This is a genomic window from Thalassobacillus devorans (assembly GCF_011761345.1).
GTDB lineage: Bacteria > Bacillota > Bacilli > Bacillales > Halobacillaceae > Thalassobacillus > Thalassobacillus devorans.
Genome location: NZ_JAASRY010000003.1, coordinates 230686 through 288356, shown reverse-complemented (window position 1 = coordinate 288356; position 57671 = coordinate 230686). Strand labels below are relative to the sequence as shown.

Sequence of the window (57671 nt, the reverse complement as noted above, 5' to 3'; positions counted from 1 at the left end):
GTAAAAATAATGTAAACTCATGGGGGGGTGTTGTCTTCTGCTTGTAATTATTAGCAAGTTTAAAAAAGCAGCATAGGTGAAATGAGAAGACAAAGACGAATACTAAGAGGAGAGGGTGTTTGGATGACAGATCAAAATAAAAACAGACGAAATGAGGACTCTCCAGAACAAAAAATCAAGGAAAAAGATAATTAAAAAGATATTGATCCACAACGTGAGCAAGTAGATTCAAAAAAGGTTAAAGAAAGCGAAAAGAACCCGGATGATTTCGAAAAATAATTTCCCCTTGGCTAAAGCTGCTTTCCCGGAAAGGAAGGCAGTTTTTTATATTGGTAGGTCTTTTGGGTGATAATGGTAGGCGAAAAGAATTCCACACATGGTTGTATTTTTCAAAAATCACTCTAATCCTCTTAGCAGTGCTTTTATTTCTGCTATAATTTTACTAATTTACATGGAGGAGGAGTTCTTTTTGAAAAGATTGCTTACGATGATGACCGTGTTTGGCATGTTATTCGCTTTTACTGTGCTCCCTGACGTTTCTGCCAAATCTGATACGGTTCCCGGCGGGCCTTCAACTGATGGGAACACAAACATCAACAGTATTATTACATACGATGAGATGATCAAAAAGCTTGAAACTATCGAAACGAGCAGCAAAGGGAAAGTGGAAGTTTTTACATTGGATGACTATGGTAAATCTGAACAGGGCAACAGCATTTATGTAGCTAAGGCTGGAGATGGCGACAAAAAGATTTGGGTACAGGCGCAAATTCACGGAGATGAAAAGCTAACGACAGAAGCCGCTTTACAAATGTTGAAAACATTCGCCAGTAATGGTTCCCCTGATGTCAAAACCATCCTCGAAGAAGCAACGGTCTACGTGATTCCTATGTATAACCCGGACGGTTCCATCTTGAATATTCGCGGGACCTATCTTGAAAACGAAGACAGGTACCTGGATTTGAATCGTGATTGGGCCACAGATAAGTTCGAAGCAAAAGAATCACGGGTGGTATACGAATTCTGGACAGAATTGAAACCTGACTTTGCAGTTGACCTGCATCACCAAGGATTTAAAACTGTGTATGGTACGAACGAATCCACTTCCTTTTCACTAGGGATCTCCCTTGCTCCTGACGGGCCTACGCTTCCTGACTTTAAGGACGGCTTGTATAATACTGTAACTAAACAGATGCAGGCATATGTATATGATTCGATGATAGATTATGGTTATACCCACATCGACCAATATCAGGTCGGCGGTGAAGATGAAAAATACTTCATCGACATCAGAGGCGGAGTCGTGTCCGCGATGATGCTGGGAACAAATTATAATAACCTGAATGACGATGGCCATAGCAACCCGGCAATTTTCTTTGAAACAAAAGGCAATACAAGAGAAGGAAATCTCGGTCAGAAATCTAATGGTTATCTGACGAAACAAAACTATCAGGCATTGAAAGCACTTATGTATGGGATTGCTACTGACGAAATCTATGATGTTGATCCAGACCGATGGAGTGATATCCCCGCTTACCCAAGTGCAGGTTATTTAACAGATTATGAAGCTAGTGGATATTAATAGGGAAGCTGCCGGTAATAACTCCGGCAGCTTTTTCATTTGTTCCAGAATTGATACGCCTGCATACCTTACTAAAAACAGAAGGTGTGTAAGCAATGGAAGAACACTCAGAAATCCGACTTCCGCAAGATGCCGGCCCCCATGCTTCCGCGAATATCGAATGGTGGTACGCGTTCACCTTTCTTAACGGGAGTCGTGGCAGCAGGTACGCTTTGATGACTTCTTTTTTCGAAGTCGGTGAAACAGCATGCAGCAAAGGGCACTATCTTATTTACTCCTTGATAGACCTGAACGATAAGAAACAGAAAAACCAATCTCGCATTGACCATAAGTTGAAACGAAATTTGGTATTTCTTTACCTCCCTTTCTATTTGCTTCTCCATCCATTCGATACGAATATGTGGCGGCTGTATAAAAGTCTTGTCTCCGGAAGCATCCCCCGTCCTCACGGTACTCTTAGTAAGGGTTTTATCCGTATAAACCCCCTCCAGCTTGTCTACGGCAAAAATACACTAACTTTTGATAAAGAATCAGAAGACTTTCAGCTGTATTTATCAGAAGATGGCATTACTATCGACCTTCACTTTGAAGCGAAAAAACCATATGCACTTATCGGCACAGATGGAAAACCTGATGACTTGTATTATTATTCCATGACTCGAAACAAAGTGACAGGTAAGGTCCATACGGCAAAAGGAACAGAATCATTAACAGGCGAAGGGTGGTTCGACCATCAATGGGGAAAGGATTACAGCCTGCTGAAAGGCTCAGGTTGGAACTGGTTCGGTTTACAGCTGGAAGATGGCCGCGAACTGCTTTTAAATGAAATGCGGAGCAAGGAAGGCGATACCTCAAATCAAATGGCCAACTTGATCGAAAGAGATGGCACCGTGAGGTTTACAAGAAATGTTCACTTCCACCCTATCGAATACTGGAAGAGTGTAAAAACAAAAGCCCGCTATCCAATCTCATGGCAAATCGAAATCCCGGAATTCAACATCAACCTCCAGACTACCCCCTTCTTTTCTAATCAGGAAATGTTGATTATTGGTCCACTGCAGGGAATCTGGGAAGGTGCTGTATCCTTCACAGGTAAGGAACGTTTGGCAAATGGCACTTATAGAAATATAACAGGCAAAGGATTTATGGAACTAGTCGGATATACATTTTCCTCATAACCTATGAAAGCTGCTACTCCGCAGCTTTTTTCGTGATTTTTATCGTCCAGTAGGGATTAAGAGTTATTTTTTCAATTTTCTTCTACACCTTTCTCAGTTAATCTTGAGACTGTTGACTATATAAAGAATCTATTAAACTCTTTACGGCTATAAATTACATTTGATGATGTCTTAGTATATATCAGCGAAGAACGGCTGCAGGATATTGGTGAACTGGTGGAAGCAACAGTATATGAATTGATAAGAAAACAACTTCACCTCCCCTCCTTTTGAGGGGAGGTATTATTTGTTATCAGAAAATTTTAAATAAAAGGGTGACATTTTCCGTTAATTTGTTATACTGTTTTTAACGGAACATTTAAGGAATATTTCCTTAAATAAAAAGGAGTGACATAACTATGATATCTACCATCCAAACTTATATAGATGAAATACAAGATGAATTGATAGAAATTCGACGTCACTTGCACCAGTATCCGGAATTGAGCGGAGAAGAATTCCAAACATCCGAACTAGTGCAAAAGAAACTGCAAGCGTATGGAATCGAGTACAAGATCGGTTACGCAGGTACAGGCGTGCTGGGCATCATCAAAGGCAGCAACCCTGGTAAAACAGTTGCCTTACGCGCCGATATGGATGCTTTACCTATCCAGGAAATGAATGACCACCCTTACATTTCCAAAGAAAACGGAAAAATGCATGCTTGCGGTCATGACGCCCATACTTCCATGCTTCTTGGCGCTGGTTTTGTGTTAAATCAGATGAAGGAGCAAATAAACGGGACAGTGTTATTAGTATTTCAACCTGCAGAAGAAAACGCGCCTGTGGGGGGTTCGAAACAAATGATGGAGGATGGTGTGTTTTCGGAATACCAGCCTGATGTCATTTACGGACAGCATGTGTGGCCCGGCCTTCCTGTCGGTGAAGTCGGTATAAGAGATAAAGAGATGATGGGTGCATCGGATCGCTTCAAGGTAACGGTGACTGGACGCGGCGGTCATGCTAGTATGCCCCAGGATGGCAATGACGCGATCATGATCGCGAATCAAATGATCACCAGCCTGCAGACGATTGTCTCCCGCAACGTGAATCCGCTTGATTCGGCAGTGCTCACAGTCGGAAAAATTGAAGGCGGTTACCGCTATAATGTCATCGCTGATAAGGTAAGGTTTGAAGGAACTATTCGTACCTATCTCCCGGAAGTTAAAGAAAAGGTCAAGAGCCGCTTCCATACCATTTTACGGCAGACTGCGGAAGCTTTTGACGGTTCGGTAGATATCGAATATCTGGATGGGTACCCAGCAACGATCAATACGCCGGAATGGGCACAATTAGCGCGCAACTCTGCTAAAGACCTGCTCGGCGAGCAAGCTGCACCTGAAGTGGATCCATCTATGGCTGGAGAAGATTTCGCCCGCTTTTTAGAAAATTATCCTGGTGCCTTTATTTGGCTGGGGACACAGATTGAAAACAAAGAAGAACAAAAGCCCCTTCATGATCCTAAGTTCAAACTGGATGAACGCGCATTACCAGTGGGAAGCACTTTTTTAGTAAAGCTGACACTAGATACTTTAGATGAACTAATAAGGAGGTGATGATATGAGTGATAATTTCACCAGGGAAATTACTCCCCTGCTGATGGAATGGCGCCGTACCCTGCACCAGAAGCCCGAACTTGGTTTCATGGAATATTACACCACTTACCGCATCGGGAAGGAGTTAGAAAAACTCGGATTTACAATTCATGTGGGAGTTGATGCTCTTGAAAGCGCCTCCCGTATGGGTGTTCCTGATGACCTGCTATTAACGGAACAGGAAAACAAAGCGCTTGGATGGGGGGTGGAAGAAACCTGGATGGAGAAAATGCGCGGAGGCAATACAGGGGTAGTTGCCACATGGGATACCGAAAAGAAAGGAGAACATCTTGGCTTACGGTTTGATATCGACGCCCTGCCGATAAAAGAATCAGACACAAATGACCACTTCCCTTCTAAGCAAGGCTTCCGTTCACAGGAAGAAGGCGTTATGCATGCATGCGGGCATGATGGTCATACTGCCATCGGCCTTGGAGTAGCCCATTTTATCGCTCAATATAAGGACACCTTAACAGGGCGCTATACACTTATCTTTCAACCGGCCGAAGAAGGCGGACGCGGAGCGAAAGCGATTACAGATAAAGGCTGGCTCAATGATATCGACCAATTTTATACGGGCCATATCGGCATTAATCCCTACCCCGTTGGCACGATTGCAGCAACGACGAGAGGATTCCTGGCATCCACCAAGCTGAATGTTCACTTTAAGGGGGTGGCATCTCATGCCGGCATGAAACCGGAGGAAGGGAAAAACGCACTGCTCGCAGCCGCTACTGCAGCGACACAACTCTATGCCATCCCCCGTCACAGTGGGGGCCCGACTCGAATCAATGTCGGAAAAATGACTGCCGGCAGCGGGCGTAATATCATCCCCGAAACTTCGTATATGGAAATCGAAACCCGAGGGGAAACGAAAGAGATAAACCGATACGTTCTTCAGGAAGCAAAGCGTATTCTCCATGCCTCTGCTGCAATGCACGATGTAGAGGTTACGATGGAATTTGTTGGTGAAACAGAAGAAATCGAATGTGATGATTCATTGGTTCCTTTTATCACCCAAGCGTGCGAAATCAGCACCTATGTTACAGAGGTCCTCCCATATGCAAAAGTGTCTGGTTCAGAGGACGCCAGCTTCATGACCAACAAGGTACAAAAAAACGGTGGAAGGGCGACATACATGCTATTTGGTACAGAGCTTCCATATGGTCATCATCACCCGTCCTTCGATTACCAGGAAGCAGTTATTTCTATAGCTGTTGATGCATATATTCACATTTTAAAAGGAGGGATGTCTCATGAGTGAAGATTCCCATTGGTTGGAAGAAAAGCTATTACAGTTGAACCTGGTAGATACCATGGATCAACCAGGTGGGTTTACCCGGCTTAGCTATAGTCCGGAAGAATCCCGTTCCCATGAAGCTTTTCGAAAAATAGCAAACGAACTCGACTTACAAGTGACTAGCGATGAAGCAGGTAACCAATGGGCTGTTTGGAAAGTGGACGCTACGGCTCCTACTGTTGCGGTCGGGTCTCACCTCGATACGGTTAATGCAGGCGGTGGTTATGATGGGGTCGCCGGGGTTCTTTGTGGCCTTGCAGCAATTAAGCAAATGAAAGACCAGTCTTTTACACCAAAGAAAAATATTGCTGTCATTTGTTTCGCTTCTGAGGAATCGGCACGTTTTGGTGTATCAACTATCGGAAGCAAAGCAGTTACTGGATTGCTGGATAAACAGGACCTTGAAACCGTCGCCGATGGAAGTGGTGTAACGATCAAACAAGCGATTGAGGAGTTTGGATTGAATTGGGAAACCATTGAACAAGCAGAAAAGCCAACAGATTCTTTAGAGAGTTTCCTGGAATTGCACATTGAACAAGGAATGCAAATTGAAAATAACGGAGCAGACATCGGGATCGTGAGAGGAGTAGCTTGCCCGATTCGTCTCAAAGTTACTGCCACCGGGATGTCTAATCATACGGGGACTACTCCTATGGACAACCGGAAAGATGCCTTCGTTGCTATCGCTCCCCTTGTTAATTTTGTCGAGCAGGAAGCCAACAAGATTAATGACAGGCAGGAAGTCCCGCTTGTAGCTACAGTAAGTACTGTTCAGTTAAAACCCAATGCCATGAATGTTATACCTGGCGAAGTTGAGCTGGGCATAGATATCCGCAGCGTAGACGACTCTGTCAAATATGAACTGGCAGACCTGATCAAATCCTATTGCAGCCAGGTCGAAAAAAAACGGGAAATATCGGTCAAAGTAGAGACATTAGTAAATAATGATTCTGTCTTTCTAGCCCCACAGGTTCAAGGGAAACTTCAGAGGGTAAGTGAAAAACTTGGATATAAGGCGCTGCTGATGGATAGCGGTGCAGGACATGACGTCATGAACATGGCAATCCGCTGGCCTTCTGGTCTGATATTCATCCCTTGTAAAGAAGGAATCAGCCATCACCCTAAAGAATATGCAAGTATAGCCGATTTACAAAAAGGAAGTAACATAATCGCAGCATATTTATTAACAGAAACAGGTGATGATGATGAAGACAAAGATTGGAGTAATCAGTCCAGCTGACTCGATGCAGCGGATTGAATATGTAGCCGAGGAATTTAGGAATATAGAATTTGTCCCTTATGTATATGAGGAATTGTCGGAAATTACTAACATTTTAACCACTCACAGGTATGAGGTGGACCAATGGTTCTTTTCCGGAGTCCTGAACTACACCTACGCTACCGAAAATCAATTGATTACGGAAGAAGAAGCGAGCTTCCCTCCCCTGCATGGTTCCAGCTTTTTCGGTATTCTCCTAGAAGCACAATTAACCGAGCAGACAGTTTTCCAGCAGGTAGGAATCGATACGATTTCTGATGAAGAGATTGCAAAAATACTGTCGTATTACAATCTCGAAAAATTGACTTATTATAACCATCCATTTGAAGGTTACGACAAAATTCAAAACCTTGTTGAATTCCATAAAAACTTATACGAGCAAGGGAAAACCGAGGTCGTCATTACCTCAATCAAAGATGTATTTTTTCAGTTAAAGAAAATGGATATTCCTGTTTATCGTGTAACTCCATCTTATTTATCAATACGCCTTGTCATTCAATTTTTAGAGGAACGAGCACAGTCCAAACGGTATCGTAACTCACAAACGGCAATCATCGGCTGCCGTGTTCAATTTAATATGGATACTCTCGATGACCTTTACTATTCTTTTAAGACTAAATATCAGGAATTAGACTTAAGAAGGTCACTGCTTCAAGTAACTGAAAAAACAAATGGTTCCCTTATGCAATTAGGAGATGGATTGTTTTTCATCTTTACGACACGGGGAGAAGTCAGTGAAGATGCTTATCAGGATTTATTGGAACTGATCGAAGAAGTCAAATTACAAAATAATATTGAAGCCAGTATTTCTATTGGTTTTGGGGAGACCGTATCCCAGGCAGAGCAGAATGTCCGCTTAGGATTCAGGAATATGACCAAACAAGAACAAGCAACCATCCTATTGGTAGACGAGGATCAATCAATCACATTAAAAAACAAGCAAACGAAGAATCTGTCCTATCAAACTGTGGAAACTGGGGCTGATTGGCGAAAAAAAATAAAAGATGCCTCGATAAGCCCAGGAGTTGTATCAAAGATCATTGCTTACTCTAAACAGTACCAACGGGACCAATTCACTTCCCAGGATGTTTCCCGCTGGCTCCAAAGCACAGAACGGAATGGACGAAGAATTTTGACAGAGATGGAGAAAACGAATGTCGTAGAACAATGCGGGGAAGCGCAATCAGGCGAAAGAGGCCGTCCTCGTAAAGTATATCGATTCACTCCATTGTAATTTTAAAAAGTTTTTCTGTGAGTAAAATAGTAATTTTGTGTATTTTCGGAAGTATTACGGTATTTTTCCAATTTTATGAAGGAAGGTGAAACATATGGCTAATCAGTCAAATGCTTCGGAAGGAAAAGGACTTAGTCGCTTTTTGAATGTTATTGAACGTGCAGGTAACCGCCTGCCTGACCCATTCATGTTATTCGTATACCTTGCTCTGTTTGTTATTCTATTGTCCTGGTTCATTTCTTTATTTGATATTTCATTTCAACAACCTGGCAGCGAAGAATTAATCACTATAAAAAGCCTTGTCTCTGCGGAAGGACTTCAATATATTCTCACTTCGATGCTGGATAACTTTGTCGGATTCAAGCCGCTGGGACTCGTACTTGCTATGATGCTAGGAATTGGCTTGGCTGATAAGATTGGTCTCCTGGAAACAGCCATTAAGAGTACGATTCTTAAAGCCCCGCCTGCTCTGGTAACTTATGCAGTAATTTTTGTCGGTATATTAGGTAACCTCGCCTCCGACGCAGCTTTCGTTATCGTTCCTCCACTTGCCGCAATGGTATTTTACACGGTTGGGCGCCATCCCCTTGCCGGTCTTGCTGCAGGTTTCGCTGGTGTCGGAGCCGGGTTTACAGCCAATATCGTCATCGCGGGAACAGATGCCTTGCTATCAGGTATCTCAACCGAGGTCATGCAAAATCTGGATTCCAACATTGTTGTTACACCAGTCGATAACTGGTATTTCATGATGGTTTCAGTAGTAGTTCTCTCTATCACCGGTGCTCTTATCACAGAAAAAATTGTTGAACCTCGATTAGGTAAGTATGAAGGAAAAGGCGGTGAGACTCTAAAAGCTTCGACCGACCTGGAAAAACGCGGGCTTAGGAATGCTGCGATTGTAGCTCTAGCTTACGTAGCCTTAATCTTATTGGTTATCTTCCTGCCTAATTCACCACTGCGAAATGAAGAGGGCGGCATCATTCCATCACCATTTTTAGATGGGATTATCCCAATTATCTTATTCTGGTTTGTGGCAGTAGGGGTCACTTATGGTAAAACGGTTGGAAAACTGGAAAGCTCAAGAGATATCTCTAAATATATGGGCGAGGCCATGAAGGATATGTCCGGTTTTATCGTACTGATCTTTGCTGCAGCTCAATTCATCGCTTACTTTGACTGGACGAACTTAGGAACATGGATTGCTGTTAGTGGTGCAAACTTCCTCGAGTCCATCGGGCTTACTGGAATAGCCGTCATCATCGGTTTTGTCTTATTGACCGCTGTCATGAACTTATTCATCTTCAGTGGGTCGGCACAATGGGCATTAGAGGCACCAATTTTCGTTAAGATGTTCTATTTCTTAGATTATCACCCGGCATTCATTCAGGCAGCATATCGTATCGCTGACTCATCAACTAATATCATTACTCCAATGAATCCGTATATAATCATCGTGTTAGCGTTCATGAAAGAGTATGATAAAAAAGCCGGACTCGGGACATTGATTGCACTGATGCTTCCCTACAGTATCATTTTCCTATCTGTCTGGATCGTGTTATTGCTTATCTTCGCGTTCCTAGGTATACCATTCGGACCTGGAATCGGTATCCACCTCTAAATTACCTGGTTAACTTTTCGGGGGTATTTAACAGAAACTTCTTAACCATATAGTAACTAAGTAACAGGGCTGTTTTTCCCGATTAAGGGAAGAACAGCCCCGTTTATTTAAAGGAAGCAATTAAGGGTAGAGTTCCTCAACTCCATGGCAAGAAACATGGGAATGGGAAACTGGGACCCTAACGAGAGCAGTTACAGTATCTCCGGTATTATCGGACGTATCGTCCAAATCCTGATTGTCGTCCTACTCACTATGGAACAGCTTGTCATACAACTATCATTTAACAAACCCTATGAACTTTGATAAAGTTTAAGAAAGAAAAGCTATGTACAAAGGAGGATTTTACCTTGTTACAGCTGTTCATCGCATTCATTGCAGCAATTTTAATCATCAGTGCTTTTATAATAAACCGTTATTTCGCAAAAAAGGGGCAAATCACCAACAGTATGGTCTATCCTTCGGTCATCGTAGGGGGAAGTCTCGGCCTGATAATTGGACTTGTGGGAGAAGGCTCGGTTGCTGGAATTATCCTGACCATGGTTATTTTAACATTGCTGGTTTTTATTCAGATGTTCATCCTGCATCGTATTTCTAAACTGATTGGTCCTATGAGAAAACATAGAGAAGAATAATAGCGGGTCAGCTCTTGCATAATAGAGAGCTGACTTTTTAATGTGCTTGTGCATTCAGCAACCTGCACAAAAAAATAACACGCCGGTTAAGCGTGCCAAGAAAAGGGGGTTACTTATCAAAGTTCAGGACAGCGACTACAAACATGCCAAAGCTTAACATCAACGTCAGTACTTCAAAGGTGTTCATCAACTATCGCCTCCTTATGTAAAGCATCCCCAAACATATGTTTGTCCTATTCAATTTTTCTTAAAAAAAGAAAATTCTTCATGGTAAAAATAAAAACCCTCCTCTTTAGCGAGGAAGGCCAGGTGGTTATTTCATTTTTCCAACGTAACTCAATTCTTTCACATCCTTGGTATCACTTGCCCCATCTAAAATTTTTCGGACATCTTCCAGCGTTTCTTTTAATGTTACTGTTTCGCCTTTTTGTCCTGTAAATTCTTCTGCTACGTAAAATGGCTGGGTTAAATAGGCTTCAAGCAGCTCTCCCCGCTTATATGTTTGCTTTTCCGTAGCGGGGAGACTGTCGCTTCCTTTCACATTAACGATCGAACGTAGTTCTCTATACCTTCTTAACAGCTTTTGGGCACGTTGTTGTATGGTGAGGTGGGTCTGGTCCAGGTGTGCGCCTTCTAAAACAGAGGAGGTAGAATAAATTGGGTTGATAGCAGGAAACATGTGCCTTGCCGCTAAATCTGCATCAAACTGTAACAGTGTTTCTAATGGACCGTACGGCAAATCCTCATCGACGGCTTCCCCTTTTAAATCAACTAAAAACGTGGTAACGGAATCAATCCCTATATTGAGCAGGCGTTCTTGTAATTCCTGAATTTCTCCAGTCAAAACGTAAGAGCGGTCAGCAGCAAATAGGACCTGTTGCTGAGTCCCTAGTTGCGCAATATGTTCATAGGCTTCTTTTATGGATTCCACTACTGTATCAGCTGCATCCAGGATGTCACTGACACCTTGCTGATTATCTTCGGGCTTTAATAGTACGGTAGCGTGTCCTTGCTCTCTCAACCGATAAAATACTTCTGATAAAATAACCAGCTGCCCCATCCCCGGTCTTGCTACCAACCCTACCGTTCCGCCTTTAGTTAATGGTGCAAACAAATCCAATGCTTTGATCCCCGTCTCCATCATCTCTACCTTCTCCCCTCTGATAATCAATTCATCCAGGCTGCATTCTGCAAGTGATGCTAATGCGACCAGCGTGCGCACTTCGGCTCTTCCCACAGGAATTTTACCAGTACTCAAGTTAGATACTGTGGCTGGTCTCAGTCCAACTGCACGGGCGGCACTTGTCAAATTGGGCACCCGTCTTCGTAGCAATGCTACATTTAACCGTAAATCTTCCATTAACACACCTCCTATTACTTTATATAGTAATTCACATTACTTTTTAATGCAACAAATAATTACTTTTTAGCGTAATTATAATTACATAATATTATTTCACAAAAAAAGAACGGTTGGCTTCAACCGTTCTTCTCTATATTTTCCGGCTTCGTTAATATGATTCCGATTAAGGCGCCAATACTGATAATGCCAGCCACTGTCATTACCTGGCTTCCTGTATCACCATTGATGATAAATGTACCAATCAAGGAGATCGTAATACTGATGAGGGAAATAACATATAAGGTGGCTACCGTTCTTGACTTTTTTACATAGCCGGTAAATCCCAGCGTTCCGATCAAGGTCAATACAACCGCTACAAATATCACGCGCAGCCACGCTCCTTTCCATACTGAGTATCTTCTTATAGGTTCCCTTGAATAGTCATTATCATGCCTTCATCGCCAGATTTTCTCGAGAGACTACTGATTAACGCACGTTCATTTCCGAAGGCTTCGGTCCTTTGCGCTCATTTCGATCCAGCGCATCGATCCTTTTCATGTCCAGCGCATCCAATTCGAAATCAAATACGTTAAAATTTTCTTCAATTCGTGACGGTGTCACTGATTTCGGAATGACAATTGTATCATTTTGCAAATGCCAGCGAATGATAACCTGTGCCGGGGTTTTGTCATGCTTTTCAGCAATTGTCTTAACTGTATCATTTCCCAACACTTCACTCCTTTATTTATGATAATTGTAGTTTATCATAGGAGAATAGGGTAAGACCTATATAACAGCTTTTTAATTTCGTAGACCGGAGGGATCGCATGCATGCTAGATAAGGCTAAATTATTCGCAGAAAAAGCCCATGAAGGCCAAGTGAGAAAAGGGACCGGCCAGCCATATATCGTTCATCCTACACGTGTAGCTGAAATCTTGCACCAGGCTGGCTGCTCAAAGAATTTGATTTGTGCCGGCTACTTACATGATGTAGTGGAAGATACCGGTTATGAGATTACAGATATTGAGAAAGAGTTCGGCATGGAGGTAGCAGACCTCGTAGCAGCTCATACGGAAGATAAAACGAAGTCCTGGCAAGAACGCAAGCAGCACACAATCGATACAGTAAAAACAGCATCGAAAGATATAAAGTGCCTGATAATCGCTGATAAACTCGACAACCTGTTATCCACAGAAGAGGAAATGAAAACTAAGGGTGCACAAGTTTGGCAAAACTTTAATGCCGGGCACGATTCTCAAAAATGGTATTACGAATCTGTAGCCAACCATATGTATGACGACCTTCTCAAGAAAAATGCTCCCGAATTCTTCAGAACGTATGAACAAGCTGTTTTGCGAGTATTCTCTTAATATAACACGATTTGGCACCGACACGGACCAGCTCATCGGTGACACTGTAAGCGAAGTTAAGAAAGGTTCCGGCAACAACTAATTCGAAAAAACAGTGGACAGCTCCTTTTAATGAGCTGTCTTATTTTTCGCTTGGCCAATTATTGTTTTATGCATCCATATAGCAGCCTGCAAGCCATCTCCCATCGCGATCGCGACTTGCTCTGAGTGAGCGACCACATCGCCTGCGGCCCAAACACCATGGACATTGGTCATTTTTGTACGACTGTCGACAAGAATATGACTGTTTTGATGTAATTCTACACCAAGTCCCTTTGCTAGTTCTGACTTTACCTTATTTCCCCCAAACGCTATAAAAGCATAGGGCGCTTCTATCTTTTGCCCATTTTGTAGAATTACTCCTTTAACAGCATCCTCCTCCGTCAGAACAAATGCGACTGGTTGATGGATGTAGGTGATCTTTCTCTCCTTCAATTCATTTTTCAACTGCTCATCTACATCACGTAACTCGTGATTGATATACGTCAAGTCCTTCGTCCAGTAGGACAGGGTCAACGCCATATTCGCCCCCGGGTTCCCTGTCCCTAACACCATTGTCCGCTTATTTTTAACTTCATAGCCATCACAATCAGGGCAAATGAATACACTCACTCCTAAACAAGGATAAAGCTCTGCAAATACAGGCGGAATACGATCAACCACCCCCGTAGCAAATAAGACTGTTTTAGTACGAATATTAATATCATCCGTGGTGACAATATGAAAGCTTTCACGCTCTTGTAGAATATCGGAAACCGTATCGTGGAGAAATTCAACTCCCAAATCAACGGCTTGTTTTCTTCCAATAGCCCTTAAATGCTGACCACTGACGCCATCAGGCCAACCAAGCAAATTGTGATAACAGCGACAAAGGTTCGAACGTCCTCGCTCAGAATCAATAACCAGCAACTGGTGTTGATATCTCCCCAGTTGAATAGCCGCCTGAAGCCCGGCAATTCCCCCGCCTACTATGACTGCCTCATAGTTTTTCAATGCAAAACCTCCTCAACGCACCATTTTATACTTTTCTTATTGTCACATTATAAAAAAATCTCATGCATCTAATTTCCTTTTCACCGCATATTCCCCGGGAAATACACAGTGAGAAGGGGAAAAAAAGAATGTATTTCTAAAGAACAAAAGCGCAAGCGCCTTGCTCACCCCCGACAAGCTTAAGACAAGCCTCGCCGTGACGTTTTCTGTCACAGAGAGGATTGACTTAAGACCTCGAGGGGGTAGGCGCTGGAGCTGGATGTTGCTCACCGTGTATAGTTATTCACAGAAAGAAAATTTTATAATTTCCTACACAGTAAAAAACCTCTCAAATGAGAGGCTGACTTTTTATTGAATCTAATAGCGGGAGTCCTAATTCCTCAAAGGAGTACAATAGAAACTCTACTTCAAACATTTCAGAAGTAACGGAGGTAACATTAGCATCCAGCTTGCGCAACAGCTTTTCTTTCGTCTCATTGTTAAAAGTACTTACGATGACGTAGCTTACGTGAAGTTTTTTATATCTGGGAAGCAGCTTTCTATATTCCGCGGTTTGTTGGAGTATATACTGAACGGATTGGTATAGAGGTTCTAGTGGAAATGAAGCATGAGGTATGATTTTTGAAGCGCAGATGATACTTTTATTTTTTAGTTCTAGCAGACCATCAAATTCTAATTCCTTATCCGGAGAGATAATCCGTATATGACGCTGTATGGGTTTATTATAACGCCTTTCTATTTCCTTAAAAGCAAAGTCTTCAGCAATCAGAACAAGCTGCAGCGGGGTCAATGATTCACTCACTCCTGCTTCAAAAGCAGGTTTGGCTGTGACTAGCTCCGTATCTTTTTTCTCAGGTGCTTCGTGCTTGAATTCAATTATATCCTGAAGTTTATGATCAAATACTTCTTTATTCGACACGAACTCTTTTTTGTATTCAAAATAATCTTTATTCCCGCGAATAATAGCAGCTAAATTCTGTAAATACTCGGTCCTTGTGACAGCTGTCGCGATAATGAATATTCCAGCAAGGTAGCTCCATGTGTTATTGGCAAAAAGGCATAAACCAAGCAGCAATAAAATTCCCGTGATTTTCAGGGCATGGGCCTTCCATTGCTTCTTAAAAGACAGAAATGAACTGACCAGACCTAATACCAGGATGACAGCGGCTAACCCTTCACGGAAGTTTGCCGGTAACAGTATTTCGATTCCCTCCACCTCCCCGATTATTTCTTTCATTATATGCACCAAAACTTGGAATAACAACGAGCCACCCTCACTAAATACATAGGGCGAGATACTTATTTCTATTCTGCTTTTCAATAACCTCGTTCACTAAATTTCTAAATAAAAAATGACTTTCACGAAAAGCTGCTACTTTTCTGAAAGCCATTTTTCTTAATTATTCATTTTAGAAAGGAAACCACCGAGCGGATCTTCATCCGACTCTTCCTCTTCCTCATCACCGTCGACCTGTTGTTCTTTTAGCTGATCTTTCATTTCATTAAAATTCAAATCATCTAAAGCTTTATCCATTTCAGACCAGTCCTTCTGATCTTGTTCCTCACTTTGGCCCTCAGGCTCCGAGGCAGGTATTTCTTCCGCCTTCACTGTTGTGGCTGCTACTTCTTCCTGTAAGTATAAAGCTTCATCAATATTCACATGATTACTGTTCATAGAAGCAAGAAGCGCAGTAGCCCGGACAGGATCAGCAAGCAAATGGTGGATAATGCTGCCCAGCAGCGCCTCAGAATGTTCATGTTTGAGCCAGTTGCGCTGTTCCTTCGTCAATTGTCTTGGTAGTGGAATCGTGACGGTTTCTCTATCTTTCGAAAAAGATTGATTGACCCCTTCTAAAACAAACTGAGCGATTTTACTGGAAAAGTTTCTTCGCTCTGTTTCTTTTAATTTACTTAATTGCTTTAAAAGATGGTCAGGCGTGTCAGAGGGGATACGAAAGGTAATCGACTGTCCCCTCTGAATGCCTTTCCCTGCATTACTCATACAATCACCCTATTTTGATGAAGATGCTTTTTGCTTTTCACCTTTTTTATCTTCCACTTTACGGTTGTCATTTTTACGGATAAAGTCAGAAATCAACTTGTAGTAGGCATTGGACATCATCCAGATGCTTTCCTTTTCATCCTCAAAGAACTCGATATTGAAACCATCTAGGTTGTTATTCAATGTTTTCAAGTAATCTTTCAGTACGGAAGCACCACCACCGACAAAGTAGCAGATTTCAGACTGTGAGTTCTTTTGCCACACATTACGAAGGAAACGGTATTCCTTCTTCGCAAGCTCAAGCAATATCCGATCAGTAATATCATGGACACTTGTTCTGCTTCCTTTAACCATGATGTGATTGCGGTCATTTTTACGAGTGATGATATCGACCACATCTCTACGGCTATCTAATTCTACGCCATGCTTGCTTCTGATCTCTTCACGAATTTGCTCAAGAGATTCCGAAACACCAAGGTTGAAACCTTGTGCCTTATCGTCATCCACATTACGGTTACGAATAACAGCAATATCTGTAGATAGTCCACCAATATCCTGAATCAAAATCTGTTTATCTATCAGGTCTTTGTTGATGATATTCAGGTGATTGTCCATTACCAGGTTGATATATGCCGCAAACCCTTCTGGATAAACCTTTACTTCATCAAATTTAATATTTACTTTTCTGCCCTGATATTTAGGTGTAACTAGAAATTCTACTTGGTGCACAGAGCCTAACAGTTGGGAGCGATAACCAACATCTTTTCCTTCTTTTACTTCTCTTAGAGGTAGTCCTGTACCCAAAGTGTAGTTGGCATCTATCACGCCATTATTCGTTTTAAATCCTTTTTCCGGCGTTTTTTCATTTACAGCATCCATTGCCAAGGCCGCAAATAGCATAACCAATGTCTGATCCTCTTCCGCTTTACTGCTTCCTGGATCAAGTTCTGTAGAGTTGCTGCTTTTAGTCGCCAGATTACCGACACGGTAAATCGCATTATTCTCTGATAGGGCAGGGGAGTGTACGCGAATGTGGATATTATCGAGCGGATCTTTGTCATCCAAATCTTCAATACCGATTACCGGACGATCTTCTACCTCACGCGCAATCACATTAGGTATGTAAAGATCGGAATCTAATTTCCCAAATAGTGCTTTCACAGCATCATTTCCAACATCAACAGCTGCAATTCTTGAATTTGTCATTTTCACAACTTTCCTTTCTAATATGAGATTACTAAGTGGCTTCTACCAATAACTACCTATATAACCAGTTACTACTTTAAAGTTATAGTAGATTGATAATATCGTCAATAAGAAAAAAGTTGCATACAAACGAGTATACATGTAAACATTCTTGTATACTTGAAAGACAAATTGCACACATAGCTATATACCAACAAGTACACGCATTTGTACACTTGTACACTCAATTGTGTACTATATGTTTTCAATTTGTTTACATGTATTCTTTTTAGTAAACATGCAAACACTTTCGTGTACAAAATCATGAAATGTGTTTTTGTCTCAAAGTTAAAATGGAATTATAGCAGATGATGTCCAATACTTGTGAATTGTTTAGTGCAAGATGAATAAAAGGAAAAAGTCAAAGCAAAAAAATTAACTATAAAATATTAAATGAGGGGGAAGATGAGGATTGATGTTATAAAATAGGAGAAAAAAAGACATTGGCATATAAATGTCAATGTCTTTTATAGGGGGAAGAAATTACAGCTGAGTATCCGCTGGGTATAGGATTCCAGCCTGTTTTCTGGCCTCTTCTACTATCCTTATGGTGGTTAAAGAGTGGTAATGCGAATTAATAGAAGATTCCTTTGAATTCTCTGTTATAAGCTTAATAAACTCTTCTACTTCATAGTACATAGAGAGAGAAGAAGGTATTTGTGTGATATCTTCAATACTTCCATCCTTATATCTGATTTCTACGTGTTCTGGGTCAGAAATATTGTCAATAAGTATGCTTCCATACTCCCCCTGAATTTCAGATGGAGAAAAGGAAGTAGAAATTTTGGAGTGCATAACAACTGCTTCCATATTATCATAGCTGAAGATGATGCTTCCTTCTCCATCCACTCCAGTCTCAAGCAAAACAGCGTTCGCTTGTATGCTTTGAGGGGGACCAAACAACAAAAGCATAGGATAAATACAATAAACACCTAAATCCATCAACGAACCATTAGAGAACTTCGGATTGAAAGCATTCAGTACCTTTCCCTCTTTATAAGCGTCATACCGAGAAGAATATTTACAGAATGTTCCTACATAACGCCTTACTTTGCCTATTTTATGCAAATTTTTCTGTATGCTTAAAAAATTTGGGAGAAAAGTAGTTTTCATGGCTTCCATCAGCAAAACATTATTCTTTTTGGCTACTTCCACCATAGCTTCCACTTCTATTGTATTTGACGCCAACGGCTTTTCGCATAGCACATGTTTTCCCTGCTCCATTACTGTGATTGCCTGATGAGCGTGTAAGGAATTAGGGCTGGCGATATAGACAGCATCGACATTATTACTCTTAGCCATCTCTTCTATATTTACATATGTTTCTTCAGCCCCGAACCTTTTGGCAAACTCCTCTGCATTCTCCACCGTGCGGGAATATACTGCAGTCAACTGGAAGTCCTCAAAATCTTTTACATCTTCTAATAAACGTTCTGTAATAAAATTTGTACCGATAATACCAAAACGAACCATAGCTTCCCGTCCTTTCAAATCAAACCATCTACTTTATTGTATCATTCAAAGACTAAGATTAAGAAAAGGGAATTTTCAAATTGGTGTCTTCCCCATTCTTAGCCTGTATTTAAACTATCATTTCGTTGTGTTTTCACGAGGTCAGCATAAAACCCCTCATTCTCAAGTAGTTCCCTATGGCCCCCCTTTTCAATTATTTTTCCTTCTTGCAGGACAAGGATCAAATCCGCCGTGCGTATGGTATGGAGCCGATGTGCGATTACAAAGCTGGTACGGCCCTTCATCAATTTGCTTAATGCTTCATTGATTTTAATCTCTGTTACAGTGTCTATGCTGCTTGTAGCTTCATCTAATATTAATAAAGATGGATCGGCAAGCAATGCTCTAGCTATCGACAATAGTTGGCGCTGACCGTGGCTGATACCTTTACCATCAGCATCAAGGACAGTATCATAGCCATCGGGAAGACGACTGATAAAGCTGTGAGCATTGGCTGCCTTTGCAGCCAGTTCTACCTCTTCATCACTGGCATCTAAACGACCGTAGCGTAAATTTCCCCTAATCGTCGTATGAAATAAAGTCGAGTCCTGCAATACTACCCCCATTTGTTTGCGAAGGCTGTCACGGGTGATTGTCTTTATATTTTTTCCATCAATCAATATTTCCCCCTCATTTGTCTCGTAAAAGCGTGACAGTAGCGATATGATCGTAGTTTTGCCAGCTCCAGTAGGTCCTACTAATGCAACAGTCTCCCCTGGTGCAGCATGAAAAGTAATATTCTTCAGGGTCGGCTGTTCATCTTCATAGGAGAAATAGACAGATCGAAATTCAATTTTACCCTGTAATTCTTGAATAGCATCGGCATTCTCCTCATCTTTGGTCTCTATCGCCTCATCAACAATTTGAAAGACACGGTCTGCACCTGCCACTGCGGACAGAATCATATTGAATTGATTGGCCAGATCATTTAATGGCCTGGTGAACTGTCTCGAGTAGGTCGTAAAGGTGACAATTACCCCAATCGATACAGCCCCCTTAACCGCGAGGATCCCTCCCCCACCGACAATGATGGCAAAGCTGACATTGTTCAGCATATTCATTAACTTCGGAATGAAACCAGTATAGGTTTGTGCCCAGTAGCTCGCATGTCTTAAAGCTTCGTTCTTCTTTTGAAATGTATCGATGACTTTCTGCTCCTGTGAAAACATTTTGATGATTGTCTGCCCGGAAAACATCTCCTCAACGTACCCATTCATGTCCCCCAGTACTTTCTGCTGTTCTTTAAAGAAGCGTCCTGTCCGTCTCGTAATCCACTTCATCCCGACATACATCACCGGTACGATTGTTAGTGTAAGTCCTGTCAGCAAAGGACTAAGCCATAGCATCATACCTATCGTACCGAGAATGGTGATCAGACTGGTTGTAAATTGAATAACTGCCGTGTTGAGGGTTCTGCTCACATTTTCCATATCATTGGTCAGACGGCTCATCAGTTCACCGAATTGTCTTTCCTGGAAAAATAGGATCGGCAGCCGCTGGAGATGAGAGAATAAGTGGTTGCGCATTGTAAATACGGTGTTTTGCGATATACCGATCATCCAATAGTTTTGCAGCCATAACGACAAGGAATGAAAAAGATAAACCGTTGCCAACAGTACCACCATTTGAAGCAGTGTACTGGTCTCAGGATCTTCAATCACTCTGTCGACTGCTACTCCGAGCAGGTATGGGCCTAGTAAGGATAACAGCGAACTAATCAGGACAATAACCAGCACCAGCCAGAATAACCGCTTCTCCCTTCTCATATAGGTCCAGACTCTTTTTACAGTGGCCTGTATGTTTTCTACTTTGGGTGGGCGCGTGCCAATGCCGTGGTGGTGAGCCCTGGGACCACGGAGGTTATCTGACGTTTTTTGACTACCTTTAACTGCCACTTATAACGCCTCCGTTTCCTGCTGGGACTGGTAAACCTGCTGATAGTAAGCATTGTAACGTAACAAAGAATTATGGTCTCCGCTTCCGACGATTTTCCCCTGGTGCATCAATAGAATCATATCAGCAGCTTTTAGCGAACTTATTTTTTGAGCTACAATCAAAACCGTACAATCTTTCTTGCGTAAGGAGGTCATTAATCGCGATTCTGTATGGGCGTCCAGAGCACTTGTACTATCGTCCAGTATTAATATTTTCGGATTTCGAATGAGCGCCCTTGCTATGGATAAGCGCTGCTTTTGTCCCCCGGAAAAGGTAATGCCTTTCTGGCCCAATTTTGTTTGATAGCCATCCGGTAATGTGGAAATAAAAGCATGAATTTGCGCATCCTTCGCTGCTTCAATCACTTCTTCTTCACTGGCATCGTTCTTTCCCCATTGTATATTTTCCATTACCGTTCCTGAAAACAAATGGATTTCCTGAGGTATGAGGCTAATTTGCTTCCGCAATGCTATCACATCATAGTGCTCGATAGAGAGACCATCGATGAACACTTGTCCACCACTGGCTTCCTGCAGCCGTGGAATAAGGTGTAAAAGGGTGGATTTTCCTGAACCGGTTTCCCCTAATATTCCAATTGTCTCCCCTGCTTTTGCCTCAAAGTTAATCGTTTCTATAGCCGGAACTTTCATACCTGGGTAGGTATAGTTAACCTCCTGGAACCCTATCGCACCTTGGATTTCTTTGTTCACGCCATCCGCCCGGTCATCGACCGTTTCTCCTTCAGCATCCAGGATTTCCGTAATCCGGTTAGCAGAAGCTTTCCCCCGAGAAAAGACCATGATTAAGAACGTAAAGACAGAAAAGGTGAACATCATCCGGGTAGCATAATTGATAATGGCAACAACCTCCCCCGCCTGAGCAGTGCCAACATTCAAACCGATGGCTCCAAACCATAGAATGACTAATATAATCAAGTTCATGCTAAGCATGACCATAGGCATGGCCAGCTCCATCAGCCACAATGCTCTTTTGTTATCGTTCATTAAAGAGGTGTTAGCTCCTTGAAAACGTGATTCTTCATAGTCACCCCTGTTAAAGCCCTTAATCAGCCGGATTCCGGCAAGATTTTCCCGGATAATTGTATTAAGGTTATCTAACTTCTCCTGAACACGCCGGAAATACGTGACCCCTTTTGTCAAAATCCAAAATAAAAACAACAGCATAACCGGCACAGACAATAATAGAATAGTCGCCAGTTCTTTATGTACGGTAAACGCCATCACCAGTCCTCCGATGATGAATAACGGGGCTCGTAGGGCGATTCGCATAAACATGAAAATCAAGTTCTGAATTTGGGTGACATCATTTGTCATTCTGGTTATCAACGTCGGAGTGGCAAAACGCTGAAAGTTCTTACTTGTAAATTCCTGAACTTTCCGGAACATATCATCTCGCAGGTCATAACCTGCCCCCTGACTGACATTCGCAGCGAAAAATGAATTGATGATACCTGCTACAAAGGCAATCAAAGATATAGCAACCAGGATGCCGCCCCAAATCGCCACCGTTGTCATATCTTCCTGTAAAATTCCATCGTCAATGATTTTCGCCATGAATAAGGGTTGAATCAACTCGACGACCAGCTCGACAAGCATAAGAAATAATCCAATATACATGGAAGTTTTGTATGTATAAGCATAAGTAAAAATTCTTCGCATCCAAGCTTCCTCCGGTAGTTCTGAAAGTTCTTATAATTATACAGGAAAAATCCTAGTGAGCGTACTAATTAAGCAGGTCTAATAGCCAACCTTTTTGGAAAAGATGGGAAGAGATGCAAATAGGAGTGAAACCTGATGTTAGATATGATAAAAGAATCGCTGCTTGTTGTGGGAAGGATATCAACCATTGTTCCGTTGATGCTTGTCGTAGCTATTTTCATGGGAAAACGTGCCATCGGAGAACTGCCGATATTCGATCTGTTAATTATTTTGACACTTGGTTCGGTTGTAGGAGCGGATATCGCAGACCCCAATATCAACCATATACCTACCGCCGTTGCTATCGTAGCGTTGGGGTTATTGCAGCGACTTGTCGCCAAATTGAAAATATCCAGTCGATCGTTCGGAAGGTGGATCACCTTTAAGCCAACGGTTGTCATCCAAAATGGGAAATTCATTGATACGAATTTGAAAAAAATCCATTATTCGATTGACAATGTCCTCCAAATGCTGCGGGAGAAGGACGTATTTGACATCAACGAAGTGCAGACAGCGATTGTCGAGGCAAATGGTGAGTTAAGTGTACTTAAGCAACCCCGCCATCAAACCGTGACGAGAAAGGATATGAACATCATTCCTTACTCCTCAGAAATTGCGCTGCCAATCATTATTGAAGGGGACATCTCCAAGGAAGTGATGAAACATTTCGGCGTGAAGTCCTCCTGGATTCGCCGGCAGCTGGCACAGCATGGGGTAACCGATATTTCGGAAGTCTTTTACGCATCGCTCAACCGGGAATTAGAACTACACTTTACGCTGAAGAATGAAGTCAAGCAGAATATTCCTCCGTTTAAGCATTAAAATTATTTTTTCGCCTTCGAGACGAAGCGATTCCCTGTCACCCAAAAACGCCATGGGTAATCCCGGGCTTCCCCGCTGTTATCGATACCGACACGGGGTCCTGTCGATATGGAATCGGGCTTTCTCCCTTCTGCGATATATAACGGCGGTTTGTTGAACGGAAGCCCGTAGTCGGATTTCACGATTCCTAATGCTTTTGTCAGCTTGCCAGGACCATTGGTCAGTTCGATTTCCTTCTTATTTACGCCACGACGCTGGTACATCAGCTCAATCCCTTCCAACGGTTCGACTGCACGAATCAATACGGCTTCCGGTTCCAGCACATCTCCACTCACGACATTGACCAGACAATGCGTGTGCATCACATACGTGTAAACGTTACCCGGAGGCCCAAACATCGCTTCAGTACGTTTGGTCCTCCGGTTACCATAACTATGGGCTGCCCGATCACCAGGACCTATGTATGCTTCCGTTTCTACGATGATTCCTGACGCTGTTCCTGCCTCTGTGTCTTTTACTAATATCTTTCCTAATAATGATTCGGCTAACTCCAATGTCGGCTGCTCAAAAAACTCCTCATTCATGGGCTGATAATCCATACAGGCACCTCCTCTACCGTTTGTCATACCCGATTTTTAATCAGGTTAAAGATTTTACACTTGGACCGCTTCCCTCATAGTGTGAAAACGACTATTATTACGTACTTTTTTCTTATCAAAAATACATATTCATAGAATACACGTTTTTTGTACATACTTTTACTATCTTAATTTACAATAGATGGGTTTGATGGAAATGAAAAAAGTGACGATTAGCATTAATGGTCAGGAAATTGAAGCGTCAGAAGGGCAGTCGATTTTTGAAGCAGCACGCGACAATGATATCTACATGCCAGGGATTTGTGCTTCGCAGCCTGATTTAGGCGTAGGTGTCATCCAGACGTGTGACACTTGCTTTGTTGATGTTAACGGAAAGCTTGAGCGGTCTTGTTCCACAAAAGTCAAACAAGGCATGAAAGTAAGCGATAATTCCGATAAGGTGAAAGAAGCTCAACACGAAGGTATGTCACGGATTCTGGAAAATCATGAGCTCTACTGCACGGTTTGTGATAACAATAATGGGGACTGTGTGGTACATAACACAGCGGAACACTTGCAAGTGAACCACCAGAAATACCCGTTTACCCCTAAGCCTTATACCGCTGACAACTCCCATCCGTTCTATCGTTATGAGCCGGATCAATGTATCTTGTGCGGGTTATGCGTAGAGGCTTGCCAGGACCTGCAGGTGAGTGAAGTATTATCAATTGACTGGGACAGAAAAGAACCACGTGTCATTTGGGACAACGATGTGACGATCGATCAGTCTTCCTGTGTCTCCTGCGGGCACTGTGTCAGCGTCTGCCCTTGTAATGCCCTCATGGAAAAATCGATGCTCGGGGAAGCCGGTTATCTGACGAAAATGCCGAAAAATATCCTTGAGCCGATGATTGACGTTACAAAAGAGGTCGAGCCAGGCTATAGCGGCATTTTCGCTATTTCTAACGTCGAGGCATCGATGCGTGAGAGCAGAATCAATAAAACAAAGACGGTATGTACCTATTGTGGTGTCGGGTGCACTTTTGAAGTATGGACAAAAGGTCGCGATATTTTGAAAGTGCAGCCACATCCGGAGGCACCAGCCAACGGCATTTCTACGTGTGTCAAAGGTAAATTCGGCTGGGATTTCATCAACAGCGAAGAGCGCCTAAAGACGCCATTGATTCGGAAAGGCGATAAGTTTGTGGAAGCCACGTGGGATGAAGCCCTGTCACTCGTTTCGGAAAAACTGCAGGGGATCCATCAGCAAAATGGCTCTGATGCGCTTGGCTTCATCGCCTCATCCAAGTGTACGAATGAAGAAAACTTCCTGATGCAGAAACTGGCTCGCCAGATTTTCCAAACCAACAATATCGATAACTGTTCGCGTTACTGCCAGACTCCAGCATCTGCCGGTCTGATGCGCACAGTCGGTATCGGCGGTGATTCCGGTACAATTGAAGATATTGCTGCAGCTGAATTAATCATCGTCGTTGGGGCGAATCCAGAAGAATCCCACCCGGTACTTGCCACGCGAATCAAGCGCGCTCATAAATTACATGACCAGAAGCTTGTTGTAGTCGATTTACGGAAAAATGGCCTTGCGGAACGTGCAGACTTACATCTTCACCCTAAACCAGGCACGGATCTCGTCTGGATTTCAGCCGTAGCTAAATATATGATCGATCAGGGCTGGGAAGCAAAAGACTTTTTGAAAGAGCGAGTTAATAATGTGGATGAATATTTGAATTCCCTTGATAAGTTTACGCTGGAATATGCCGAAAGTGTGACAGGCCTTACCCAGGAAACCATGAAAAAAGTAGCAGAGATGATCCATGAATCCAAGGCTACCTGCATCCTCTGGGCGATGGGTGTCACGCAGCATATGGGCGGGACCGATACGAGCACATCTATTGCGAACCTGCTGCTCGTGACTGGAAACTTCGGTAAGCCCGGCACTGGTGCTTATCCGCTACGAGGTCATAATAACGTTCAGGGAGCCAGTGATTTTGGTACCATGCCGAACTACTTCCCTGGTTATGAAGCGGTTGAAGATGACACGATTCGCGGCCGCTATGAAAAAGCATGGGGAACCAAACTACCGAAAGAACCGGGCTTGAACAACCATGAAATTGTCGCAGCTATCCATAAAGGCTCTGTCAAAGGGGTTTACCTGTTCGGTGAAGAAATGGGCCTCGTGGATTCTAACATCAATTATGTTCATGAAGCTTTTGAAAAGCTTGATTTCTTCGTGGTCCAGGATGTCTTCTTCTCCAAGACAGCACAGTATGCCGACGTCGTCCTTCCTGCTGCACCAAGTCTTGAAAAGGAAGGTACATTCACTAATACAGAACGCCGCATTCAGAAATTGAATAAGGTAATGGAACCATTAGGCGATAGTAAGCCGGACTGGGAAATTTTCCAGGAGCTCGCCAATAAATTGGGAGCGGATTGGAACTATCAGAACCCTGGTGAAATTATGGCCGAAGCAGCATCGCTTGCTCCTGTCTTCGCTGGTGTAGACTATAAGCGGCTGGAGGGCTGGGACAGTCTCGTATGGCCAGTTGATAAGGGCGGGCAGGATACGCCGCTTCTCTATGAAGATAAATTCGCTTTTCCGGATGGGAAAGCCAAGCTCTTTCCTGTCGACTGGACGCCTCCTTATGAGGCAGGTGAAGGTTATGACCTCCATTTGAATAATGGGCGAATCCTGGAGCACTTCCATGAAGGGAATATGACATACCAATCCGATGGTATCTCTCATAAAGTACCGAACCCTTGGCTCGAAGTATCACCGGAGCTAGCGAAAGAACGGAACATTGAAACCGGTGCCCTTGTACGTCTCACTTCCCCTTATGGAAAAGTGAAACTGCGCGTCTGGGTGACCGGCCAAGTGAAAGGCAAAGAGCTTTACCTGCCGATGAACACGCGTAAAGAAATCGAAGCTGTCAACAAACTGACAAGCAGTTACCATGATAAAGATACCCACACACCGAACTATAAGGAAATGCAAGTGAAAATGGAGGTTCTGGAAACAAAGGGTGAGTCTCCGGTCGTGGTCGGAAACTTCCGCCTTGGTAATCCACAGCCACAAATCGGTGTCCGGGTGGCAGATAAATGGGAACGGGAAGACTTCACCCCAATCCCTGAATTGATTGAAAAGGAGGTTCGGACCGATGGCCAAAGCGATACGGCAAATTGAGATGCAGCAATCAACCGCAGAAGAAATGCAACAGAAAGATATGGAAAGGATACTCAGCCAGATTGCAGATAATAAGCAGGCGATCACCAGCATGCTTGAAATTGTCGATCAGCTGGAGGCTACCGGTGTCCTTGATATTTTGAAAGGGTTCTTAAGTGCCCGTGAAAAAATCGGCACCATTGCGGTTGAACAAATCAACCAGCCGAACATCCATCATACAATTAAAAATATATTTTACACGATGGGATTTGTCGGTCATTTGGAACCGGAAAAATTAAGAACGATGCTGGAAAGTTTCCAAAAAGGTGTAGAAACAGCCTCTACCCATGCGGAAGAGAAAGAAAAAACGAGTACCTGGGGCTTGGTCAAGTCCCTCCGTGACCCCCACGTGGTGCTGGCACTTTCCACAATGGTCAGCTTTTTAAAAGGAATGGGAAATGAATTAGAAGAAAAAGGTGATTCCCAGTGATTACACGTACGTTTTCCATTGCTGGTTTCCATAAAGATGATGAGGCACGAGTCGAAGAAATTTTATATGACGTATGGGGAGTAAGGAATGTAGCGGTTAATTCTCACTTAGGATTAGCAACCGTCTCCTTTGATGAAAAAGCCGCTTCCTGGGAGGATTTCACCCAGGCAGTTGCTGATTCTGGATTTGAAGTAAATGGATAAAGAAAACAGCAGGGATGAATGTCTCTGCTGTTTTCTATGTCTGCCCGATATTCTATGTTCTGCCCTAACTAGCGTATATTCTGACTTAATGGAGGATTGTTCTGCCTTAACGAAGCAAACTCCTTCCCTAACGGCCCCATGTTCCGACTTAACGAAGCAATATTCTTACTTAACGCACAAAGAGGCACAAATCCCGATAAGGATTGTGCCTCTTTTTCAATAATTATTTCCCGGGAAATAATTTGTTTACCTGCCACTGACGGAATCACGGTGGAAGCGGCCATTCGCCTGGTATAACAGTTTTTCCGGAACAGCTTCCTCAATCATTGGGAAAACTGTCCGCTCTTCTAGTCTGACATGTTCATCAAGCAGCTCTCCCAATTCGCGGAACTGTTCTGCAGTCAGCCGAGGCTGCTCTCGAATCCGCTCGACCATGCCTCTGATTTGCGCATGCTGTATCAGCATCTTTTTGATGGACTCCTGATTCACATTTCCATATTGAGCGTATAGGGGAAGCAGTACCTCTTCTTCATCGCGAAAATGTCCCCGGCCGTCCTGATTCCAAAAATCGATGACGCTTCTACGAAAATCCAGCAAACTTTTTTCTGTCTTCTCCGTGCCTGCTTTTTTCAACTCTACTGCCGTCACCAACGCATGATGATGGTGATGAGACAATGGGTATAGCGCTTCGTGCCGTTTCATATCGCTTCGACCTCCCATCGAAATAATTATACTACTTTAATTATATAACATTCGACTTTATTAAGAAGTGACCTGCCCCACAATACATAATTAACTTTCCCCTTTATTATCTGTGCTATATTTCCTATTTTCATCAAACAAAAGCACCGTTTTCAGATTATTCAGCAAAGTTTCACTAATTTTGTCTTATAATTTCAGTTATATGATCACAAAGGAGGAAAATGGTGTGAAAAAGACAGGATTAATGCTGATGCTTTGTGCCAGTCTGGTGCTTCCTTCAGCTGCCCATGCTGCCCCTGTCCATGACACCCCTGCTACATACAACACGAACATTGAGATTGAAGACGGGATGACGCAGCCAATTTACAACATGGATGATGCCATAATGGAAGAGGTGTTTATTGAAACTTCTGTCGACAGCGACAATAACGGAGAGTTGGACCGGGTTAATGCCAGGATTATACGTCCAGGGGAGACAGAAAATGGTCTCGAGGTTCCTGCCATCTATACGATGAGCCCCTATAATGCCGGACTTAATTATCCATTAGAATTTTATGATGTCGATAAGAATTTAAATGCTGTCGACCACCCTGGCAAACCGTTGGTTACCGGGGCAAAAAACGCAGCCGGGCTGCCTGGGTATCTCGATGATTATTTCGTACCGAGAGGCTATGCTTATATCTCTGCCGATAGTATCGGAACTGGCGGATCGAATGGATGCGCAACGACAGGTGACTATCAGGAAGTTGAAGGCACAAAAGCAGTAATTGACTGGCTGAACGGTAACGCGAAAGGTTATTCAGAAGACGGCGAAGAAGTCACGGCTGACTGGTCTACCGGGAATGTCGGGATGACCGGGGTTTCATACAATGGTACACTTCCAAACGCCGTTGCTACTACTGGTGTCGAAGGCTTGAAGACAATTGTTCCGATTGCCGCCATCAGTGATTGGTATGATTATTACCGCTCTAATGGTGCTGTCATTGCACCAGGCGGCTATCAAGGGGAAGATGCTGATGTTCTGGCAAAAGCAGTTTTGACACGGGAAAACCCGGAATTATGTGCTTCTGTCATGGAGGAGCTGACGGAAGGACAGGATCGTGAAACAGGAGATTACAATGAATTCTGGGATGAGCGTAATTATATCAACGACATTAAAAATGTAGAAGCCAGCGTATTGGTGGTGCATGGACTGAATGACTGGAATGTCAAAACAGAGCAGTTTGCCCAGTGGTGGGACGCGTTGGAAGAGCATGATGTTCCGCGAAAAATGTGGCTGCACCAATATGGTCATAGTGATCCATACTATATCCGCCAGGACGAATGGATGACTACGTTGAATAAGTGGTTTGATTACTGGTTATATGAAGTTGATAACAGAATTATGGATGAGCCGATGGTCGACATCCAGCGGGAAGACTTGTCCTGGAAAACGATGACAAACTGGCCAGCGGAAGACGCTAAGGACACGAAGCTTCATTTTAGAGCTGATAAAGAAACCCTTGGCTCGCTCAGCTTCTCGCAGGTACCGAACAGTGATAAGACAAAAGATACTATCATCGATGACCCGACACGTACGGTAGAAACACTCGTGGAGGATCTGGAGGGCAATCAAGAAAACCTCGCCGTATATCTTACAGAGCCTTTGGAGGAAGAGATGCGGCTAAGCGGGGTACCTGAAGTTTCCCTCCGGGCAGGACTGGACGCGCCTACCGCAAACCTTACCGCTTTGTTAGTCGACTATAGCGGAGAAGAAACGGAAATTATTACCCGCGGATGGATGGATCCACAAAACATTAATTCCGATTGGAAAGCAAAATCCCTTTCACCAGGGAAGAAATATACGTTCCAATGGGACCTGCAGCCGGATGACTATATCTTTAAGGCCGGACATCAACTGGGTGTCGTAATCATTTCGACGGATTATGATTATACACTTCGTCCGGAAGGTGGTACGACAATAACGATTGATCCAGCAAGCAGCTACATCAAGCTCCCATTAGTGAAGTAAATCTTAACCCAGTATGACTGCATACTGGGTTTTCTGCGTGGAAAATAGTCACTTAGAGTAGTTTATAGCTAATAAATCCCTATTGCCTCGAGATGGCTCCTCTTATTTCTTATTATTTACAAATTTATGTTTTGTCACTACTATCAAAGGAAAGAATAATATAACCCAGATTATTCTTTACAATTTTTTCAATGATAATACACCGCATGGTATAATAGGTGTATTCGGAGGTGCCCTTTGTGAACAACTTAGAAGACTTAGAACAGAAAATAGAAGAGATGCGAATATATATGTATTCCCTGTATAATCACAATCCCTTGGATGATAAGCTGATTGAAGCATCTCAGACGCTCGATCGGTTATTAAATGAACTGTCGGCGGCAACCAGGGCATGCAATTGGAAATGACACTTTTGCTGGAAACCACCACGTTACTAAAAAACTGCCGTTAGGAATTATTCTACAATTCCTAACGGCAGTTTCTTCAGGAGAGCTGCTTACGCTTCGATGAAGCAGGGATGCGCAACTCCTCTCTATATTTAGCTACCGTCCTCCGTGATACGGTGATCCCTTCCTTCGTTTTAAAATAATCCGATATTTTTTGGTCGGAGATCGGTTTGTTTTTATCTTCTTTTTCAATCAATTGCTTTAATAACGCTTTCACTTTAGTGGAAGATGTATCGCTACCCGACTCACTGCTGAGCTTTGAGGTAAAGAAAATGCTTAACTCAAAACAACCTTGTGGCGTTTGGATCACTTTATTCGTCTTCGCCCTGCTTACCGTAGACTCGTGAACACCGATTGCTTCAGCCACTTCCTTCAGTGTCAATGGTTGAATGGCGGTAAATCCTTTTTCGAAAAACTCCGCTTGTTTATCGACGAGAACTTCTGCAATCTTCATCATTGTCGCCTGCCGTTGTTCAATGCTATTCATGAGCCATATCGCTTTCTGGTAATGGTCCTTTACATACTTTGCCGTCTTATCATTATGAGTGATCAATGATCGATAGTTAGTATTTACTTGTATGGAAGGTAAATAACTATCGTGAAGAATAATTTTATATTTTCCCTGGTACTTTTTCACAGATATATCCGGCCGTACGTACTCTGCGGGAGTTTTAGCGATTCCCGCTAGCGGTTTCGGTTTCAGCTGCTGAATGATTTCTGCAGCTTGATGGATTTCTGCTATGCTTGCATCTAATTCCTCCGCAAGCTGTCGCCATTTCTTTTCTGCCAGTAAATTCAAATGCTTAACTACCATTTGTTCTGCCAACGAACCCTGTTCAATCTTTTGTCTTAATTGAAAGACAAGATAGTCTGATAGATTCTTTGTTCCGACACCTGCCGGCTCCAGATGCTGCAAGCTTTCCAGCACCGTAAGCACCTGGCTTTCCGGTAGTCCGAATTCTTCGGCGATTTCTCTTTCCGGGATAGGAAGGTAGCCATTGTCATCTATATTCCAAATCAGATACTGCATCAATAATCGATCTATTTCCGACAATTCCAGCAGACGCGCCTGATCCCACAAATCTTCCCTTATATCTTTCTCTTTCGTTGCAAAATCAAGTGGACTGACGTTGGTCTGATAGGGTTTGGGGTGATAGCCTGGTTCATGGTCGACATCGGGGCTTTTTTCCTTTAATTCAATCAGCGGATTTTCCAGCGCTTGTTCCTGGATGAACGCCGTCAGTTCCATCGAAGAGAATTGCAGCAATGATATCGCCTGTCGTAATTCTGTTGTCATAGCCAGATTCGTCGTTTGTCGTTGAGACAGACTGAGCTCCATCATGTTTCTCCTCCCTGCTTTAACCTTCATGAACGCGCTTACATTTAACGGCAGACTGTTTTATGAATGTTATTCTATTTTACTATGTATCTCTTTTAATTAGAAGTTGTTCGAGGTCTTCCTTTATTTACATTTTGGAATATCTGACGTGGATTTGCAAGCTGCGTTCCGTAGAAAAAGCCCCTGAATGACCATTTCCTGGTTATTCAGGGGCGGGAAGTGTTAAAGCTGTCGAACGGCCTGAGGGATATCAGCTGCCTGGGTGACGGCGCTGATAACTGCTACCCCATCAGCACCTGCCGAAAGGACATCGTTAGAGTTTCCACAACTGATGCCGCCAATTCCGACTATCGGTATAGAAGGATATTTCTTCCTAAGCTCTCTCACCCATTCAGGACCGACAGGATTTTTTGCATCTGCCTTGCTAGTGGTGGAAAACATGGGTCCTGCCCCCAGGTAGTCCACCGCACCTATCGGGCTTTTCTCAACCTCAGCCCAGCTGGATACGGATAAACCGATTATTTTGTCGGGGAAAACTTCACGCAGAGCGGCAGGCGATTCATCGCTTTGTCCAACATGTATCCCATCTGCATTGAGTGCTTCAGCCAAGTCTGTATCATCATTAATGATAAACAGGACACCATGTTGCTTGCATATTTGGCGCAAAAGCAGCCCTAGTTGTAATTTTTCTTTTCCTTGTAAAGCTCCTTCTCCTTTTTCACGGTATTGAAAAGCGGTGATCCCCCCCTTGATGGCTTCTCTTAAAATTTCTTCGGGTGCTCGGTCGCAATTCACGCTGCCCATCACTAAATATTTATGAAGCCTATCTTTTAATTTCAAGAATTTGTCCTCCTCAGTTGAGCAGTTTCCAGGGAAAGTGCATCGAGAAATGCAGGAACAAACGTGCCTGGTCCGGTTACCGCAATATTATTCGCGGCATACTCGGCTGCTAAACCATAAAACTCTACGGCCGCCAGCGCCTGCATTTCAGCATTACCTTCTACTGTCAGGCAAGCAGCCAAAACAGATCCTAACAGACAGCCTGCTCCGGTTACTTTAGAAAGGATGGCATGCCCGGTCTCATTGGTTTCCATACGCTTGCCATCACAGACGACATCCGTAGCACCTGTTACGACTGCCAACGTGTTGTAACGGTTAGCTACCTGTTTTGCCACCTCGCTGATATCACCCGACCCGCGTGATTCGACACCTTTCATTTCCCAGGAAATATCGACAAGATTCGCTAGTTCAGCAGCATTCCCTTTGATAGCTGTCGGTTGGACTACTTGTAATATTTCTGCGACGGCATGTCTGCGAAAAGGGGTTGCGGCCACACCAACTGGGTCAAGGACAACTGGAATGCCCTTGTCGTTAGCTGCCTGCCCCGCTTTTATCATGGCTGGAATTTCTGGAGCAGTCAGCGTGCCAATGTTTATCAGCAGACCATCGGCATTGGCAGCCATTTCTGCTGCTTCCTCTTCAGCTTTTGCCATGACTGGCGCCCCACCAAAAGAAAGCAGGCCATTAGCTGTGAAATTCATAACCACCTGATTGGTCAAATGATGGATGAGTGGTGTGTTTTTTCTAACCTCTTCGATTACATTCACTGCCTGACCTCCTCCCGTATCGCCCAGTGATTGGTCGGACCATTCCCCTCGCCAATGTCGAATGCGTGCCGTATCGCTGCTGTAATATAATGCTTCGAGCGTTCTACCGCACTCACTAATGGAAGGCCCTGGCTTAAATAAGCCGTAATTGCAGCAGAATACGTGCATCCGGTGCCATGCGTGTTTTTTGTAGGAATCCGGTCTGTCTCAAACGTATACACTTTATTACCGTCATACATAACATCGATGGCTGCCTCTTGCAGGTGTCCTCCTTTGATAAGGGCCGCTCCTGCCCCGAAGCCATGGACCATATGCTTTGCCGCTTCCTTCATATCGGCTACTGTTTCAATTTTTTCTTTCGTAATAAATGCAGCCTCTGCTATATTGGGCGTCACAACAGTGGTCATTGGAATCAGCTGCTGACACAGATAATCACGCGCTTCCGGTTCAATGAGCGGGTCACCGCTTGTCGCTACCATCACGGGATCCATGACATAAGGTGCCTGAAATCCTGGGATGGCCTCTGCGATAACTTCCATCATCTCTATATTTGCAATCATGCCTGTCTTCACTGCATCGACGCGGATATCTGTATAAATGGAGTCTATCTGTTGCTTTATCATACCCCCGGGCAAATGATGGACACCCTGGACTCCTGTAGTATTTTGTGCCGTCACCGACGTGAGAACGGACATACCGTAGCATTTCAGCTCCTGAAAGGTTTTCAAATCAGCCTGAATACCTGCTCCGCCACTTGAATCGCTTCCCGCTATGGTAAGGGCACAAGGAATAACGTTACTCATTGTTGTATCACTCCTTCCTTAACCGGCCATTCTTCACAAGTATAAGCCATCTCCCAAAATGCAAGTTCCAACTGACAGCTTTTTCGGAAAGCTTCTTTCATGCGAATGAGTTGCCGTCCGGATGCTTCTTCTGCTAATTTATCCAGTCGGTCGCACAGCTTTCCAGTCAGGCCTCTCACCTCTGCCTCTGCATAGAAAGTTATCCAGGGATAAAATGGATGATCATCATTCGGTTTATATTTTTCCATCAGCACCTTGCCAATTTCGAGATAGGTCCACGGACAGGGCAGCAGGGCACAAAGAATTTCACCTAAGTCTCCTATTTGGGCATGGTACATCATGTGCTTGATGTAGTGGTCTGCCGTCGGTGGGAGCGGGTATCCCTGCATGTCTTCATAAACTACACCCGCCTGCTCACAAAAGTTATGATGTGGATGCGTTTCACTGTTTAGAACAAAGCCTATTTGATCATGGAAGAGAGAGATATCGTCTCGATTACTAGATTTAGAGACGGCAATACCATAAATGTGCATGAATGCATTCAAATACTCAAAGTCCGCCTTAATATAGTGCTTGAGGGCTTCTTTAGGCACCTTACCTTTTCCAATTCCGTCTACAAATGGATGGTTGAATATCTCCTTAAATATAGCGTCATTTTCTTTTCTTAAGCTTTCTGAGAAAGTCATGGTAAGCCTCCTTTAATAGTCAGGAAGCTACTAGGGGGAATAAAAGTAGATAGATAGAGGGTAATGAAGTTAGTCCTCTCCTACTTCCCTGCGCTGGCATTATCCAGATCAGGTTCCAAGGGACAAAGGAATGATTCCTTATCTCAGCTGAACGCGCCCCTAGCAGTTTTCCGTATATGGGTTATTTAAGAAACTCTTCTCACTGAATGAAATAATTGATCTTGCCTGATTTTTATGACAACAAGCCACCCGATGACAGCGCCGCTGATGCTGCTGACTAAAAACGATGGCAGGAAAAACAACGCTCCGACTGCACTTCCCATCAGTACATTCGCAAATGGGACTGCAAATAAAGCACCAATCACTCCAGTACCAACGACCTCGCCAACAGCAGCCCATGCTTTTCTTCCCAGCTTCTGATACAAATAGCCTGCTAAGAAAGCACCCACCATCCCGCCTGGAAAGGCAAGCAGTGTCCCAAGGCCAAGCAGATTGCGTAAAAGCCCGATCATAAAAGCAATGATCACCGCGGGGATAGGCCCAAGTGTTACGGCCGCCATCACATTAACTGCATGCTGAACAGGGTACGCTTTGGCCACTCCTGCAGGAAACCAGAGCAGCTGCGCTCCCATGGTACCGATAGCGACAAACACCGCCATCGTCGTAAGCAGACGGGTCCGGTTCATCTTCTTCCTCCTTTCTCTACCGTGGGTGCCCTTGAAATACAAAAAAGCCAGAATCCTGATAGGACCTGACTTGGTAGGTTAAAAGAAAATAGACGTATCTTCCGACTACTTCCCTCCGCTGGTACTAACCAGGTCAGGTCTATAAGAGTCGGAAAGCTTTACGCGCTTTCCTCTCAGCCCGCCATTCAGGGCACCCCTAGTAGTGTTTATAGCTATTCATTTGATTGTTACAAATCTATCATAGCAAAGATCCGTCAGCGCTTTCAATAGCTATTATTGATTGTTTAGAGGCTTTCCAACAACAAATACCTTTCGGTAAAAAGGAGAATGATATAGGTTCCACCCGAAAGAGTCTTTTAAACTTCTTTTTCCTTCTTCTTAACAAGACAGTTCCCTTTTCACCATTGGCTGGAAAGTATATAATCAAAGAAGATTGTCAAAAAATATCAATATATTCTTCACGTATGTCCTGTCTTTTTATGATACCATGTTGATGTTATTGGTCTTGATTTAAAACAAATTTAATCTACATAGATACAGGAGTGGAATTATGGCGGAAAACAAAGGATCCATGAAGTTTGTTGTAATACTGACGGTTGTAGTCATTGGATTGATTGCTGCTTTTGTTGTGTTAGACAATAACAGTAATAGCGGGGAGAACGATACGGTTTCTTCCGGCGGTGATGCTCCGGCAATCGATGGTCAGCCAACAATCGGGGAGTCGGATGCACCGGTTGAAATCGTGGAATTCGGAGATTACCTGTGCCCGGCATGTAAAGTATGGAGCGACCAGGCATTCCCTCTGGTGAAACAGGATTACATTGACACAGGAGATGTCAACTTCACGTATATTAATGTTCTGTTCCATGGCGAGGACTCAGAGCTTGCTTCCTCGGCGGGTGAAGCTGTATATAAACAAGATTCAGAAGCATTCTGGGATTTCTCAAAAGCGTTATATGAAGCCCAGCCGGAAGAACATCAGGAAGGCTGGCTGACGAAAGAAAAGATCATTGAAGTAGCGGAAGAAAGCGTGCCATCCATTGATACTGAAAAGATGAACGAAGATATGGACTCCGAAGAGATCCAGCAGGAAGTGGGAAAAGATGACAACCTGGTCAAGGAACATGGCGTCCAGGTTACACCGACCATCATGATCAATGGCGAGATGGTGGAAGATCCATTTAATTATGAAGAAATCTCCACGAAAATTGAAAAGGCGATAGAGGAAAGCAATGAGTAAGAAAACGAATGATCAGCCGATTTTTCTTTATCTCGCATGGCTCGTGTCTGTCATTGCAACGTTAGGCAGTCTTTACTTCAGTGAAATAAGAGAGTTCATTCCGTGTGAATTATGCTGGGTGCAGCGAATTTTCATGTACCCGCTCAGCATTATTCTCGGTATCGCAACCTTCCTGAATGACCGCAGCATCATTAAATATGCCTTGCCGCTTTCCATTATTGGCGGACTTGTTTCCATTTTTCATTATATGGAGCAAAAAATCCCTGGATTTGCGAGCATCAAACCTTGCGTCGGCGGTGTTCCTTGTAGTGCGGAATATATAAACTGGCTCGGGTTCATTACGATCCCTTTCCTGGCACTGACGGCATTTACACTTATTACAATTTTCTTATTCATCGCAAGAAAGAAATAAGTTGACTAATATTCGAAACGCCTCCTAAGCTTAGAGCATGATACAAGCGCTCTAAGCTTTTTTTGTGGTTAAGTTAAAGCAATTTTGGAGAAATTATAACTACTTAGGACATATGTCCTTTCAAAAATATTCATCTTCCTTTTAAATAAATGCTGATAGGAGGATGAAGGATGAAAGGTGCTTTATTTTCGCTGCTTGGAGGAATCTGTATCACGATGCAGGGAATTTTTAACGCAAGAATGAGCGATGCGATTGGTGGATGGCATACGACGGTAATGGTCCATATCGTAGCCTTTACAATCGCTATGATTATTTATATAAAAGTAAGAGATGGAAAAGGGAAGAGCTTCAGAAACGTTCCATTTCTATATTTAATTGGAGGGTCATTTGGTGTCATTGTCGTTTTTTCAGAGTTGACAGCCATTCATAGTATTGGCCCTGCCGCAGCTATTGCTATCCTTCTCGTTGCTCAGATAGGAACGGCATTTATCATAGAATCACAAGGTTGGTTCGGGGAAAAGAGAATTCCTATTACGCTGCGACAAGGACTCGGGCTAACGATGATGCTTGCAGGTGTTATTCTTTTCCAATTGTAAAAGAAGGTGTTTAAACGGTGAAAGAAATAAAATCCGCTGATGCAGAGGTCTATATCAAGCGTTATGAGCTTGATAAGGTCTTTCCAGAACATTTCAGACCCCTAATGAAGGTTTATCAGTTCAAGAAAGGAAATGTATTATTCTCAGCAGGCGAAGAGCTGGAGGAAATCTATATTCTGGTAGATGGGAAAATAAAAATCTTTACGCTTACTCCTGAAGGAAAATCATTAATCAACCGGTTCAAGCGTCCGCTGGAACTGATCGGAGATGTTGAGTATGTCAAAAGAAATACGGTGTTCAATTCCGTTGAGGCTGTAACGGATGGCGTGATGCTTGCAGCATCATTTGCCGATTTGGCGAATCTGGAACAAGATCACCCGCCATTTACTCGTTTCTTACTGGAAACGTTAGCCCGAAAGTTTTATACCGAAGCCCATACCACGAACCTTAACATGCTTTACCCGGTGGAAGTGCGCCTCGCCAGCTATTTGTTATCGATTTCCTCAGTCAGTGAAGGTACGATATTCCATCAGGAAATGCATACATCGAATTTAATGGAGCTGGCCGAATGGTTAGGTACAAGCTATCGTCATTTAAATCGTGTTTTAAAGAAGATGGCGACTGACAATATCATTGAACGGGCTAATGGCTCGATTGCCATTAAAGACCTGGAAAAGCTCAGCATCCTTGCAAAAGGGAATATCTATGAATAAGGAGGAACACTGATGACTGGAGTGTTATTAGCAGTTATCGCAGGTATTTTAATCAGCCTGCAGAATGTATTCAATGCCAGAGTAAGTGAAAAAACAGGTCCATGGGCGACGACTTCTCTAGTACTCGGTTTAGGTCTTGTCTGTTCATTACCGGTCTTTTATTCCATCGAGAAAAAAAGCATTTTAGAATTTGGAAATGTGAATCCTGTATTCTTGTTTGGGGGAGTATTTGGCGTAGGAATCGTTTTCTTTTTAATGAGAGGGGTAACTTTGATTGGCCCGGCTTACGCCATCTCGATTGCACTTATTTCGCAAATTGTTATAGCTTTTATTATTAATACAGGTGGCTGGTTTGGATTTGAAGCTGCCGCACTTTCCTGGCAGAAGCTGCTCGGAATCACCTTGTTAATCGGAGGAGTGCTTGTCTACAAGCTGGAGAAACAGACCAGTGGGAATGAGCATGAACAGGAAGCAGGAAAGACAGCTTCTTTTAAAAGAAAGCAGGCTTCCTACTCGGCTAGGCAGGGTTTTTATCAGGAAAGATCCTAAGGGTGTTGTCTCTCATGCTAAGAAGCAGATACCGCTCTCTACCCACCAAGAATAAAAAAGAAGCCTTGCAGCAAGCCGGCGATGCCAATATATTTTTCACCATTTAGTACAAAGGCGCGTTGCCTTTGTACTTTTTTTAATGCCTTAAACATTTTATTTGGTGCCGGTTTCCTGTAATTGTTAAACTGTACGTAAGTTTTAAGATTTAAACTTTCATAGAAAGAAGTGGAATAACATGTCTTCTGAATATAAAACATTACAGGAAATCCCGTTTTCCGTACTGGATTTGGCTCCCATCATTGAAGGCGGGACACCGAGGGATGCTTTCAAAAATACGGTGGATTTGGCTCAGCATGCGGAAAAGCTGGGTTACAACCGCTATTGGCTGGCAGAACACCATAATATGCCGTTCATTGCCAGTTCGGCTACTTCTGTCATCATCGGTCATGTCGCCGAAAATACATCTACCATCCGGGTCGGCTCCGGTGGCATCATGCTTCCCAATCATGCTCCGCTGATTATTGCTGAGCATTTCGGCACCCTGGAGTCCCTTTATCCAGGGCGGATTGACCTTGGACTAGGACGAGCTCCCGGAACGGATCAACTGACCGCTCAAGCCCTCAGAAGAGGACGAAGAAGCGATGGACAGGACTTCCCTCAGCTTCTTCAAGAATTAAGGGCTTATTTCGACCCTGCATTAGCGGTTAGCGAAAAACCGATCCGCGCTGTACCTGGACAGGGACTGGACATTCCAATTTGGCTGCTTGGTTCCAGCGGATTCAGTGCACAGCTTGCCGGACAGCTCGGTTTGCCATTCTCGTTTGCCAGTCACTTTTCACCAAACAATACGCTGGCAGCGCTGGATTTATACCGCCGACACTTCCAGCCTTCAGAAGCGCTTGAACAACCTCACGCCATGATGGGCTTGAATGTAGTGGCCGCAGAAACAGATGAGGAAGCGGAATATCTGGCGACTTCCCTTTACCAGCAATTCCTGAACCTGATTCGCAACGATGAAGCGCCATTGCAGCCTCCAGTGGATAATATGGATGAACTGTGGTCGCCGCATGAACATGCTGCGTTACAACAACAGCTAGGTGCTTCGATTATTGGCAGCAGAGAAACAGTGAAGCGGAAGCTGGAAGAATTTATCGAGGAAACAAAAGCGGATGAGATTATGGTTACTTCTCAAATCTATGATCACAAGAAACGCCTCCGTTCGTTTGAAATCGTGGCAGATATTATGAATGAAAATTAATAAAGGAGCCAGGCTCAGAAGCCTGGCTCTTCTTTTTGTCATTGTTGATAGGATTCCAGCATCGTTATTCGCTCCATCATCGTCGGATGACCGTAACGCAAGTATTTTACCAGGGCAGGAGGGTTGACATCGCTGAGCGCTGTGACGGTCAATTGCTGAAACGATCCAACGGCAGCCTCCCTATCCTGTGTCATTTCAATTGCATATTCATCAGCCGACTTCTCGGCATTTCGCGACACCGCGAGTTCTACCGGGTTAGCAATAAAAGACAACAAAGAAAAAATCAAGAGCAGCGCTGGAAGAGACGCGACATCTGTAACACCTTTTACCTTCCACGTGTTACCCCACCGGTTAATAACCACATGGAAAATACGGTAACCGACATATAATCCACCAAACGTGACGGCAATAGATCCTGCCAGCATCCATAATAAGTGATTTTTCACATAATGGCCGATTTCATGCGCCATGATGAACAGCACTTCTGATTCGTCCAGTTTGTTCAAGGTCGTATCCCACAAAACGATACGCAGGTTCGAGCCAATGCCATTGACATAAGCGTTCATGGCGTTAGTTTTCTCGGACATGTTCACTTCATAAACCCGCTCCGCCGGGATATCCGCTTGTTCGGCCATAGCCAGTATTTTTTCTTCCAGCTGAGGATTGCTCAACCGGGAAAAATCATTGTAAAGCGGGTCGATGACAACCGGCTGGATGTACATCATAAAAATCATAAATGGAATCATCAACATCCAGGCATATAACCACCACCGTTTTTGAAAGCGACGGATTAACACATAGAGGACCGTGATGAGCATTGCCATAATAAGTGTACCGATCCAGAAGCTGATTAATTGATCGCGCATCCATCCTGTGAAGCTTTGTGTCCCGATACCATAGTTGACCGACAGGGTCCGTCTCGCATAATCGAGCGGGAATGTCAGCACCCATGTCAATGTGGACAGCAGGAGGACATAAATCGGAATATTGATAAATGTAAAGCGGGACACGCGTTCACCGAAATCTCTGAACAGTCGTGATACCCCAAACACCAGGACGCCGAGGTAAATGATCCACTCCAGTGGAAGGCCAAGGAAATACAACATCGATTGATAGCGGGAATAGTCCTGGCTCAGTTCAAGTTGTCGATCTGTCATGAATGTAGCCGGGTCTGCCCCGGTCCCCTCGTAAGCTTCAGGCACACCAAAATCAGCCCACCAGAATAAGTAAGCCCCCATAACGAGGACATAAAGGATATAGATACCGGCAGTCCAAATCACAAATCGCTTTTTCACAATCCCACCTCCACTACTTGTACTACTCCTATCTTATGATTAATAAAAATGAATTATCTCGTTTCTCTTATTTTATCATGGATGCCTCGATATCCCCCTCTGGGATTGATCTCACTCACCAAACTGTCAGATTTGACGAAGACTCGATTCCGAGGTGGTTGAATCCATTGGCGCAGTCCAGAGTTAGGATAGCTTGTGAAATAACTGACCTGCGTAATCTCCGAATCAGGAGGAAGGTGCTTCGGATAATCTATTAATTTATTCCTCTAAAGACCATTACATTGAAAATTAGAATGCTAAGGGTCTTTATAGAGTGGATAATGACCATTAGAAAGTAACAATGCTATGGTTATGGTCTTTATAAGCAGTATAAGAACCTTAAGCAATCAAAAGTTCGTCTGAGATGGTCTTTATCACCCTTACGTCAAAACAATAGGCGGAGTGTCTCTCCTATTCTGATATGAAATTAATGAAATAAGGGTACTAAAAAATCGCCCAGGGAAAATCCTGGACGATTTATTTATGAGTAATACATGTTATGGCAATACGGTAGATCCCATGAGGTAGCGGTCGCATTCGCGGGCTGCTTCGCGTCCTTCGTTGATTGCCCAGACGATCAGGCTTTGGCCACGACGCATATCTCCGGCTGCAAATACGCCTTCAACATTGGTACGATAATCGCCGTATTCCGCTTTGATAGTGGAACGTTCGGTAGTTTCAACACCAAGCTGCTTGATTAAATCCTGATCCGGACCTTTAAACCCGATCGCGAGCAGGACAAGATCAGCAGGCCATACTTTTTCTGTTCCTGGAATTTCTTCACGGATGCGTTTGCCGTTTTCATCCTTGGTCAACTTGACGTTTACCGTATGGACTTCTTTGACATGTCCGTTTTCGTCACCGACGAATTTCTTTGTCATGACAGCGTAGGCGCGTGGGTCGTCGCCCAACACGGCTGCAGCTTCTTTATGGCCATATTCGACACGGTGGACAACCGGCCACTGTGGCCATGGATTATCTTCTGTATCACGGGCAGACAGCTTTTTATCATAGATATCAAACTGGGTAAGACTCTTACAATTATGACGGACAGAAGTAGCAAGACAGTCTGTTCCCGTGTCTCCCCCACCGATGACAATTACGTCCTTATCTTTCGCAGAGATATAATTACCATCTTCGTGGTTAGAGTCCAACAAGCTCTTTGTATTGGAATGAAGGAAATCCATCGCATAATGGATACCTTTTAATTCTCTGCCGTCAGCCGGGATGTCACGGTGCACCTGTGATCCTCCGCAAAGAATGACAGAATCAAAGTCTTCGTTCAGTTTATCCTCTGGATAGTCTTTACCGACTTCTGTATTCGTAACGAATTCAATTCCTTCTGCTTTCAGGATATTGACGCGGCGTTCGACTACCTCATACGGGAGCTTCATCTCAGGGATGCCATAAGTCAAAAGACCGCCGACACGGTCACTGCGTTCAAATACAGTCACCCAGTGTCCGGCTTTGTTCAATTGGGCAGCAGCTGCAAGTCCAGCAGGCCCTGAACCTACTACAGCAACTTTTTTACCAGTACGCTGTTCTGGTGGTTCCGGTTTTACCCAGCCCTCATCAAATCCCTTTTCAATGATGGCGCGCTCGACACTACGGATAGCCACGGGCGGTTCATTGATGCCAAGGACGCAGGCACCTTCACAAGGTGCCGGGCAGGCGATCCCAGTGAACTCAGGGAAGTTGTTACGCTCATGCTCTTTTTTCAGCGCTTCATGCCATTGACCACGGTATACGAGATCATTCCATTCCGGAATCAGGTGGTTGACTGGACAGCCTGTTGTCTGTCCTTGTATTTCTGTACCTGTATGACAGGTGGGAACGCCGCAGTCCATGCAGCGTGCCCCTTGAATTTGGACCTCTTCGTCTTTCATCGGAGCTGTATAGTCCGACCAGTCTTTCGTACGTTCAGAAGGGTCACGTTCACGTTGTGATTGACGTTCGTATTCCATAAATCCTGTTGCCTTTCCCATCGTATCCCCCTCCTATTATTTGACTAGCTCTTTGCTTCGTTTGCTTTCTTCAAATGCTGTCATTTCAGCATCGAACTTACTTATACCTGTATCGAGCAGGCTCTTGATGCGGTCTTCCATTTCACGATAAGCCGTAGGGATGACACGTACAAATTTCGATACATAAGAATCCCAATCATTCAAGATGCGATGCCCTTTTGGACTATTGGTATATTCCACATGCTTCGCGATCATCTTGTATAGCTCCGTGATTTCCTGCTGATCGGTCAAGCGCTCGAGAGCTACAAGTTCCTGATTGCATTTACTGTCAAACAGTCCTTGCTCCTCTTCCAGGATATAAGCGACACCGCCTGACATACCTGCTGCAAAGTTACGGCCGGTTGCACCGAGAACGACTACTTTTCCGCCAGTCATATATTCGCAGCCATGATCACCGATTCCTTCGACAACTACATTCGCTCCACTATTACGGACACAGAAACGTTCGCCGGCGATTCCGTTGATATACGCTTCCCCGTCAGTGGCGCCATAGAAAGAAACGTTTCCGACAATCGTGTTCTCTTCTGGGACAAATGTAGAGTCCTGGGAAGGGTGGACGATGATTTTACCGCCGGATAATCCTTTACCAACATAGTCGTTGGCATCGCCAATCAAGGTCATCGTCATGCCTTTAGGAATAAATGCACCGAAACTCTGTCCGGCTGATCCTTTCAGATTCAGGCGAATGGTGTCTTCCGGCAAGCCCTCCGCACCATGGCGACGGGTGATCTCGCTTCCAAGAATCGTACCGGTTACACGGTTGATGTTACGGATGGAGTGGTTTACTTCCACTGGTTCTTTCGTTTCAATCGCTTTTTTACATAGCGGCATCAATTCTTGCATGTCCAGTTTCGAACCCAGTTCATGATCCTGCAGTTGAACCTGGTAAGTTCCGCCGCCTACTGGTACGGCCGGCTGATAAAGCAAGGACGTAAAGTCAATGCTTTTCGCTTTCCAATGATCGATCTCTTCTTTCGGCTCCAATACATCGGAACGACCGACCATTTCATTAATGGTACGGAAGCCAAGCTCCGCCATCAATTCGCGTGCTTCCTGCGCGATAAAACGCATGAAATTAGCAACATGGTCCGCATTCCCAGTGAATTTCTTCCGCAGTTCCGGGTTTTGGGTTGCGACACCAACCGGACAAGTATCAAGGTGGCAGACACGCATCATGACACAGCCCAACACCACGAGCGGCGCCGTAGAAAAGCCGTATTCTTCTGCCCCTAACAAGGTAGCGTAAATAATATCGCGTCCGGTCATCATCTTACCGTCTGCTTCGACAGCAATACGGTCGCGCAGATTATTCAGCACTAAAGTCTGATGGGTTTCGGCAAGTCCGATTTCCCAAGGCATACCAGCGTGTTTGATACTGGTCCGCGGAGCTGCTCCGGTCCCTCCATCATATCCACTGATCAATACATGGTCGGCTCTACCTTTTGCTACACCGGCAGCGATCGTACCTACACCATCGGCAGAAACAAGCTTGACGCTGATCCGGGCTCTTGGGTTAGCGTTTTTCAAGTTGTGAATCAATTCAGCAAGGTCTTCGATGGAATAGATATCATGGTGCGGTGGAGGTGAAATCAATTCAACACCTGTGGTGGAACCACGCACTTCTGCAATCCATGGGTAAACTTTCTTGCCAGGCAAATGACCGCCTTCTCCAGGCTTTGCCCCTTGAGAAACTTTAATCTGCAGCTCATCAGCGTTCACAAGGTAATGGCTATTGACACCGAATCGTCCGGATGCAATCTGCTTGATGGCACTGCGGCGCAGGTCCCCGTTTTCGTCCGGAGTGAATCGCTCAGGGTTTTCCCCGCCTTCTCCAGAGTTACTTCGTCCGCCTATTTTGTTCATGGCAATCGCAAGTGCCTCGTGGGCCTCTTGACTGATGGCACCAAATGACATGGCACCTGTTTTGAACCTTTTACAAATATCATCGACAGATTCGACTTCTTCGATTGGAATCGAACGCCGATTTTTAAACTTCAGCAAGCCGCGGAGTGATTGCAGGTTGTTCCGCTCATCCGTCAGCAGCTGGGAATATTCTTTGAATAATTCATAGTTATTGGAACGGCATGCATGCTGCAATAAATGAATCGTGTGAGGATTATATTGATGATCCTCCCCATTTTCACGATATTGGAACTCATCCCCCGCTTCCAATTGTTTAGAAGCCACACGTTCCTCTCCATACGCACGCTTATGACGCATCAAAACTTCTTTTTCAATAACATCAAGGCCAATTCCGCCAAGACGGGTAGACGTCCATGTGAAGTGCTTGTTTACAACCTCACTGCTGATGCCGACGGCTTCAAAAATTTGAGCACCGCGGTAACTTTGGATTGTCGAGATACCCATTTTCGATAGTACTTTGACAACTCCATCGGTAACCGATTTGACATACTTATCAACCGCTTCGTCAAATGTGATGCCCTGGAGGTCGCCTTTTTCAATCAAGTCATTGAGGGAATCGAACGCCAGGTAAGCATTGATACCTTCTGCACCATAACCGAGCAATGTCGCAAAGTGATGAACTTCACGAGGCTCTGCCGACTCGATCAGCAGGCTCACTTTGGTGCGCGTCCCCTGGCGGATTAAATGGTGATGCAGACCTGATACTGCAAGCAAGGCAGGAATAGCGGCCTTGCCATGGTTTACTCCGCGGTCCGATAAAATGATTAACGTGGTGCCCTTTTCCACTTCCTTATCCGCTTTGGTGAACAGCTCCTCTAAAGCGGCTTCCATGGAACCTTCGACTTTAGCATCGAATAGGATTGGCAGTGTTGCTGCCTGGAATCCATCGACGTTCTGCTGACGAAGCGTCTCCAATTGACGGTTAGTCAAGGCAAACGTATCAAGACGGATATGTTTGCAGCTATTCGGCTTAGGATCGACCAGGTTTCCTTCTGCCCCAATCGTCGTCCCTACTGCTGTTACGATTTCTTCACGGATCGCATCAATCGCCGGGTTGGTTACCTGGGCAAAAAGCTGTTTGAAATAGTTGTAAAGAAGCTGAGGCTTTTTCGATAACACAGCGAGCGGGGAGTCGTACCCCATAGAACCGACCGGATCCTTACCGCCGGAAACCATCGGCTTCAGAATCTTACTCAATTCTTCGGTCGTATAGCCGAAGGCAAGCTGGTGATCCAGCAGCTTTTCATCTTTTGTCAGCGGGGCTTCTTCCACCGGTTGTGGGAGCTCGTCGAGATCAAGCATATGCTTATTGATCCACTCATCATATGGCTGCTCTTTGACTACCTGACCTTTGATCTCCTCGTCTGGAATGATTTTTCCTTTCTCCAAGTCAACAAGAAGCATCTTACTTGGCTGTAAGCGATCTTTATATTCGATTTCATCGTCAAAAATATCCAGTGCGCCTACCTCAGAACCAAGGACGATCATGCCATTTTTCGTAACATAATACCTTGCTGGGCGAAGACCATTACGATCAAGACATGCCCCGATCTGGCTTCCGTTAGTGAAGACAAGCGCTGCCGGGCCATCCCACGGCTCCATGAGCGTACTGTGGTACTCATAGAAGTCACGCTTATCTTTTTCAATGGACGTGTTATTCGGCCAAGGTTCCGGTACCATCATCATGGCGGTATGGGACAAGGAGCGTCCGGATAAATGCAAAAATTCAAAAGCATTATCGAACATAGAAGAGTCACTGCCATTATCGTCAATCACTGGCAGGATTTTTTCTAAATCCTCTTCATTGAAGTATTCCGATTGGCATAGCGTTTGACGCGCCCGCATCCAATTGACATTTCCTCGTATTGTATTGAATTCACCGTTATGAATGGTATAGCGGTTTGGATGGGATCTCTTCCAACTTGGGAAAGTGTTCGTACTGAAGCGGGAGTGTACTAATGCCAATGCGGATATAAAATCAGGGTGGTTCAAGTCAATATAAAAAGAGTCTAACTGTTCAGGGATGAGCATCCCTTTATAAACAATCGTGCTTGTCGATAAGCTGCTGATGTAAAAATCGTCACAAGCTTCCATCTTGCCAATTTCATTTTCTGCACGCTTACGGATGACATATAGGCGTCGTTCAAATTCCATCCTGTCTGTGATTTGTTCGGATTGTGCTACAAACACCTGACGGATGAACGGCTTCGTTTTCTTGGCACTGTCTCCGACAAAGGAGTCATTGACAGGTACCGTGCGCCATCCTAACAGTCCTTGGCCTTCCTCGCGGATGATATCTTCGACAATTTCAATACATTGCAATCGTTTGTACTCATCTTGAGGAAGGAATATCATACCTACACCATATTCCCCTTCTCCGGGAAGATCGATATTTTCCTTCTTACATTGTTTTAAAAAGAAACGATGGGGTATCTGTGTTAGTATACCGGCTCCATCCCCCGAGTTGACGTCGGCTGACTGACCGCCGCGGTGTTCCAGGTTACACAGAATTGTAACCGCGTTTTGAACGATATCATGGGATTTTCTTCCGTTGATATTCGCGATCATACCGATTCCACAGGCCTCATGCTCATTGGCAGGATTGTAAAGACCCTGTGGAACTGGGTATCCGTGTTTTTCCATGATCATTCCTCCTCTATATAGTAGAAAAACCTGGTTTGTCACCAAGTGTTGGTGGCAAAAGCATTAGTCTTTCTTATACTTTATCCCTTCAACAAAGAAGAACTTGTTTAAGGAATTAAAATTGTAGTGTAAATGAAAAAATTCAGTCTTTTCGAGTATGAAAATTAGTATACCATGAAATTGTCAGTCAATTACAGCGTTATACAATAACTGCAACTTTAGACCTATGCAATGTTACAAAAAAGACAACGCTTTCATGTGTTTCTTTTTGCTTATAAACCCTTTAATGACAAGGGTTTTCCAAGTTATCATTCTTCGAAAAAAATTTTTTATGTAAGTTATCCTTAAAAGTGTTAATTTTTACTCTGTATAAAAATAAGATAAACATTGTATTTATACAATGAACTGTATATTTAAAGTAGATGGACTGCCTATTTATTAGACATTGAATTTCCTGGACATACAGAATTCCCTTGCCTCCAGCATCGGGGATTCTTTTTTTAGTAAATAGGGATAGCGAGTCTTTTGCTTCCCGCATTTTTTAGTATGGAAATAACAATAAAAAAGCAGTACCCCCCTTATATAGGAAGGTACTGCTTTTAAAGAATCTATATAATGAGCAGCTTACTGTTGTCCAAACTCCAGTACAGGCTGCTGATGGATAGGTTCCGTTTGTGGTGTCATGCGCTTGCGTTTCTTGATGCGCGTAACCAGTGAATCAAACGCCGCATAAACAGAGAAAAAGCCAAAAACAGTAAGAAACAATATTGATAGAGAGGTTACCATACTCGCTATCCCCTTTCATTTATCTTTATATATTATTATTTCCATCTATATAATATCAAATTTTATTATAAAGTAAATACATTTACGTAAATTCTTAAAAATACTGTCGTATTCTTGGCTATATTGTGAATAACTTTAAATTTACAGAAAAATCGCACTCCCCTTTCCAGGGAATGCAAGTGTTAATTTATGGTTTTTTCTCCATTGATATAACCTGCCCCATATACGTTTGGGTTCTTGTCCTTCCATAGATCAGCATTGTTCATTAAGCGGTCTTTTATTTCTTTTGGAGAAGCTTCCGGGTGCCTTTGCTTTACCAGAGCGACGATACCAGCGCATATCGGTGTAGCCATCGATGTTCCTGAAAGCATAAAGTAGTGGTCATCCACTCTGGCTGTTTTCTGTGCTTTATCCAGGTAAGAGCCAGGTGATCGTAAGGAGACGATGTTAACTCCTGGTGCTAATATATCCGGCTTTGTGACGTCATAAATGGTTGGTCCTCTACTGGAAAAATTAGCTACTTCATCGTCACTTCTCGTTTCAGCAGTGTTTTTATCATCTAAGGCACCGACCGTGATGACCTGGTCGCTGATTCCAGGGCTTGCAATTGTCTTCCGATCAGGACCTTCATTTCCTGCGGCTACACAAACCACGATTCCTGCATTCCAGGCAGCTTCGACTATCTTTACCATCGGGTCTTCATCTTCTGAACCGAAATTCTGTGCAGCTGCTCCTAAGGACATGCTGATGATATCAATACGGTTATCTGAGTTTTCTTCGTTATACTGTATGCACCATTCCACGCCTTGCATAACTGTTTCCAGTGACCCTGAACCTATCTTATTAAGCACTTTTACACCGACCAGGTCAGCTTCAGGAGCTGGGCCTTGATATTTGCCATTAGAGGCGGACCCATCACCTGCAGCATCCCCTGCACAATGAGTGCCATGGCCGTTGTCATCATAAGGCTCGCTGCGATCATTGATAAAATCTACAAATCCTGTAATTCGTCCGTTTAAGTCCTGATGGGGATGGATTCCCGTATCGACAATCGCGATTGTCACACCCTTACCTGTCAATCTTGTTCTATCCCGTATAATATTATGAGCATTGGCTGCAGGAACAGCTACATCAAGTAGTGCATTCACTTCTCTGTTAAGATAAACTTTTTTAATATGGTTACAATTTGCTAACAGATCTTCCAGTCCTGACGGGGTTACTTGGGCGCTGCAGCACGATACCCTTGCGAAATCGTGCTTGAAGGTACATCCATGGTGGCGTTCCAGCACTTCGTGGAGCTTAATGCAGTCTGCTTTATAATAGTTGTCTTCAAATTCGACAACCAGGGAAAGCTTTTTTCTTTTCTTCACATAACCTTCAAACATACGGTGCAAAAAGCATGGCGTCCATTTGAATGGGCGGTAACTATTCAGAATTTCTTCCCGAAGCGGCTTTTCCAATTTCTCCGCATGCGCTCTTACCATTTGAACCATCGAATAACCAAACATTTTCCTTTACCCTACCTTTCTTTGGAGTTCTTATAACCTATGAAAATAGGGAAGAAAGGGAAAGGTGATTGTCCATGATTCTAGTAAATTGGCTAATAACCTGTAATAGGGAAATTGTGAAAAAACTGCAGCTGAGAGGTTTTGTCCAAGATATGGGGAGAAGGTTGGTCAGGGAAATAACTCGCTTTCCGTGGCATATCGTCAGCCTCCTCAGGCTACGCCTTCCGGGGTCTCACCCTGTACTATTATCCCACTGGACATTGAAATTTCTTCTTAAATCAACACCGCACGAAGAAAATGCGTAGAATTTTCGAGGAGTCTCGTCATTTCCCTGACCACCTGCCATAAGTGAATTACGGAACCCTACTGCTTTTGTATCATTCATTTTTCTTCCTATCTTTTCGAATCTCTATTAGAAGAGGTCTCTTCATTTCATTTTTTTGAAAATTAAAAAATCCCCCTGAGATGGTAAGTCTCAGGGGGAAGTTGTGTGATTAGAATGGGTTGGTTGCCCATTGGGCGGATGTTTTGATAAAGATACGTGGATGGAGCTTCAACTGGGCGATAATATATTCAGCGATGTCTTCCGGCTGCATGAATTTCTGTTTTTCTTCTTCGGTAATATCGCCTTTACCAGTTAGTTCTGTGGCCACCATACTAGGTGTCATGGCAAATACACGGATGTTATGTGGTCTTACCTCTTGCATTAGAGCTTCACTCATCCCCAGCAGACCGAACTTAGAAGCACTGTAAGCGGTCGATCCAGCGGTTCCTTTCAAGCCGGACATGGATGAAATATTGACGATGTCTCCACCCTGTTTTTCAATCAGTTGCGGCAAAACGTTTCGGGTAACATGGTAGACACCATACAAATTGACATCAATGGTTTGCTTCCAATCTTCCGGGTCCATTTCCAGGAAGTTCCCTTTTTTCATGATTGCTGCATTGTTGATAAGGATATCAAAAGTACCGAGTTTATCTGTCAAACTTCCAATTGCTTTTTCGACTTCTTCTTCTGAAGAAACGTCAGTGACAGCATAGGCTGCTTGGACACCAAGTGTCTCTGCTTCGGCTGCTACTTCTTTCAATGCCACTTCCGTTCGTGCAATCAACCCGACATTAACGCCTTCTTTTGCTAAGGCAAGCGCAGTCTCTTTACCGATCCCTCTTCCTGCTCCAGTGACCAGAGCTACTTTACCTGTCAGTGATTGTGCCATCTTTCATTCTCCTTTCTATGATTCTATCCATTCTAAGCGTATCAGAAAAAAGCATATCTGTTTATTTTGACGCATCCCTTCTTATAAACTGAAAGAAGTAATATCAATAGGGAGGAGTCCAAATGGATAAGAACGAGCAGTTTAAGCAATATTTTTCATCTCATCGCAGCGTGACTAATGAATTAATCGGAAAAATTGGGACAGAGCATGTCGATTATCAGCCAACCCCTACTTCTATGACTGCACGCACATTAGCGCATCACATGCTGAAAAGTTTTTATCAGTTCACTTCTGCCGCAGCTCAGCAACAGGCGAGTGAGCTATTTGAAAATGAAGAGGAAACTTCCTTGAACGAATTGGCAGAAGTGTACACGACAGAAACGGAGAAATTAATCGAATCCATGTCAGATGAAGATTTTTCTGCCACCATTGACTTGACAGAAATGCTTGGTACCAAGCTTCCAGCAGAACATGTGTTGAATTTGGCGATGGATCATGAAATCCATCATAAAGGAAACTTATTCGTCTACGTCCGTGAAATGGGGCATACCGAACTTCCTATGTTCGTCAAACAAGGATAAGGTCCATAATACATTTGTACATTTGTGATAAAAGTAAACCCGGGCAATGAATTGTTCATTGCCCGGGTTTCTGTTTGTCTTAGCCTTACTTTTATCTCGAACCTTCATAGTCTTTCGGCTTGATTTCTTCGCCATCTTTTCCGCTGTAACGTAAACCCCAGCCTGTCCATGCCGCAATCAGCATGACAAGCAATAGCCCCCAGCCTTGGAAGACATATGGAAACACTTCGGTAGGACTTACAACTGGAAGGAAATCATATTCCTGTGCAGCACCCTGGATGGTTGCCCAGGCAAGCAGCACACCACCACTCCAAGGGAAGATATAGCCAAGGGACGAGGTCACGGTATCAAGAAAGTTCGCTCTTCTGTATGCATGGATGTTCATTTCTTTACCGATTTTTCTTACAAATGGCGCCGCCGCAATTTCTGCTGCGGTATTGATAGTGATAAAGACATTTAAGAAGGCGACGATTGCGAACATGGAAAGCTCCGCTCTGCGGACAACATTCTTAATGATATTCAAGAAGAAGTTTTTGATTACTTCCATGGTTCCGGCCACTTCCATCAAGTGAGCGGCTGCCAGAATAAACAGTATCAGGATCGCCATATTAAAGTAACCACCAATCCCGCTCATCAATGCCCCTTCAATGACTGCATCTCCTGACTCATCGCGATAGACATGGAGGACTTTGGTCAGGCTTGTCCCTGTCAGAAAAATGAACACAATAGATGCAACAATTCCCCAAGTCAGAGACGTCAGTAAGTGATGGCCCGATAAGGCAAGGTAAAGGACGAGAATAAATGGCAAAAGCATCAATAACCCGTTTGGACCAACCTGACTTTGGAACTCCTGAAGAGCTGCCGCACTTTCAGCTGAACCTCCGCCACCAAAGGTGACAAATAAAATCAATGCCGGTATTGCAGCTGCAATCGAATATTTGAACCTGGACCGGACTACACCAGGTACATCGGCGTCCTGAGTTGTTGCCGATACAATCGTCGTATCGGATACAGGCGCCAGGTTATCCCCAAACACGGCACCACTCAAAATCGCTGCTAATAAGATAACCGGATCAGCTCCAAGGATGACCCCTGCCGGATACATTAAAATACCAAAAGTAGCTACGGTTCCATAGCCTGTCCCGACTGCCGTCGCAAATAGAGCGGCAAGCAGGAACGTCAAACCGACGAACATACCACCTTCTACACCAGTTTGAAATCCAAACCAGATCAGTCCATCGACTAACCCGCCGGCAGATAGCAGTGTCGCAAACATTCCAGCCCAGAACCAGGCAATGACCGCGATGACCCCGATCGGCTGCGCCATACCTGAGAACAGACTTTGAGCGTAATCCGACCATCTCGATTTTGTAAAAAACAGTCCGAGCGCAATCCCGATAACCATACCAAGGACCAGCGCTTCTTCCGTGACGAGCTTCGCCACGCTGAGCGAGATCGCCCAGATGATAAAAAATACCAATGGAATCGTCGCAGCAAAAACACCGCCGCGGAACTCCAGCTTCTTGATCGATTTTTCACCGACCGCTTCATTAATAGCTTCATCGTTCTTTCTTTTTCCCATAATTCTCCCTCCAAGAAACAATTTCACTGCATAAGTGTATCATATTTATATTGTTTGTAAACGTTTACAAACAAATACAGAAATCGGGGACAGGCTCCCATTTATACCTTCGAACCATATCTTGATTTTCTGGCATGGGAAGAACAATTATTATTAAATATTTTGCGGGAGGGCAGGTATTTCGATCATAAGAAACTTAAATAAGCCCGGATTTGTTGATCCGGGCTTATTTTGAGGTTCTTATTCTGTTTCTTCCCGAGCAAGTTAAGTATGCTCTGAGGAACCCTAACCCATATACACACTATCACACGTATCTGGCTGTGGTTCGTAATAACAATGATTTTTAAATTGACCAGCAAAAGGCTGGCCGTACCAAGTTGGCGGACACGGACCATATGGATTAAAATACCAAAGAGCAAATTTCGCTGGGTGTTGCCTCCAATAGTCTAAATTCTTTTTTGCTAACCTTTTTTCCACGGACCTCGCCCTGTTATAAAATACATTACCTTTTTGGACAGCCTCAAAAGAATAATTTCCACCCTGCACCTGAAAAATGACATCATTAATGTTTCTTACATCTTTAAAATCCAAGCAATCAGCTATCGCGCGATTAACAATGACATTGCCAACGTACAGCATTCCCTGCTTTCCTTCTCCTTCGGCTTCCGCTCTCATCATCCTCGCCATTAAGGCAACATCTGAATCTCTGTACTTCACTCTTGGCATTTTCTCACCCCAAATTTATTGTATGAAAAAATTCCGGATTCAATGAAAGTAAATTTCAGCTGACCTTTTCTCTGTATATAAGGACTGTTAAACCAGGTTACCTTCTTCCTGATGGTCTTTATGCAATTTCTTATGACCGTCCCTCAAGTATTGAAGGTTCCGTGTGGTCTTTATCTATGCTGTAATGACCATCCCCGCGGATGTTTCGCCGGCTTATGGTCTTTAACACATCTATAAAGACTGTCTGCTCACGACTTTCCGTTCCCAATGGTCATAAGAAATCGAGTGTAAAACCTTCCTGATTTCACACTCGATGTTATGCTATTTATTTTCTTTTGATTTCGCTTAGAATTATTCCTGACTCGGGGACAGATGGCATTCTTACCGTGCTGTAGCTCAAATCCTGTTCGGGAACGTGATAGCTGATGTTTTTTGTTAGAAAATCCAGGCTCGCCTTCATAACACGTAATGTTGCCCATTCTCCCGGACAGCGGTGGTTTTTATAATAGTCACCGCCTCCTTGCGGGATCAGGTCGAACAGACCTCCATTCCATTCACGAAATCGGTCCGGATAGAATTTATACGGTTCTTCCCAGAGGCGGGGATCATGATTGGTTCCGTAAATATCCAGCAATACAAGCCGGCCTTTTTCGAATTTGATATCATTCCAGATAAACCCCCTGCGCACACGTGCTCCTAAAAACGGTCCGAACGGATAGTAACGGCGTACTTCCTGGGAAAACATCTCAAAAAAGGCATCATCCGCTGTCTTCAATTTCCTGTGATATTCCGGATGTTCATGCAAAGCTAATGCGCTAAAAGCTATAAAGTTTGTAATCGCGACGATAGGACGAAGCACATTAATTAATTCGATGGCTGCCATTTGCGAGTCAAGATGCTCGCCGTCCAAATCGCGGTGGAAGGCCATTGCATAAAGGGCGGTTTCCTCTTCTGCTTCCAGTTCGCCGTCGCGTACTTCATGAATTATTTTCTTAATCCACGCTTCGCCTCGTCTTCTGGCTTTTCTTCCTTGCCGGTGTCTCGGCCCAACCGCTCCGAAGGCATCGACCATATCCCAGAAGTCATCTGCCCGCTCTTTTACTTCTTCCTCTTCTAACGGAACGCCGGCCCAGTGACAAGCAACGCGGCAGAGCACTTCTTTCGCTTCCTGAAAAAGGTCGGTTTCCTCTTCCTTTTCCCACAGCGAAAGTCGGGCACGCCATTCTTCTGTTGTCAGATCGGCGAGCTCCTGCAGCCTGTCCTCTGTCATCAGGGACATGAATAATTGTTTCCGGTGTTCATGGGCTTTTCCATCCATCCCTTGAATAGCATTCTCTCCAAACAGTGTCTTTTGAATCCGTTTTGGCGCAGCGTTTTGGCGCGTGAATTTATCCTTGTCATAAAAAAGTGCGGCGGCCTCTTCACCACTCATACAGATTACTTTTTCTCCTAACAATCGTGTTTCAAAAACGTCCGACCCATAGGTTTCACATCTGTTTTGAATGAAATGGTAACCTTCTTTCAACAAAGCAAGGCTATTATCCAATGTTTTTTCACGTGGGACTGGAGTTACTGCATTCATCGGAATAGATCGCTCCTTTTCCATCTTAAGATAGTTTGTAGTTATGTTCCCCAGAAACCTCTCAGCAAACCCATGCATGCCGGATGAATACTGATAAGTTCAGCCATATTTTTTTATGTGCCACATATGTTGAAGAGTAAGGAGTTGATCACTATGAATAGGAAACAACTATGCCAACAGTTTGGAAGAATATTGGGAGGAGAATCGAAGTTCGAGCATGGGGTCTGTTCAGTGGAACTTGAACGTGACTTAAAGGTAACAATTCAAGGCCGTCCCAGCAAAGCAGAATTACATGCCGAGATGATGTTCGAGTCATTGGATCAGAATGGTTGGGCGTTGAATATGGGAGAGACGGTGATTTTAGAAGAGGAGGTCTATCCATTTATTTCGATACTGCAGAAAAATGGCATCCTGGTCAGCGCATTGCATAACCATTGGCTGTTTGCGGAGCCAACAATATTATATCTTCATTTTCAATCCGTAGAACCACCTTTGTCGTTCGCCCATAAGGTCGCAGATGCATTGCGGGTGTTTCAAAAATAAACGGGCCATCCTTTCTTAGATGGCCCGTCATTTGAAGTTTTATACTGGCCCCCAGCCGATCATGACAGCAATCACCAGCATGGCGATAGCAATAACCGTCCAGATTAACAGCAACGGCAGCATCCATTTTGCCCACTTGATCCAAGAGACTCCTGCAACGGCTAAACTGGCCATCAGTGGACCCGAGGTAGGAAAAATACTATTGGTAAATCCATCACCAAATTGATAGGCTTGGACAGCAACCTGTCGTGTGACCCCAATCATATCTGCCAGTGGTGAGAGTATT

The 57671-nt window shown here is 43.9% G+C and carries 52 protein-coding genes, 1 pseudogene and 2 riboswitches (1 of these 55 running past the window's edge); of the genes and pseudogenes, 24 read left to right on the top strand and 29 right to left on the bottom strand.

What is annotated here, in order from left to right:
• Nucleotides 1–469: 469 nt before the first annotated feature.
• The 9 genes from FHS45_RS12395 (at nt 470) to FHS45_RS12355 (ending at nt 10457) form a co-directional block, all read left to right on the top strand.
• Nucleotides 470–1582: a M14 family zinc carboxypeptidase gene (locus FHS45_RS12395; RefSeq protein ID WP_062442980.1), complete on the top strand. Its 1113-nt coding sequence runs from the start codon at nt 470–472 to the stop codon at nt 1580–1582.
• 95 nt (nt 1583–1677) lie between these two features.
• A complete protein-coding gene (locus FHS45_RS12390; protein ID WP_062442983.1) occupies nt 1678–2760 on the top strand; it encodes a lipocalin family protein in 1083 nt (360 codons plus the stop codon).
• 398 nt (nt 2761–3158) lie between these two features.
• A complete protein-coding gene (locus tag FHS45_RS12385; protein ID WP_062442987.1) occupies nt 3159–4355 on the top strand; it encodes a M20 metallopeptidase family protein in 1197 nt (398 codons plus the stop codon).
• 4 nt (nt 4356–4359) lie between these two features.
• Nucleotides 4360–5658, top strand: coding sequence for an amidohydrolase (locus FHS45_RS12380; protein ID WP_062442990.1), 1299 nt, complete (start codon nt 4360–4362; stop codon nt 5656–5658).
• Nucleotides 5651–6934 (top strand): M20 family metallo-hydrolase, encoded by a 1284-nt coding sequence (locus tag FHS45_RS12375; RefSeq protein WP_062442993.1) that lies wholly within the window; start codon nt 5651–5653, stop codon nt 6932–6934. Before FHS45_RS12380 ends, FHS45_RS12375 begins: the two co-directional genes overlap by 8 nt.
• Complete coding sequence (locus FHS45_RS12370) at nt 6900–8207, top strand: hypothetical protein (RefSeq protein ID WP_062442996.1); 1308 nt, start codon at nt 6900–6902, stop codon at nt 8205–8207. The genes FHS45_RS12375 and FHS45_RS12370 overlap by 35 nt, the downstream gene beginning before the upstream one ends.
• A gap of 94 nt (nt 8208–8301) precedes the next feature.
• Nucleotides 8302–9825: an AbgT family transporter gene (locus FHS45_RS12365; protein WP_062442999.1), complete on the top strand. Its 1524-nt coding sequence runs from the start codon at nt 8302–8304 to the stop codon at nt 9823–9825.
• Between the two features lie 144 nt (nt 9826–9969).
• A complete protein-coding gene (locus FHS45_RS12360; RefSeq protein ID WP_157620158.1) occupies nt 9970–10128 on the top strand; it encodes a hypothetical protein in 159 nt (52 codons plus the stop codon).
• Between the two features lie 44 nt (nt 10129–10172).
• Nucleotides 10173–10457 (top strand): hypothetical protein, encoded by a 285-nt coding sequence (locus FHS45_RS12355; protein ID WP_062443003.1) that lies wholly within the window; start codon nt 10173–10175, stop codon nt 10455–10457.
• Nucleotides 10458–10566: 109 nt separating this feature from the next.
• On the opposite strand, the gene FHS45_RS20530 is transcribed toward FHS45_RS12355, so the two are convergent.
• The 4 genes and pseudogenes from FHS45_RS20530 to FHS45_RS12340 form a co-directional block, all read right to left on the bottom strand.
• Nucleotides 10567–10644 (bottom strand): putative holin-like toxin, encoded by a 78-nt coding sequence (locus FHS45_RS20530; protein ID WP_220387482.1) that lies wholly within the window; start codon nt 10642–10644, stop codon nt 10567–10569.
• Nucleotides 10645–10770: 126 nt separating this feature from the next.
• Entirely contained in the window at nt 10771–11817 is a 1047-nt protein-coding gene (locus tag FHS45_RS12350) for an ATP synthase beta subunit C-terminal domain-containing protein (RefSeq protein ID WP_062443006.1), read from the bottom strand.
• A 119-nt stretch (nt 11818–11936) separates the two neighbouring features.
• Entirely contained in the window at nt 11937–12185 is a 249-nt protein-coding gene (locus FHS45_RS12345) for a hypothetical protein (protein WP_062443009.1), read from the bottom strand.
• Nucleotides 12186–12285: 100 nt separating this feature from the next.
• A pseudogene (locus FHS45_RS12340) lies at nt 12286–12534 on the bottom strand (aldo/keto reductase); the annotation flags it as partial.
• A 96-nt stretch (nt 12535–12630) separates the two neighbouring features.
• Between FHS45_RS12340 and FHS45_RS12335 the strand changes: the two are divergent.
• On the top strand, nt 12631–13170 hold the full coding sequence (locus tag FHS45_RS12335) for an HD domain-containing protein (protein WP_062443017.1): 540 nt from the start codon (nt 12631–12633) through the stop codon (nt 13168–13170).
• A gap of 108 nt (nt 13171–13278) precedes the next feature.
• On the opposite strand, the gene FHS45_RS12330 is transcribed toward FHS45_RS12335, so the two are convergent.
• The 7 genes from FHS45_RS12330 to FHS45_RS12300 form a co-directional block, all read right to left on the bottom strand.
• Nucleotides 13279–14202 carry an NAD(P)/FAD-dependent oxidoreductase gene (locus FHS45_RS12330; RefSeq protein ID WP_062443020.1) on the bottom strand — a complete coding sequence of 308 codons (924 nt, stop codon included), beginning with the start codon at nt 14200–14202 and terminating at the stop codon, nt 13279–13281.
• Nucleotides 14203–14530: 328 nt separating this feature from the next.
• Nucleotides 14531–15439, bottom strand: coding sequence for a hypothetical protein (locus FHS45_RS12325; RefSeq protein ID WP_148350056.1), 909 nt, complete (start codon nt 15437–15439; stop codon nt 14531–14533).
• Between the two features lie 159 nt (nt 15440–15598).
• Nucleotides 15599–16204 carry a hypothetical protein gene (locus tag FHS45_RS12320; protein WP_062443027.1) on the bottom strand — a complete coding sequence of 202 codons (606 nt, stop codon included), beginning with the start codon at nt 16202–16204 and terminating at the stop codon, nt 15599–15601.
• Between the two features lie 9 nt (nt 16205–16213).
• Nucleotides 16214–17410, bottom strand: a complete 1197-nt coding sequence (locus FHS45_RS12315; protein WP_062443031.1) for a ParM/StbA family protein — start codon at nt 17408–17410, stop codon at nt 16214–16216.
• A 522-nt stretch (nt 17411–17932) separates the two neighbouring features.
• Nucleotides 17933–18922: a Gfo/Idh/MocA family protein gene (locus tag FHS45_RS12310; RefSeq protein ID WP_062447599.1), complete on the bottom strand. Its 990-nt coding sequence runs from the start codon at nt 18920–18922 to the stop codon at nt 17933–17935.
• Nucleotides 18923–19020: 98 nt separating this feature from the next.
• Complete coding sequence (locus FHS45_RS12305; protein WP_082412118.1) at nt 19021–20727, bottom strand: ABC transporter ATP-binding protein; 1707 nt, start codon at nt 20725–20727, stop codon at nt 19021–19023.
• A gap of 129 nt (nt 20728–20856) precedes the next feature.
• The gene (locus tag FHS45_RS12300) at nt 20857–22575 is read right to left on the bottom strand and encodes an ABC transporter ATP-binding protein (RefSeq protein ID WP_062443038.1); all 1719 of its coding nucleotides are present in this window, start codon (nt 22573–22575) and stop codon (nt 20857–20859) included.
• Nucleotides 22576–22710: 135 nt separating this feature from the next.
• On the opposite strand from FHS45_RS12300, the gene FHS45_RS12295 reads away from it, so the two are divergent.
• Nucleotides 22711–23436 (top strand): DUF421 domain-containing protein, encoded by a 726-nt coding sequence (locus tag FHS45_RS12295; protein ID WP_062443041.1) that lies wholly within the window; start codon nt 22711–22713, stop codon nt 23434–23436.
• A 2-nt stretch (nt 23437–23438) separates the two neighbouring features.
• Here FHS45_RS12295 and FHS45_RS12290 read toward each other — a convergent pair whose 3' ends face one another.
• On the bottom strand, nt 23439–24035 hold the full coding sequence (locus FHS45_RS12290; RefSeq protein WP_062443046.1) for a DNA-3-methyladenine glycosylase: 597 nt from the start codon (nt 24033–24035) through the stop codon (nt 23439–23441).
• Nucleotides 24036–24225: 190 nt separating this feature from the next.
• Between FHS45_RS12290 and fdhF the strand changes: the two genes are divergently transcribed.
• Genes fdhF through FHS45_RS12275 form a run of 3 tightly spaced genes read left to right on the top strand, consistent with a single transcriptional unit; the run spans nt 24226 to nt 27888 of the window.
• Nucleotides 24226–27216 carry a formate dehydrogenase subunit alpha gene (gene fdhF / locus FHS45_RS12285; RefSeq protein WP_062443050.1) on the top strand — a complete coding sequence of 997 codons (2991 nt, stop codon included), beginning with the start codon at nt 24226–24228 and terminating at the stop codon, nt 27214–27216.
• Nucleotides 27191–27685, top strand: a complete 495-nt coding sequence (locus FHS45_RS12280; RefSeq protein WP_062443053.1) for a helical membrane plugin domain-containing protein — start codon at nt 27191–27193, stop codon at nt 27683–27685. The genes fdhF and FHS45_RS12280 overlap by 26 nt, the downstream gene beginning before the upstream one ends.
• On the top strand, nt 27682–27888 hold the full coding sequence (locus tag FHS45_RS12275) for a heavy-metal-associated domain-containing protein (RefSeq protein WP_062443057.1): 207 nt from the start codon (nt 27682–27684) through the stop codon (nt 27886–27888). The genes FHS45_RS12280 and FHS45_RS12275 overlap by 4 nt, the downstream gene beginning before the upstream one ends.
• A 246-nt stretch (nt 27889–28134) precedes the next feature.
• Here FHS45_RS12275 and FHS45_RS12270 read toward each other — a convergent pair whose 3' ends face one another.
• Nucleotides 28135–28590, bottom strand: a complete 456-nt coding sequence (locus tag FHS45_RS12270) for a hemerythrin domain-containing protein (RefSeq protein WP_062443071.1) — start codon at nt 28588–28590, stop codon at nt 28135–28137.
• Between the two features lie 226 nt (nt 28591–28816).
• On the opposite strand from FHS45_RS12270, the gene FHS45_RS12265 reads away from it, so the two are divergent.
• Complete coding sequence (locus tag FHS45_RS12265) at nt 28817–30601, top strand: Xaa-Pro dipeptidyl-peptidase (protein WP_062443074.1); 1785 nt, start codon at nt 28817–28819, stop codon at nt 30599–30601.
• 239 nt (nt 30602–30840) lie between these two features.
• Nucleotides 30841–31008 carry an aspartyl-phosphate phosphatase Spo0E family protein gene (locus tag FHS45_RS12260; RefSeq protein ID WP_082411959.1) on the top strand — a complete coding sequence of 56 codons (168 nt, stop codon included), beginning with the start codon at nt 30841–30843 and terminating at the stop codon, nt 31006–31008.
• Between the two features lie 76 nt (nt 31009–31084).
• Here FHS45_RS12260 and rpoN read toward each other — a convergent pair whose 3' ends face one another.
• From rpoN to thiW, 6 genes are all read right to left on the bottom strand, one after another.
• Nucleotides 31085–32389: an RNA polymerase factor sigma-54 gene (rpoN, locus tag FHS45_RS12255; RefSeq protein WP_062443079.1), complete on the bottom strand. Its 1305-nt coding sequence runs from the start codon at nt 32387–32389 to the stop codon at nt 31085–31087.
• Between the two features lie 219 nt (nt 32390–32608).
• Nucleotides 32609–33226: a thiamine phosphate synthase gene (thiE, locus tag FHS45_RS12250; RefSeq protein ID WP_082411961.1), complete on the bottom strand. Its 618-nt coding sequence runs from the start codon at nt 33224–33226 to the stop codon at nt 32609–32611.
• Nucleotides 33223–33993 (bottom strand): hydroxyethylthiazole kinase, encoded by a 771-nt coding sequence (thiM, locus tag FHS45_RS12245; protein ID WP_229717909.1) that lies wholly within the window; start codon nt 33991–33993, stop codon nt 33223–33225. Before thiM ends, thiE begins: the two co-directional genes overlap by 4 nt.
• Nucleotides 33990–34796, bottom strand: a complete 807-nt coding sequence (thiD, locus tag FHS45_RS20220; RefSeq protein ID WP_062443082.1) for a bifunctional hydroxymethylpyrimidine kinase/phosphomethylpyrimidine kinase — start codon at nt 34794–34796, stop codon at nt 33990–33992. Before thiD ends, thiM begins: the two co-directional genes overlap by 4 nt.
• A complete protein-coding gene (gene tenA, locus FHS45_RS12240; RefSeq protein ID WP_062443084.1) occupies nt 34793–35482 on the bottom strand; it encodes a thiaminase II in 690 nt (229 codons plus the stop codon). Before tenA ends, thiD begins: the two co-directional genes overlap by 4 nt.
• Nucleotides 35483–35550: 68 nt before the next feature.
• A riboswitch (TPP riboswitch) is annotated at nt 35551–35653 on the bottom strand.
• A gap of 14 nt (nt 35654–35667) precedes the next feature.
• Nucleotides 35668–36168, bottom strand: coding sequence for an energy coupling factor transporter S component ThiW (gene thiW / locus FHS45_RS12235; RefSeq protein ID WP_062443087.1), 501 nt, complete (start codon nt 36166–36168; stop codon nt 35668–35670).
• 93 nt (nt 36169–36261) lie between these two features.
• A riboswitch (TPP riboswitch) is annotated at nt 36262–36376 on the bottom strand.
• 342 nt (nt 36377–36718) lie between these two features.
• Here thiW and FHS45_RS12230 point away from each other — a divergent pair.
• From FHS45_RS12230 to FHS45_RS12205, 6 genes are all read left to right on the top strand, one after another.
• Nucleotides 36719–37408, top strand: a complete 690-nt coding sequence (locus FHS45_RS12230) for a DsbA family protein (RefSeq protein ID WP_062443090.1) — start codon at nt 36719–36721, stop codon at nt 37406–37408.
• Nucleotides 37401–37820: a disulfide oxidoreductase gene (locus tag FHS45_RS12225; protein ID WP_062443094.1), complete on the top strand. Its 420-nt coding sequence runs from the start codon at nt 37401–37403 to the stop codon at nt 37818–37820. Before FHS45_RS12230 ends, FHS45_RS12225 begins: the two co-directional genes overlap by 8 nt.
• A gap of 170 nt (nt 37821–37990) precedes the next feature.
• Entirely contained in the window at nt 37991–38416 is a 426-nt protein-coding gene (locus FHS45_RS12220) for a DMT family transporter (protein ID WP_062443098.1), read from the top strand.
• A 17-nt stretch (nt 38417–38433) separates the two neighbouring features.
• On the top strand, nt 38434–39129 hold the full coding sequence (locus tag FHS45_RS12215; protein ID WP_062443101.1) for a Crp/Fnr family transcriptional regulator: 696 nt from the start codon (nt 38434–38436) through the stop codon (nt 39127–39129).
• A gap of 12 nt (nt 39130–39141) precedes the next feature.
• Nucleotides 39142–39678, top strand: a complete 537-nt coding sequence (locus FHS45_RS12210; protein WP_082411963.1) for a DMT family transporter — start codon at nt 39142–39144, stop codon at nt 39676–39678.
• A gap of 235 nt (nt 39679–39913) precedes the next feature.
• Complete coding sequence (locus FHS45_RS12205; protein ID WP_062443109.1) at nt 39914–40936, top strand: LLM class flavin-dependent oxidoreductase; 1023 nt, start codon at nt 39914–39916, stop codon at nt 40934–40936.
• A 38-nt stretch (nt 40937–40974) separates the two neighbouring features.
• Here FHS45_RS12205 and FHS45_RS12200 read toward each other — a convergent pair whose 3' ends face one another.
• From FHS45_RS12200 to FHS45_RS12175, 6 genes are all read right to left on the bottom strand, one after another.
• Nucleotides 40975–42231 carry a M48 family metallopeptidase gene (locus FHS45_RS12200; protein WP_148350058.1) on the bottom strand — a complete coding sequence of 419 codons (1257 nt, stop codon included), beginning with the start codon at nt 42229–42231 and terminating at the stop codon, nt 40975–40977.
• A gap of 536 nt (nt 42232–42767) precedes the next feature.
• Entirely contained in the window at nt 42768–44255 is a 1488-nt protein-coding gene (locus FHS45_RS12195; RefSeq protein WP_062443112.1) for a glutamate synthase subunit beta, read from the bottom strand.
• 15 nt (nt 44256–44270) lie between these two features.
• Entirely contained in the window at nt 44271–48860 is a 4590-nt protein-coding gene (gltB, locus tag FHS45_RS12190) for a glutamate synthase large subunit (protein WP_062443116.1), read from the bottom strand.
• A gap of 624 nt (nt 48861–49484) precedes the next feature.
• A complete protein-coding gene (locus FHS45_RS12185; RefSeq protein WP_157620161.1) occupies nt 49485–49646 on the bottom strand; it encodes a hypothetical protein in 162 nt (53 codons plus the stop codon).
• 182 nt (nt 49647–49828) lie between these two features.
• Nucleotides 49829–51154, bottom strand: coding sequence for a S8 family peptidase (locus FHS45_RS12180; RefSeq protein ID WP_062443124.1), 1326 nt, complete (start codon nt 51152–51154; stop codon nt 49829–49831).
• Between the two features lie 494 nt (nt 51155–51648).
• Entirely contained in the window at nt 51649–52371 is a 723-nt protein-coding gene (locus tag FHS45_RS12175; protein WP_062443126.1) for a 3-ketoacyl-ACP reductase, read from the bottom strand.
• 122 nt (nt 52372–52493) lie between these two features.
• Between FHS45_RS12175 and FHS45_RS12170 the strand changes: the two genes are divergently transcribed.
• Nucleotides 52494–52952, top strand: a complete 459-nt coding sequence (locus tag FHS45_RS12170) for a DinB family protein (protein WP_062443130.1) — start codon at nt 52494–52496, stop codon at nt 52950–52952.
• 91 nt (nt 52953–53043) lie between these two features.
• On the opposite strand, the gene FHS45_RS12165 is transcribed toward FHS45_RS12170, so the two are convergent.
• The 3 genes from FHS45_RS12165 to cypC all read right to left on the bottom strand — a co-directional run bounded on the left by FHS45_RS12165 (nt 53044) and on the right by cypC (nt 56866).
• On the bottom strand, nt 53044–54534 hold the full coding sequence (locus tag FHS45_RS12165) for a Na+/H+ antiporter NhaC family protein (protein WP_062443133.1): 1491 nt from the start codon (nt 54532–54534) through the stop codon (nt 53044–53046).
• 285 nt (nt 54535–54819) lie between these two features.
• Complete coding sequence (locus FHS45_RS12160; RefSeq protein ID WP_062443136.1) at nt 54820–55260, bottom strand: cell wall hydrolase; 441 nt, start codon at nt 55258–55260, stop codon at nt 54820–54822.
• A 325-nt stretch (nt 55261–55585) separates the two neighbouring features.
• On the bottom strand, nt 55586–56866 hold the full coding sequence (gene cypC, locus FHS45_RS12155) for a CYP152 family fatty-acid peroxygenase CypC (protein WP_229717907.1): 1281 nt from the start codon (nt 56864–56866) through the stop codon (nt 55586–55588).
• A gap of 129 nt (nt 56867–56995) precedes the next feature.
• Here cypC and FHS45_RS12150 point away from each other — a divergent pair, with 129 nt between their 5' ends.
• Nucleotides 56996–57385, top strand: a complete 390-nt coding sequence (locus FHS45_RS12150; RefSeq protein ID WP_062443142.1) for a DUF1259 domain-containing protein — start codon at nt 56996–56998, stop codon at nt 57383–57385.
• Nucleotides 57386–57424: 39 nt separating this feature from the next.
• On the opposite strand, the gene FHS45_RS12145 is transcribed toward FHS45_RS12150, so the two are convergent.
• Nucleotides 57425–57671 carry the end of a YfcC family protein gene (locus tag FHS45_RS12145; RefSeq protein ID WP_258953965.1) on the bottom strand. It continues 794 nt past the right edge of the window, so only the last 247 of its 1041 coding nucleotides appear in the window; its start codon lies beyond the right edge, outside the window; its stop codon occupies nt 57425–57427.

Excerpts from the sequence above, each read along its gene's own strand:
- FHS45_RS12325 (WP_148350056.1), bottom strand. The coding sequence starts at position 15,439 with ATGAAAGAAATAATCGGGGAGGTGGAGGGAATCGAAATACTGTTACCG.
- FHS45_RS12220 (WP_062443098.1), top strand. The coding sequence starts at position 37,991 with ATGAAAGGTGCTTTATTTTCGCTGCTTGGAGGAATCTGTATCACGATG.
- FHS45_RS12195 (WP_062443112.1), bottom strand. The coding sequence starts at position 44,255 with ATGGGAAAGGCAACAGGATTTATGGAATACGAACGTCAATCACAACGT.
- FHS45_RS12175 (WP_062443126.1), bottom strand. The coding sequence starts at position 52,371 with ATGGCACAATCACTGACAGGTAAAGTAGCTCTGGTCACTGGAGCAGGA.
- FHS45_RS12370 (WP_062442996.1), top strand. The coding sequence starts at position 6,900 with ATGAAGACAAAGATTGGAGTAATCAGTCCAGCTGACTCGATGCAGCGG.
- FHS45_RS12315 (WP_062443031.1), bottom strand. The coding sequence starts at position 17,410 with ATGACAAATTCAAGAATTGCAGCTGTTGATGTTGGAAATGATGCTGTG.
- thiW (WP_062443087.1), bottom strand. The coding sequence starts at position 36,168 with ATGAACCGGACCCGTCTGCTTACGACGATGGCGGTGTTTGTCGCTATC.
- FHS45_RS12380 (WP_062442990.1), top strand. The coding sequence starts at position 4,360 with ATGAGTGATAATTTCACCAGGGAAATTACTCCCCTGCTGATGGAATGG.
- FHS45_RS12270 (WP_062443071.1), bottom strand. The coding sequence starts at position 28,590 with ATGAAACGGCACGAAGCGCTATACCCATTGTCTCATCACCATCATCAT.
- FHS45_RS12300 (WP_062443038.1), bottom strand. The coding sequence starts at position 22,575 with ATGCGAAGAATTTTTACTTATGCTTATACATACAAAACTTCCATGTAT.
- FHS45_RS12385 (WP_062442987.1), top strand. The coding sequence starts at position 3,159 with ATGATATCTACCATCCAAACTTATATAGATGAAATACAAGATGAATTG.
- tenA (WP_062443084.1), bottom strand. The coding sequence starts at position 35,482 with ATGACTTTCTCAGAAAGCTTAAGAAAAGAAAATGACGCTATATTTAAG.
- FHS45_RS12165 (WP_062443133.1), bottom strand. The coding sequence starts at position 54,534 with ATGGGAAAAAGAAAGAACGATGAAGCTATTAATGAAGCGGTCGGTGAA.
- fdhF (WP_062443050.1), top strand. The coding sequence starts at position 24,226 with ATGGAAATGAAAAAAGTGACGATTAGCATTAATGGTCAGGAAATTGAA.
- FHS45_RS20530 (WP_220387482.1), bottom strand. The coding sequence starts at position 10,644 with ATGAACACCTTTGAAGTACTGACGTTGATGTTAAGCTTTGGCATGTTT.
- FHS45_RS12310 (WP_062447599.1), bottom strand. The coding sequence starts at position 18,922 with ATGGTTCGTTTTGGTATTATCGGTACAAATTTTATTACAGAACGTTTA.
- FHS45_RS12160 (WP_062443136.1), bottom strand. The coding sequence starts at position 55,260 with ATGCCAAGAGTGAAGTACAGAGATTCAGATGTTGCCTTAATGGCGAGG.
- FHS45_RS12150 (WP_062443142.1), top strand. The coding sequence starts at position 56,996 with ATGAATAGGAAACAACTATGCCAACAGTTTGGAAGAATATTGGGAGGA.
- FHS45_RS12390 (WP_062442983.1), top strand. The coding sequence starts at position 1,678 with ATGGAAGAACACTCAGAAATCCGACTTCCGCAAGATGCCGGCCCCCAT.
- gltB (WP_062443116.1), bottom strand. The coding sequence starts at position 48,860 with ATGGAAAAACACGGATACCCAGTTCCACAGGGTCTTTACAATCCTGCC.
- FHS45_RS12365 (WP_062442999.1), top strand. The coding sequence starts at position 8,302 with ATGGCTAATCAGTCAAATGCTTCGGAAGGAAAAGGACTTAGTCGCTTT.
- FHS45_RS12335 (WP_062443017.1), top strand. The coding sequence starts at position 12,631 with ATGCTAGATAAGGCTAAATTATTCGCAGAAAAAGCCCATGAAGGCCAA.
- FHS45_RS12170 (WP_062443130.1), top strand. The coding sequence starts at position 52,494 with ATGGATAAGAACGAGCAGTTTAAGCAATATTTTTCATCTCATCGCAGC.
- FHS45_RS12210 (WP_082411963.1), top strand. The coding sequence starts at position 39,142 with ATGACTGGAGTGTTATTAGCAGTTATCGCAGGTATTTTAATCAGCCTG.
- FHS45_RS12295 (WP_062443041.1), top strand. The coding sequence starts at position 22,711 with ATGTTAGATATGATAAAAGAATCGCTGCTTGTTGTGGGAAGGATATCA.
- FHS45_RS12225 (WP_062443094.1), top strand. The coding sequence starts at position 37,401 with ATGAGTAAGAAAACGAATGATCAGCCGATTTTTCTTTATCTCGCATGG.
- FHS45_RS12360 (WP_157620158.1), top strand. The coding sequence starts at position 9,970 with ATGGCAAGAAACATGGGAATGGGAAACTGGGACCCTAACGAGAGCAGT.
- FHS45_RS12290 (WP_062443046.1), bottom strand. The coding sequence starts at position 24,035 with ATGGATTATCAGCCCATGAATGAGGAGTTTTTTGAGCAGCCGACATTG.
- FHS45_RS12280 (WP_062443053.1), top strand. The coding sequence starts at position 27,191 with ATGGCCAAAGCGATACGGCAAATTGAGATGCAGCAATCAACCGCAGAA.
- FHS45_RS12230 (WP_062443090.1), top strand. The coding sequence starts at position 36,719 with ATGGCGGAAAACAAAGGATCCATGAAGTTTGTTGTAATACTGACGGTT.
- FHS45_RS12205 (WP_062443109.1), top strand. The coding sequence starts at position 39,914 with ATGTCTTCTGAATATAAAACATTACAGGAAATCCCGTTTTCCGTACTG.
- thiD (WP_062443082.1), bottom strand. The coding sequence starts at position 34,796 with ATGAGTAACGTTATTCCTTGTGCCCTTACCATAGCGGGAAGCGATTCA.
- rpoN (WP_062443079.1), bottom strand. The coding sequence starts at position 32,389 with ATGATGGAGCTCAGTCTGTCTCAACGACAAACGACGAATCTGGCTATG.
- FHS45_RS12180 (WP_062443124.1), bottom strand. The coding sequence starts at position 51,154 with ATGTTTGGTTATTCGATGGTTCAAATGGTAAGAGCGCATGCGGAGAAA.
- FHS45_RS12185 (WP_157620161.1), bottom strand. The coding sequence starts at position 49,646 with ATGGTAACCTCTCTATCAATATTGTTTCTTACTGTTTTTGGCTTTTTC.
- FHS45_RS12305 (WP_082412118.1), bottom strand. The coding sequence starts at position 20,727 with ATGAGAAGGGAGAAGCGGTTATTCTGGCTGGTGCTGGTTATTGTCCTG.
- FHS45_RS12320 (WP_062443027.1), bottom strand. The coding sequence starts at position 16,204 with ATGAGTAATGCAGGGAAAGGCATTCAGAGGGGACAGTCGATTACCTTT.
- FHS45_RS12350 (WP_062443006.1), bottom strand. The coding sequence starts at position 11,817 with ATGGAAGATTTACGGTTAAATGTAGCATTGCTACGAAGACGGGTGCCC.
- cypC (WP_229717907.1), bottom strand. The coding sequence starts at position 56,866 with ATGGAAAAGGAGCGATCTATTCCGATGAATGCAGTAACTCCAGTCCCA.
- FHS45_RS12375 (WP_062442993.1), top strand. The coding sequence starts at position 5,651 with ATGAGTGAAGATTCCCATTGGTTGGAAGAAAAGCTATTACAGTTGAAC.